This window comes from Chryseobacterium sp. (assembly GCF_045629545.1).
GTDB lineage: Bacteria > Bacteroidota > Bacteroidia > Flavobacteriales > Weeksellaceae > Chryseobacterium.
On the sequence record NZ_JAZQRK010000049.1, the window covers coordinates 1 to 57,671 of the forward strand.

Here is a 57,671-nt window from a genome sequence, read left to right on the forward strand (position 1 = left end):
TATATAAGCTTCTGCGCTACTGTCTACTCTCGTTTTCAGTGGTGCAAAAGTAGATATTTTATACCAACCTACCAAACTTATTCCTACTTAATTCTCTATTTTATTTTAATTTACTGTAAATCAGAAAGTAAAAATGGATACGAAAGTTTAAATTCGGATTTTGAAGTTTTTATTGTTAGAATGTCTTTAAACCTCAAAGGGAACAAAAGGCTTATTTGGAATGAGAAGTTTTCGACACCTAAGCCATATAAAGAATAATTCTATGTTGGAGGATGAGAACAGAAGTTTGGGAAATCTGAGATTTCCTGAAGGTTTAGAAAGCTAATTTCTTATAACAATATACTTAAGATGACTTTTGTTGACTTCAAAAGGGACGAAAGAGGTTGTTTCAATGGATAGTTTTAGACACATTAGTCATTTGAGATGTGTGATTCTATGTTCGAAGAAGAACATATTAGATTGGGAAATCTTCAATTTCGTGTCTGTCTGTCTGTCTGTGAGTGGGGATTGGTAGTTTTTTTATTTGATATTGTGTTTGTATTATTTTCAAACCTCATACGTTTTTGAAAACGATAAGGTTTGGGTGTTTGCCAGAATTGATGTGATGAGGAGTTGATTAGCCCGGATTGAACGGCTTGTTTGACTTCGTCCAATCACTTCGGCAGATTTGAGCTCTTTTTGGGTGAGGATTTGCCGTGGACACAAAAAAGCGAGTAGTGAAAGCCGGAAATGGCTATGAAGTAAAAAACCTTCCTAATATATTATAGAAAGGTTTTCTAGGAAACGTAAATATTTTGTTTTATTTATTTTTTTCGTAGATCATTCTTAGAAACTCGGCGTAAGATCTTTCTAAACCTATGATGTCTCCTGATTTTAGATGTAATGTACCATCGTTTTGGTTGTTGCCACCGATTTTCAGAGAAGATATTTGAAAATATTGGTTGGATTGGCTTTTTTCATTTTTTACTTTTATAGTAGAGCCCAAAATATTATTTGTAGAAATAGTATACACTTTGCCTTCCTCAAGACTAAGTTGTATGTAAGTCCGAGGTTGGATTGTATACTTTTCTCTATTGATAGTTATCTTCTGTGATTTAGCAGATGAGGCAAATAAATACAAACTATTGTCTTGCAAAGCAAATTGATACTTTGGTAAGTAATAAAGATTAATAAAATAGTTGGAAGGATTGAATTTTTGAACACCTCCATCAACAGATTGAATAGGATTTAGAGAAAATGCATTCGCACCAATTTCTTTCGCCTTTTTATAAATCTGGTTGAAAATCTCTATATCATCTCTTGTATAACCCTGAACTTCTATTTCGCCCAAATAATCTGCACTTTCTGTTTGTGGATTGATCTGGTAGAAAAATTTGTCTTTATTATTGTTGGTATTTTCTACTTTTTTCAAAAACACATTTTGTGCAAATAATACTTGCGCAAAGAATGCCAATAGAAATGTGATGGTATATTTTTTCATATTATGATTAATTCGAAAGTATCTCTACGCATTCTTCTAGACTATTTTCCCAGTGTTTTGGCTTAATTTTGTAGATTTCTTCTATTTTATCTAGGGACATGGTACTTCTTTTTGGTCTTTTGGCTGGCGTAGGATATTGCTCGGTAGTAAGAGCATTCAGCTTAATTTTTGAGTTGGAAAATTCGGCAATTTTTTTTGCAAATTCAAACCAAGTGGTTTCTGGGTAATTGGAATAGTGAAAGATACCATATGTTTTGTACGGATTTTCGATAATCGTCATAATGGCTTCTGCAAGGTCATTCGCATTGGTAGGCTGACCGTATTGATCTCCAACAATTCCTAATTCTTCTTTTTGAGCAAAAAGATTCAACATGGTTTTCACAAAGTTTTTATTAAATTCAGAATACAACCAAGATGTTCTAAGGATAATCGTTTGAGGATTGTTTTCCAATGCCAACTCCTCTCCTTTTCTTTTGGATTCTCCGTAAACACCTATAGGATTGGTAAAATTGTCTTCGGAATAATCTATATTGGTTTCGCCATCAAATACATAATCTGTAGAGACATGGATAAAAACTGTTTTATTCTGCTTACAGGCTTCTGCAAGATATCCTACGCCTTCTGCATTAACGGCATATGCCTTATCCACCTCTTTTTCTGCCAAGTCTACGGCGGTATAGGCAGAAGCGTTGATACAAAAATCTGGTTTTTGATCAGCAATAAAACTTTGCACCAAATCTTCATTGGTAATATCTACCATTTTTGAATCTGCAAATACAAATTCGTAATTACTTTCAAAGTTTGGAGCAATTTTTCTGATGCAACTTCCAAGCTGACCATTTCCTCCTATTACTACTATTTTTTTCATGATAAATTTTTTGCGTTTTGAGATCTAAAATATTTTATTCTAGATTGGAAATCTTTTTGATCTAACTCTACATAATGTTGACTAAAAACATCAGTAAGCTCTTTTGGATGGACATCGGACTTTCTTGTTTTCATATTAAAATAGATCAGAGATACCCAAAGTACAGAATGTATAATTTTGCTGTCCAAACTTTTCATAATGATTTCTATCTTGGAGGTTCTGTCCTGAATATCGATCATCTTGCTGCTGACAATAACCTGTGTATTATACTTTAATTCTTTTAGGTAAGCAATCTCATTTTGTATAGTTACCCAGGTACAACCAGTTCTCTTGGTGTATTCTTCATAGGTAAATCCATAGAAAGTCTCCACATGATCTTCTCTAGCATTGAACATATAATCGAGATATTTGACATTGTTGAGATGCCCAATAGGATCGCAATCGCTAAATCTAATTTTAACTTGGGTTGACACTTCGTTTTCCATTTGGCAAAAATAAAAAAACCACCTCTAAAAGAGGTGGTAGATTTTATAAATGTTTGTTAAAATCTTTGTAGATTATAAACCTAGTTCTTTTTTTACAGCTACAGTAGCATCGGGTCCTCCTTTGTAGATCAGTCCCGCAGCATTAGCGTCCATCACATAATCGTAACCATTAGCCTTAGCGACTTTAGTTACAGCATCATTCAATTTTTTCTCTATAGGAGCAAAAAGCACATCTTGTTTTGCTAGACCTTCTTTTTGCAATTTATCTTGCATCATCTGAATTTCTTCTTGCAATTTTTGCATTTCAGCACCTCTTACTTTGTTTTCTTCATCAGTCTTCTTTGGAGCTTCTTGAGTATAAAGAGCATATTTTGCTTGTGCAGCATCTGCTTTCTTTTTAATTTCAGCTTGTTTTCCTTCACCAAAAGTTTTCATTTCAGCATCTGCTTTTTTCTTTTCAGGCATTGCTTCAAGAATGCTTACCACGTCTAAAGTAGCAATTTTTTGAGCTTTTGCCATACCTACAGACACAACCATCATCACTGCTGCAAATAATACACTTAATTTTTTCATAACGGATAGTAAATAATTAATTTGTTTTTAGATTTTAAATATAAGTAAAAGTTAGATGTTACAAAAATTTTACTATTTTTTATTTGATTTTTTGTCTTTTTCAGAAGTTCCCTTAAGAAGAATATCCAATACCTTATCGGTATAATCGTAAGACTTTTTAAGATAAATTACATTGACATCATTACTTTTGTCAAAAATTATGCCCAAACCATTTTTATCAGACATTGTTTTTATAGCAGTCCATATTTGATCTTGAAATGGCTGCACCAAATTTGCTCTCAGCTGTGCGATCTCTCCAGTTTTTCCGAACCTTAAACTTGTAGTGGTTTTGATATTTTTGTCCAAATCCAAAACTTCCTTTTCTCTTAGTTTTAGTTGATCTCCAATCAAAAGAACTTTTTCGTTTTCAAAAGCTGATCTTTTTTGATCAAATTCAGTCTGCAAATTTTTCAGTTCTTGTTCCCAAGTATCAATTTGAGAGTTGAGTCTCGCTTCTGCTTCTTGGTATTGAGGCATCTTATCCAATATATAATTGGTATCTACAACTCCTACTTTTTGTGCATTTGAAAAGCTAAAAGCAAAAATTGCAAAACCTACGAAAAGTGTTTTAAAATTCTTCATAACATTATAGAGATTGATTCATTAAGAAATGCGTTTTCCAACCTGAAGGCTCTGTACCAGTAACGGTTTTATCAAACCCATATGCAAAGTCAAATCCTATTAGACCGAATGCTCCCATATAAACCCTTACTCCAACTCCAACAGATCTTTTCAATTGGAATGGATTAAACTTCGTCCAGCTGTTCCACACGTTACCACCTTCTGCAAACGTTAATGCATAGATTTTAGCTGTTTGATTCATGGAAATTGGATATCTTAATTCTAAAGTAAATCTATTGTAGATAGTACCACCTCCTTTTTGTGTTATATCATCTGCAGTTCCACCATAAGTAGATGCATTCTCGTAACCACGAAGAGGAATAAGTTCTCTACCATCATATCTACCACCGAAAAGTCCAGTACCACCTACATAAAATCTTTCAAATGGTGGCGCACCCAATTCTTTGTTGTAGCCATCCATGAATCCCATCTCTGCAGATGATCTTAAAACTAATTTTCCAGCAATCTCATTATAAACGTCTGCTTTAAATTTAATTTTATAAAATTCCATCCACTTGTACTTATCAGTAGGCGTCATTGTAGAGTAATCTTTCGACTTGAACAGTGAGTATGGAGGCGTAAACTTACCTGTTAGTTCTATATTAGAACCCATTGTTGGAAAAATGGGATCTATCCCCGCAGAGTTTCTACTTAAACCTATGTTTAAACTCAAGTTGTTCGCATTACCATATAATTCTGTGGTATCTCCAAACTCGAACGGATAGTTGCTAAAGTCGTATTTCTGATATTGTATTCCTGTATATAATGAGAAATAATCATCTGGCCATTTTAATAATCTATTAAGCCCTACTGTTGCAGAAAAAATATTTAATCTCTGATCTGGACCAGAAACTTGGCTATAATTTACTCTAGATGAGTTTAAACTCACAGATAAAGCGGTCGGTTTTGTTCCAAATAACCAAGGTTCTACAAATGAAACTCCATAACTTTGGAAATATTGTCCTGCTTGTGCTTGGATAGATAGCGTTTGACCATCACCTTGAGGCACGGGTCTAAAATCTTTAAATTTTAGGAAATTTTTTAGTGAAAAGTTATTAAAGGTAAGACCTAAAGTACCAATAAAACTACTTCCACCATATCCCGCTTGCAGCTGAACTTGTGAAGACCCTTTTTCTACCAATTTCCAATTTACATCAACAGTATTGTCTTGTTGATTGGGTTGGATGTCTTGTCCAATTTGTTGAGGATCAAAAAACGTCATTGATGCAAGATCAAAATATGTTCTCTTGATTTCTGTTTTCTTGAACAGTTCTCCCGGTTTTGTTCTCAAAGCTCTAAGAATAACGTGATCATGAGTGGTTGTATTACCTTCCCAAGTTACCTTGTTCCAAGTTGCCTGCTCTCCCTCTGTAATTCTTATTTCTAAATTGATAGCATCTCCAGAAATAGATTTCTCTACCGGAGTTACATTAGAAAAAAGGTAACCATTATTCATATAGATCGACTTGATATCGGAATCATCTTCTTTACCACCGTCTTCACCTACTTTTTTATTAAATCCAATAGCATCATAAATATCTCCCTTTTTGTAACCCAAAATTCTTTGGAGATATTCGGTAGAATATACGGTGTTACCTGTAAATGTGATATCACCAATATAATATTGCTTCCCTTCGTTTAGCTTCACATTGATCTCATAATTGTTTTTCTTATTTCTGTAAACAGAATCCGAAACAATGGCAGCATCTCTGTAGCCTAATGAGTTATAATAGCTAATCAAGCTTTGTTTATCTTCTTGGTATTTCTCATCGATAAATTTTGATGGTTTTAATATCCCACCTAGTCCAAATCTTTTTTGCTTTGTTTCCTTAAAGGCACTTTTTCTTAGTTTAGCGTCTGATACGTTATCATTACCTTCAAATTCTATATGGCTAATTTTTACCTTTTTGCCTTTATCTACATTGATTGTCCAATCTACCAAATTTGGATCGTTGGCATTCACCTTATCTTCAATTGTAATTTTAGCATCTGCAAAACCTTTCTTCACGTAATCTTTAGGAATGTTGGTTTGAAGACTCGATATAAGATTCTGCGTAATTTTGGTACCAGGCTTAAGGTTGTTATCCTTTACAAGTTTCTCATTTTTGGATTTACCGATTCCTTTCCCTGTAAATTTCACTTCACCAAGATCTTTGAGATCTTCTAGATGAAACTTCAAAACTACAGTTTGCCCTTCGATACTCTGAATGTAAACTTCTACTTCGGAGAAAGATTGAGTATCCCAAAGTTTTTTTATAGCTGTGCTGATTTTTTGTCCCGGAATATCTACTTCCTCTCCTTTGGATAATCCTGTAAATCGTAGGATTTGAGCGGGTGTATATTTTTTTACCCCATCAACAACAATGTCTTTTAGAGTGTAAGTTCCTGTTTGATTTTCTGCTGTAACAGTGGTCGCAACTTTGGTACTATCTTGCGGGATCACCTGTCCGTAAAAATGTGCAGAAGCAGCAAACATAATGATGGGTAATAGTCTAAACTTCATTTTATCGTAATCTTTCTTTTCTTAAAAACTCATTAGATTTGTACTTGTTCGCCTGTAAGGCCATATCTTCTTTCCTTGTTTTGATAATCTACCACACACTGGAAAAAGATATCTTTTGTGAAATCTGGCCACAGAACATCTAAAAACTGCAATTCTGCATAAGCAATCTGCCAAAGAAGGAAGTTGCTTATTCTTATTTCACCGCTGGTTCTAATAAGTAAATCTACAGGTGGAAAATCTTTTGTATAGAGATAATTCTCAAATAATTTTTCGTTAATATTTTCTACATCTACTTTCCCTTCTTTAACGTCGGTACTAATGTTTTTTACGGCATTAAGAATTTCGTTTTGAGAGCCATAACTAATGGCCAAAACTAAGTTTCCTTTCGTATTATTTTTTGTAAGCTCTACAACATTTAGAAGTTGATCTTTTACCATCACTGGTAATTTTTCTAAATTTCCTATCACATGCATTCTCAACCCCTTGGTAAAAATCTCTTCTGCTTCCAAAAGAAGTGTTTCTGCCAATAGAGACATCAAGGTATTGACTTCATCCTCTGGGCGTTTCCAATTCTCAGATGAAAAAGTATATAAAGTAAGATAAGGGATATGTATTTCGTTACAAGCATTAATGGCATTTCTTACTGCATTAATGGCATTTTTGTGTCCAAAAGTCCTTTCCTCACCTCTAGTTTTTGCCCATCTACCGTTGCCATCCATAATGATTGCAACGTGTTGTGGTAAATTCTCTGTATTTATTTTTTCTTTAATTAATGACATAATTCCTTAATCACAATAACATGGTGGTCTACCAAAAGAATAGGTCAATCCTATACTGAAAGTATTCATCCAATCTTTAGATTGCAAATCACCTAAAGCCCTTTTATTAATGAACTCTGCTTCTCTTTCTTTGGATACCGCAAAGTAATTTCCTGTTTGTAGCAAAGATCCGCCTGTAGTGGGACTTATAATATCTGCATTATAATGAGACACCACGTCTTTTTCTAGTATTTTGCTATGATCTAATTGATCTGTAATGGCATATCTAAATGTAGCTTCTGCAAAAATCCCCCACCCATGGTTGAATTTATATTTAAGTCCCAACCCAAATGGTATATGAACTACTGTTTTCTTACCCAAAGAATACTCTGTAGTAGTAGTAAAATCTAGCTCATCAATAGGTGCTAGTGCTACACCATCTGCATTACGTTTAAAATCATGATTTAAAGTAGCTTTTGGAGAATCGAACATCAATCCACCTACACCACCAAAAATATATGGACTTAGCATCCCCATTTGTTCATTATTCACTGGAAAGAAGTTGTATTCAAATACTAAACTTGCTTCATACACATTATTTTTCCCAAATGAATTCCTATTTCTTCTATATTCTTCTTTTGCCGCCTTATCACTAAATTGCACTTGATTATAACCTAAATCTAACCTCACTGTCTGATGAGGGTTAAAATTGAAACGATACAAAACCCCACCATAAAAAGGTACCCCCCAATCTGAAACTCTATCCAAATCCAACGGTTGTTGCAAAATGTAATTGGTTTTCCCTATATCACCAACGAGATTACTCATCCCTAGGCGAATTCCCAATTCATTTCTTTGTGCCTTAATGCCTACCACAGTTCCTAAAAGGGCAAGGAGGCTAAACAATAATTTTTTATTCATAGAAGAATATGGATTTATGGTTATTTTAAATATTAATTTTTGCAAATATAAAACATTTTTATATTAATGATAATCTTAATGTTTCGTTAAAAATAAACAAAAAAACATAATTTGTTATAAAGTAAATTACAAAGTGCCAAATTTATTCTTTTTTTCACAGATTTTCACTTTTATAAAAACATGTATCCCCCATTGTTTGAGGGTTACATACTATTTTCTATTTAAGACTGATTTTAAAAAATTCTTTATTCTAATAAAAGTTGGTTCTTTATAATTTTTGTCTTCATCAAAATATCCATAACCATACCCGTAACCATATCCATATCCGTACCCCTGTTTTTGTACGTAATCATTATAGACGAACCCTAGATGTTTTATTTCCCCATTTTGATATTTTTCGGCAATCATTTTTAGCATATACTTTTCCGTATATTCATGCCTTACCACATACAAGTTAGCATCAGAATGCTTCATTAGCTCGAATGAATCTGCTACTAATCCTACAGGTGGAGAATCTATAATTATAAAATCATAACTTTTCTTAAGCTCTTCAATAAATGCCATATTTCTATCACTCATTAACAACTCGGAAGGATTGGGAGGAATTGGACCAGAAGTTATTACATCAAGATTAGGAATTTTTGTTGTATTAATTATCTGATCTAGTGTTGCTTCTCCAGTAAGATAGTTTGATATACCAAATTTGTTATCAATATTGAAATCACCAAAGATCTTTGGTTTTCTAAGATCCATCCCTAACAAAATTGTTTTTTTATCACTAAGCCCCAATACAGAAGCTAAATTGATAGATACATAGGTCTTTCCTTCTCCGCCGATAGATGAAGTAACGAGAATAACCTTGCTACCACCTCCGTCATTGGATAAAAATCTCATATTGGCTCTTATCCCTCTGAATGCTTCTGATACGGAAGATTTTGGATGCTCTAATACAGTAAGCATATTATCGGTAGAGTTATTTCCAATCACACCTAATAATGGAATTTTAGTCGCATTGATAAGCTCTTTAATATTTCTAATTTTGCTATCTAATAAGCCACCAATTACAATAAATAATAATGGTAATGCTAATAAACTACCTATAATTGCCATCTGTGTTCCCTTGATATTAGGACCAATAGGACCTTGCCCTAAGTTTTTAGCAGGATCTATCACTGTAATATCAGATTGATTGGTAGCTAATCTCATTTGGCTATCATTTTGCCTAGTCAGCAAACTATTGTAAGTAGCTTCAATCATATTGTACCCTCTTTCTGCATCAAGATATTTTCTTTGCTTCTCTGGATAACTTAATAGTTCTGAATTTGCAAGTGCAACCTCCTGATCAATTTTAGACAATTGAGCATTATACAAAGAATAGATATTTCTAAGAGAACCTGAAGAATTGAGCTTCGCTTCACCAATGAGTCTATTAATCTCTTTCATGGGTTCAGAATTTGCCGTGTATATAGAAGCCATCTCTCTTCTCTTGAGATATAAAGCTTTCAATTCTGACACTGATGCTGAGAAAAGCCCATCATCAAAACCAGCTGCTGATGGACTGATCATCTTATCAAAGTTTTGTGTCTCTACAGAATTTCTGATATTATTTAGAGAGGTCAGCTTGCTAAGGATATCAGCTTTTTTCGATTCTAAATCTTTTATAGATTGTAGCGATTTTTCATCTCTATCTTTAATATCATAAAGCTTTTCAGATGTCTTTAGATAATTGATAACTGCAGCGCTTGAATCCAATTTTTTTCTAATACCAACTAGACTTTCCTTTAAATACAGATCAGTATTCTTATCCACTGTATTTTTGTCCATATATCTCTTTTTTTGCAGTTCTGCAACAGATTTATTTAGAAAATTTACAGTTCCATTAAGGTTATACCCACTTTTGCTGATTAACATAATGGTGTTAATTTCTTTATCGAAATCTACGCCAATTGTAGATACAAGCCCATTAACAGTTGAATTTACAGTACTTAGATCTACAATAATATTATCCAGTTTAATCTTGGTGACATTTGGATTTTTTACTAGTTTAAATCTGAGGTTTGGGCTTGTATACCACTCATTCAGCTTGATTTTTTTGTTAGCAGGTTTAGCATAAGCATTTATATTCTCAAAGCCTTCAGATTGATAGCTATATAAGCTAGTAGAATGACCTTCTTCAGGCAATTGAATTTCAAAAGTATCGTTTGATTTAGGCACAATTGTTATAGGATAGCCCACCTGTTGTACATGAGTTCTATCGATTTCAAAAAATACGGGTGAATCATACTTATCTAGATAAGTTGATTTTATAAGACCTTTAGTATAATAATTAATAAAAAGATCCAATTCTTTGACTAAAAATTCATTATGCGATCTGGAAAGAAGCATTTTTTTCAAATAAACACCATCTTGATTTCCATTTTGACCCCAATTAAAATTAATAGATTGACTTGGTGTAAAATAGTTTGCAGTATTACTAGAAATACTTAAAGATAAATTGGAGGAATAGATATTTTGAGCGTAATACTTACCATAAAACCAAGATATTGAATATCCAATAATAAACATCATTACAAACCAATACCAATTACCAATTATTCTTCTTAGTATATTCTCTACATCAATTAAAGCAAATGGTTCTACTTTATTTTTTTGCGCTGCACTTTTATCTACAACCGCGTCCGTTTTCCCTGGAATCATAATTATAGGTTTTTGATAAGTAGATAAATTGATAATGCGGTAGTAATCACAGATACGCCACTTATAATGGTCTGAATAGGATCCTTACCGAATCCATTAAGACTTCTCTTTGAAGTGGAAAGTAAAATTTCATCACCATTTTGTACATAGTAATAAGGAGAATTCATAACATCTTCCCTTGTTAAATCTATTTTAGCAATTTTTATTCCCTCAGGGTACTTTCTGTGGATGACTATATTTTTTCTATCTATCGTTCTATTCAATCCTCCATTTATTGAGATCGCTTCACTTAGATTGAGTGTGTTTTTGTGAGCTACCTTTTGACCAGTAAGACCCGTTGTTTCAATATCTCCCAAAATGTAATAGGTGATTCCATCTGTATTGAGTCTGACTTCAGATTTACCCTCTTGGAAGTTTTCGTTTACTCTTGTCTGTATTTCTTGGCTGATATCTTCTATCGTCCTTCCCTCAGCTTTTATATAGCCTATCCCAAAAATATTGATATCTCCCTTAGAATCTACTTTCAAGCCACTGAAATATATCATTGCGTTACCCCCTGTTCCAGAAGCTCCAGTTACTGATAAAGTACTTCCAGCACCCGAAGTAGAAGCGTTAAGTGAAGAATAAAACTGAGCGGCATCACCTTTAGGAGTAGTAATAATATCAAGTTTTAAGATATCATTTTTAGTTACCCTATATACAGGAATATTATAGGGGATAAGACCTTCCTCATTGATAACCAAGCTTTCACTAGGCTGCATATATTTCACATCTTTTGTAGTAATACATGATGTTGCAATGAATGGTAGAATGAGTAATAAAAAATATTTATAAATTTTCATCGTAAATAATTGTGTTTGCAAAAATAGAAATTAATTGGTCTTCTTTCCTTTATAGATTTTCGAGGCCATCAACATATCCGGAATATAAGCACCAAAAAATCCCATTGCCAAGATAATAAAAAGTAAAAGATTTACATTACTATGTCTTAAATAATAGGCTACAGCAATGATTAATAGATAATACGTAATAATATAGAAACTTGATCTTCTGTGCGTTAGATCTAATTTTAATAATTTGTGATGAATGTGATTTTTATCAGCATCAAAAGGTGATTTCTTATTCCAAATTCTGATACAAATGACATTTAGAGTATCCACAATAGGTAGAATAAGTATAGCTACAGCTATTACTGGCGCAGATTTCAGATGGTAACTCGGGACATTTGGTAGACCTTTATCAATAAAAATATTGATAAAACATATACTAGTAAATGCCAATAGAAAACCGAGTAGCATGGAGCCTGTATCACCCATAAAGATCTTCGTAATTCTATAATTTGATAAATTGTAATATAAAAATGCCAAAACAGCACCAATAATTACTACGGATAATACCACCAATGGATAATTGTACTCCCCAAGACGATAATAACTCAATCCGAATATAGCACTGCATATTACAGAATACGATCCTGCTAGCCCATCAATACCATCTATAAGATTGAATGAATTGATAAGAACTACAATCGTGATTATACTTACAATGACACTTACTAGGTAATCGATTTCATTAATACCAAAAATTCCAAATAAACTTCTAATTCTAATATCCGAACCAATTACCATAAATGCGGACACCACAATTTGCGCAACTAGCTTTTTGTACGCTCTTATTACCACTATATCATCCATTACTCCCACATAAAGTAGTAAAATCATCGAGGCAAATAGAAATTTATACAAATCGAAAAGTTCATAAGCAAATATAGACGTGCACATCCCAATAGAGAAAAACAAGGCAATACCTCCTAAATTTGGGATTTTTCTTAGGTGAGAACTTCTCACACCAGGTTCATCCATAAGATTCTTTCTTCTGGAGATTTTGATAATTGTTGGGATTGATAAAAAGGTGATGAGAAATGAGAATAGAAATCCTAGGCCTATTTTTACATAAAAAATAGAAATATCATATTCTTGAAGGAACAATTCAAAATTTTTCATTTATTTTCAAGTACTATTATGGCTATAATTATCCATAGAGCCTATCCTAAAACCAGTATAAAGTTGATTTACAACTAAATTTCCGGTTTTTACATTTGTGTTTATTATACTAATTTTCTTATTAACTTTTTTTGTTTCGCAAAATAAAGCAAATAATAAATCTTTTTTTTCAGTGGCAAAGATAATAGATAATTGGTATTAAAACGATTGTATCGTAATATATCTTTAGTCTTTATACTTCTTTTTTTTATGTATTCATCAAGTTTTGAGGACATTTCAGAGAAAACATGATCCTCTTTTACATATGCCAAGTAAGCCAAAAAGGTATATACACCTTCCAATATTTGAAAACCCTTCAATCCTTCTTTTTGATGCGCATATCTCGATTTTTCAAACGCTTGCTCCACTGCTTCTACAGCATTTAAAATATCCAAACCCTTCTCTGTATGAGATTTGGAGATAGAATCGCTCCTTTCCAAATAATGATAATGAAAACTTTGCGTCTGTGCAATTATTTTGCATTCTAATAAAAGTTGAGGAATCAGATGAATATCTTCAAAATGAATTCCTTTTTTAAACCTTTTATTTTTAAAAAGATTTTTATTAAATAATTTATTACAAGCAAAATAACTAAGATCAGAAAACACCGAAAAATGATTTTCTAAATCTATTTTCTCTGGCATATTCGGGATCTGAGTCAACTTTTGGGTTACACCACCAGTCCCGGTCACTTTTTGGATATTGCATATTACCATCTCGGCACTGTGCTTTACAGCCAGCGACATCATTTCTTCATACATAGTAGCTGAAACATAATCGTCGCTATCTACAAAACCAAAATAATCTCCCGTTGCAATATCTATACCGTAATTGCGTGCATCACTCAATCCGCCGTTACTTTTTTCAAAAGAAAATACTTTCTGTGGATATTCACTGGCAAAACCTGCAATAATTGCGGAAGAACCATCGATACTTCCATCATTAACTACAATAATCTCTATATTGTCGTAAGATTGTTTAACCAAAGAGTCTAGGCATTTGCCTACATAATTCTCAACGTTGTACACCGGAACAATGATGGATACTTTGGGCTTTGAGGAAATCATCATGATATTTTTGTAAATCTGGAACTTAGCCAACCACGCTTGGCTTCCTCAAAATCGAAGCGAGAACATGGGACGCATTTTTCTGTATCTTCATCGTCGCCAAAATACCATAGGTTCCTGAAAACATCGCGTTTGAATGCGTACTGCCTATCTTCTATAAGAACATAGAAAAGCTCGTATTTTCTTTCTCTAGGATGCGTTCTTTCGATGTTTATACCTTCAATCATATACCAAAGCATTTGTGCCAATAATTGATGATTGAGTTGATTATCTGAATAAATATTATAATTAAAAATCCCGACAGATTTTAGGTTTTCACTAAGACCAATTTCCTTCATATAGGCACAAATCTCTCTACGATTAAGCCCATTCACTTGTGGATTCATAGAAAAAGGCTCACAGAAGCTCTCTATGGCATCACAATTCAAGGTTACCAAATCTGCTTTTCGGAAAAAAGGTTCTGTTTTCTCTGTTGAATTCATCATTTCTGCCAAACGAATAATATCAAACTCCACTTCTTTTATGAGTTTTATAGAATCTATTTCATTAAGGTGCTTTTGGTAGCCAAGATGATGATAATTTTGAATAGAAAAATCTTTAGACCCTAGAATTTTAGGAAGAAAAGTTCTTTCATTTATCTTTTCACCTTGTTTGATAGAGATGATATTGCTTATTTGAGTATAATCGATACTTTTTTGCTTAATATGCAATGCTGAAAATAGAGAAAAAGCGAAATCATTGGAGCCTCCAATTACAATAGGTACGGCTCTTTTCAGATGACAAGCACATAGAACTTCTTGCAGAATATAATGGGTATCTTCCAGAGACTTCCCAGAAACCAAATCTCCCAAATCTACGATAGGAACATCAAAATCCAAATTCGAAAGCTGATAAAACTCCCTTCTTATCGCTGTAAAATCCTGAACTTCTGCCTCGCCATTTGCACCACGATAGTCTGAAAGAAAAAGCAATACAATACTATCTTCCTTGATTTCTTTGGTGATTTTGTGACCGATTTGCCAAGATTCAGTCTTGAAATTTCTTGGTGAAATAATAAAATCTTCGAAGTTCATAAGGGTCTATTTGCGTTATTATTGCCCAAAAATATTAAAATATATTTAAATGATGATTTCATGAGTCTCTCATTTTCTACCGAAATATAGGATTTTGGTATAGACGAACCATAAAAATAAGAATAGGCCTACACCATCAATATATTTTATTATTATTTTTAAGGTCGAGTTTAAAACAAAAAAAATCTCCCTTTTCATTTATAAAAGGGAGAGTGCAATATAATGAACTTCTATTTTTTAGCTGCTGGCTTTTTAGCTGGAGCTTTTTTAGTTGTCGTTGTTGTCTTTTTTGTAGTAGGTTTTTTAGCTGCGGGTTTCTTTTTCTCTGCAAAAGCTTTAGGATCTTGCGCTGTGATCCACTTTTTCACCTCATCAAGGGTAATATCCTTTAGCTCGTCTGCTTCATACTTGGTATCATCCTTCTTTTTAGGGATCTTGTGGATGTTTTTACCATGTTTAACAATAGGGCCCCATCTCGCATTTTCTATAGAAATTTTCTCAGCTTCCCATTGTTGGATATAACGGTTGGCTTCTTTTTCCAATTTGGCATCTACCAACTCGTTAATATCATTTTGAGAAAGATTATCAAAATTATACTTTTTCGGAACATTGATGAAAATACTTTTATACTTGATAAAAGGACCAAATCTCCCTGTACCTTTGGTAATGGGTTCACCTTTATAAGAAGCAATAGGTGCATCAGCTATTTTTTTCTCCGCAATGATTTCCTCTGCACGCTTTTGATCGATAGAAAGAGGATCTTCGCCTTTGGGGACGCTGATAAAAGTATCGCCCCATTTCACATACGGTCCGAATCTTCCTACGCCCACTGCAACAGGTAAATCCTCGAATGCATTTAGTTCGAATGGTAATTTAAATAACTCTAATGCCTCTTCTAGTTTGATAGTAGCAATGTTCTGACCAAGCATCAACGAAGCAAAAGTTGGCTTTTCTTCATCGTCTACTTCTCCAATCTGTATCATTGCCCCGAATCTACCAATTCTTGCGTGTACGTTTTTACCACTTTTCGGGTCTATGCCTAATAATCTATCTCCATTGGCACGGTCGGCATTTTCTTCTACATCCTCAATTCTTGGATGAAATTTGGAATAGAAGGCAGTCATCATCTCCTTCCATTGCTGTACTCCATGGGCAATCTCATCAAAACTTTGTTCAACTCTAGCCGTAAAGCCATAATCTAGAATTTCTTTGAAGTTGTCTATCAAGAAATCATTCACCACTTCACCGATATCCGTAGGTACAAACTTGTTTTTGTCGCCCCCATATTTATCTTGAAGAAGCTCTTTCTTAATGGCATTTTTTGCCAAAGTGATTTTTACGACCTCACGCGTTTTAGCCTCTATTTCTCTCTTGTCTACATATTCACGATTTTGGATTGTCTGAATTGTTGGTGCGTATGTAGAAGGTCTACCGATACCCAATTCTTCAAGTTTCCTTACTAATCCAGCTTCCGTGTATCTTGCACTCGGCTTGGTGAATTTTTCTGTAGCTGTTATCTTTTTATATTCTAATATTTCTCCTACTTTTACTTTTGGCAAAAGTTTTTCATTATTTTCCTCATCTTCATCTTCCGCTTTTACAATACCGTAAGCCTTTAGAAAACCCTCGAAAATAATAACTTCACCATGTGCTTCAAATTGTTGTGGAAGTTTTGCATTTCCAATTTCTATCACTGTTTTCTCAATTTTGGCATTGGCCATCTGAGAAGCTAGTGTTCTTCTGTAGATTAATTGATAAAGCTTACTAAGTTGGGCATCTCCGATAGATTTTACAGAAAAATCTGTAGGACGAATTGCCTCGTGAGCCTCTTGCGCTGAGGACGATTTTGTAGTATAATTTCTAGGAGAAGAATACTCTGTTCCGTATTCAGATAAAATTTGTTTTTTGGCGCCTTCTATTGCTTCCTGAGATAGGTTTACCGAGTCGGTTCTCATATAGGTAATAAATCCTTCCTCGTATAATCTTTGTGCAAGACGCATAGTGTTGGTGACGTTGTATCCAAGTCTAGATGAAGCTTCTTGCTGTAGCGTTGAGGTTGTAAAAGGTGCAGAAGCAGTACGAGATCCAGGTTTTGTTTCTACATTTAATACTTTAAACTCTGTAGATTTAGCAACTTCCAAAAATTTTTCTGCATCATCTTCTTTTTCGAAATCTTTTTTAAGTTTGGAAGCAATTTCTTGCTGGTCTGCATTAAGGAATATGCCTTCTACTTTGAAACTAACTTTTGGTTTAAACTCGCGTATTTCCTTTTCTCTTTCTACCACCAATCTTACGGCTACAGATTGTACTCTACCTGCAGATAAACCTGGTTTTATTTTTTTCCAAAGAACTGGAGACATTTCAAACCCAACAATTCTATCTAATACTCTTCTAGCTTGTTGTGCATTGACTAAGTTTTGGTCTATATCTCTGGGATTGTCTATAGCTTTTAGAATCGCATTTTTAGTAATCTCATGGAAAACAATTCTTTTTCTGTTTTCTGGTTTTAGTTTTAGTTCGTCTGCCAAATGCCAAGCAATGGCTTCACCTTCACGGTCTTCATCGGAAGCGAGCCACACCATGTCGGCTTTCTTTACTGCAGATTTTAGTTCTGTTACGAGTTTCTTTTTGTCGGCAGAAACTTCATAATCTGGGCTGAATGTAGCAAGATCTATCCCCATTCCTTTTTTAGGTAAATCTCGGATGTGTCCGAAGCTTGATTTCACATCAAAATCGCTTCCTAAATATTTCTGAATGGTTTTTGCTTTTGCCGGTGATTCGACGATTACTAAATTTTTCGACATCTGAAAATTTTTGCAAAAGTAAAGCTTTTTTATTATATAGCTTTTTATGCGCCTACTTTATTTAGTCTACAGTCTATATTTTTCATTGTATGCAAATATTTTAATCCAAAATTTAAAGCAGATTATATATCAATAATTTTTCTTTATTATGCTTATTAAATGCTATGGTAAAAGGAAATTTTGGTATAAATCGTAAGTAAATCTCCCTCTTGTAATATTTGAAAAAGTAGAAAATACCACAAAATTAAATAAGAACATAAAAATAAGGAAGGCATAGATAAGACGCTTTCTACTTTCCGAAACAACATACATTGCATTAATGATGATGATATAAGAAAAGCCAATGAAAGCACCTGCCAATCTAGAAGAAAATATGGGATTATTTCTAAAGATGAAATAGAAACAAATTCCAATGACAGCATACACTTTATGATACTCATAGTACGGATATTTCTCTTCCATTTCTGTATCGAATGCGAACAAAAAGAAAGTGATAATCATCATCAACACTTCGGGGATACCAAAACCTCCATTCAGTCGCTCTGCGGACTCATCCATATATCCAGTAAATCCCTCTACCAACATACTGTCTGAGGTCATATTTGTAAGGAAATCTCCAAATACTCTATATACCTCAAAAGGCGAAGCAATGATGGATCCTATGATCAAAAGCACCATGGTAGATTTGCTCAAGGGAACACGAGCTAGCCAATACATGGGTAAAAATAGATAACAAACATTGTGAATACCAGAAGCAATGAATACGAAGAAGAGATAATGCCATAGTTTGCGCTCCTTGATATATCGGATGGCAAAGTAGATAATAAACGTTGCTAAATTTTGCCTGATCTGCCCACTCTCTCCAATAAAAAAATTGGGAATAAACATGAACAAGGTAAATGTGAAAGGATAAAAGGTGTTATCATCTGTATATTTAATCTTAAAAAAAATTGCAAGAATAGCGATCACAAAAGTCAGCATATAAAATGGTGCATTAAACACATTAATCAAGATCTTATTAATCAATGCGAATAACCACTCTATATCTACATTTTCGGAGCCTTCTATGTGTAAGGCCTTCAAGAATATATTGATGTACTCGTTGGTATCAGAATAACGATAGATCCCGCGATAGCTTCCATAATCGGGACCTACTTCATCACGAAGACCTGCTACAATCATTAAATATATACCTAGAAACCAAAAGTATTTTTTCTCAACTTTATTGCCAAACACTTCTTGTACACTGAAAAACAGCATATACACAATGGCGATAAGATAGTAAGGATGTAATAAACTCATGGCTTATTTGGATATAGTTTTAAATTGATGGCTTGCTACCAAAATAAATGTGATGATAAGAGGGAGAAATAGTCTGACTTCCCAATACAATCCAACCAAAGTAATCATCAAAAGATAGGGCAAAGAAAAAAATAAGTACTTTAAGATAACAATTCTACTGCTCTTTTCTTCGCACTGTTGGTAAATAAAATAAAATACAATAGACGCAAATAAAAGTCCAGCTAGATTAAATGGGCTAGAAAAATTTTGGGCGATATAAAAACCTTCTACAAAGGTTGTAGAATCGCTACTCATAAAATATCTTAAGCCTAAATAAGGAAACAGAAATGCAATGACGAGTGGGATAATTTTCAAGATCGTTCCCAGTTTTCCTTTTTTAAGTTCAGTAAAATTAATAGTGATAGCAGCAAAAAAAGCAATATTAAGACATGCTGTCTCTCTTACCAACGTAGAAAACACGATGAGAATGAGTAAGGCAACAAAAAATAAAGAATTCTGGGTGTAAACATATTTCAAACTCCAATATATGGCGAGTAGATAGCAGCAAAGTGCCATTGTATCGCAATTGGTAGGCGCGTATTGTGTAATAACGATAAAAAAGACGATGATAAGATGTATCCATCTTTTAGTTTTTTCTGAAATCATCCATTCACTCGGGCTCAAACCCATTATCTTTTTGACAATAAGAGATGTGAGAACAAGAAAAAAACTATTCATTAGAAATAATCCGTGGTAAAAAGGAGTTCCGTTCTTGGCGAGAAATGCTTTTATTTTAAGGTTAAAATTTTGAATAACCATTTCTACCAAATCCGTCATATAAACGCTAAGGTAATTGGGTATTACACGGTAAGAATACACGGAGGTAAACAAAAAAGAGGGCGGTCTTTCCGAGGTTTTTAGTCGAGTATAAGAAGATTCAAATCCATAATATACCATCCCGAATAATAAGAGCGGAATGAGTATTACAAATAAAAATAGATTAATTCTTTCATCAGGTCTGTTAAGCATACAAAGTTTGTTCACTAACTGTTATGAATATTTGTGTTTATTTTATTAAAAAAGGGAACTCTGCAAAAGTAAAAGAATTTTTTCATTATAAAAGTAATATTTTATTGATTTTCAATGAAAAGTTATGATCCAAAAGTTTCTATCTTATTCCTAAAAATCTAAATTTGCAATCTTGAAATTAAATTTTTCATGCACCAATTTTTCATACATTTATATTATTTAATTCAAAAAAACAAAATACTTACACTAATTTTTGCGTTTGGATTGGCAGTTTTGTGTCTTTTTTTCGCATCTAAAATTAAATTTGAAGAAGATATTAATCAAATAATACCCAAAAGTGAGAAATCAGATCTTACTGCGAAGGTTCTAAAACAACTCAATTTTTCGGATAAAATAATTGTTATTATAGAAAAAAAATCTACGGAAGAGAGTTATCATTTATCCGAGACAGCTGATGCATTTTTACATAAAACGGAACCTCTGAAAAAGTACATCAGCAAGGTCCAAGGTAAAGTGAATGATGAAGAGATAGCTACCACTTTCGATTTTGTAAACCAAAATTTGCCTCTTTTCTTAGATGATAATGATTATAAAATCATCAGTAGGAAGTTATCTAAGGATAGCATTGCCAAGCAGGTAGAAAATAATTATACTTCACTGGTGTCACCTACCAGTTTGGTAACCAAAGAATTTATAAAAAAAGATCCTTTAGGAATTGCCTTTTTAGGATTGAATAAACTGAATGCACTCCATATTTCCAAAGATTTCAAACTAGAGGATAATTATATTGTTTCTAAAGACGGAAAGAATCTTCTTCTTTTCATAAAGCCTAAAAATAAAAGTAACGACACAAAAGGCAATGAATACTTTGTAGATGAACTCAACCTAATAAAAAATGAACTAAATAATACGTATGAAGGAAAAACCGAAATTAGCTATTTTGGATCGCCAATTATTGCAGTTGCCAATGCCCAACAGATAAAAAAGGACATCCAACATACAGTTATAATATCCATGTCTTTACTTTTGGCTTTGCTTATTTATTATTTCAAAAATATATTTACACCTATTATTGTTTTTTTACCTACCGTTTTCTCGGTATTAATGGCTTTATTGGTTTTGTACTTTATTAAAGACAAATTATCTGCAATATCTCTTAGTGTAAGCGCTATATTAGTTGGCATTACTATAGACTACGCGCTCCATATACTTACCCATTACAAGCATAATAATAACATAGAAGAACTCTATAAAGAAATTACTAAGCCGATAATATTAAGTAGTATTACCACAGCAGTTTCATTTTTGTGCTTGGTTTTAGTACGTTCAGAGGCGCTAAAGGATTTAGGACTATTTGCAGCGATCACCGTTATATTTTCTGCATTATTTGCATTGATTATTGTTCCACAATTATATCATCCCAAAGAGAAATCATCTACGCCCAACATTAATTTTATAGATAAAATAGGATCTTATCCTTATGAGAAAAAAAGACCCTTAATAATTGGTTGCTCTATTATCATTATAGCGTGTTTGTTTGGATTTCGTCATGTAGGCTTTAATGAAGATATTGGCAAACTCAACTATATTCCCAACGAACTGAAAATAAGTGAAGCCAAATTGGCTAAACTATCAGATATAACGTCAAAATCGGTCTATACAATCTCATACGGTAACTCTGAAAATGACGCTTTGTCTAAAAATTCTTCGTTATCCAAATTTTTGGAACGAGAAAAAAAAGAAGGTAAAATTTTAAATTACAATTCGATAGGCAATATTGTTTTATCAAAAGAAGACCAAGAGAAGAATTATGAACGTTGGAAACAATTTTGGAATGATGATACCAAAAACAAAACTCTTTCAGCATTGGTTTCTTACGGAAATCAGTTCAGTTTTAACGCGTCTGCTTTTGATGAATTCAAATCTAATATTAATAAAAATTACGTACCACTTTCTATAAAAGATTATGAAAAAATAGAAGCACTTCAAATCTCAGAGTTTCTAAGTGAGGAAAATGGATTTTATACTGTTTCTAATGTTGTAAAAGTTGATGAAAGTAAAAGAGATGATTTTATAAAAGCGGTAGAAAAAAATACAGATGTAGTAGCCATCGATCGTCAGCAGATGAACGAAACTTTCCTAGGATTACTAAAGAGAGATTTCAACACACTCATCAATTATTCTCTATTGGCGATACTTCTTACCATCATTTTGTTCTTTAGAAATTTCGAACTTACTATGCTTACCATGTTTCCAATAGTACTTACAGGTATAGTTACCGCAGGAAGTTTGTACTTTTTGGGATTAGAACTGAACATATTTAGTACGGTAGTATGCACATTGGTATTTGGCGTTGGCGACGATTTTAGTATTTTCCTCACGCAAGCCATGCAAAAAGAGCATACGATAGGCAAAAATCAACTTCCTACTTACCGTACCTCTATTATGTTAGCCGTTATCACTACTATATTATCCATAGGTTCTCTAGTATTCGCGAAACACCCCGCATTACACTCTTTGGCTTTAGTTGCACTTATAGGAATGTTCTCTGTAATTATCATTACTTCTACTCTTTATCCATTCTGGTTTCGCTTTTTGATTATCAATAGAGCTAAAAAGGGATTATCTCCCATCACATTTTGGTTACTTATTAGAACCATTTTTTCTTTCATTTATTATGGTTTGGGCGGATTGGTTTTTTCATTTTTCGGACATTTTTTCATTAATAAAGCGAAAGGAAAAAATTTAGATTCTATAAAACGTACTATTGCTAAATTTTTAAAATCAGTATTAAATACAGTGCCTTCTGTAAAGAAGAAAGTAATTTGGAATAAAAATGAAGACTTCAGCAAACCTGCTATTATCATTGCCAACCACACCTCATTTTTGGATACGTTGGCAATAGCAATGGCAACACATAAAGTAGTCTATTTAGTGAATGATTGGGTATATGAATCTCTAGTATTTGGTAAATTGGTAAAATCTCTAGGCTTCTACCCTGTTTCTCAAGGAATAGAAAACGGCAAAGAAAAACTGAAGGAGAAAATAGAACAAGGATATTCTCTTATGGTTTTCCCCGAAGCAGAACGATCTTATACCAATGAAGTAAAGAGGTTTCACAAAGGTGCCTTCTATTTGGCAGAACAATTTGGTTTGGATATTTTACCTATTTATATTCATGGGAATTCTGAAGTTTTACCAAAGGGAGATTTCAATATCTACGATGGAAGCATTACTGTGAAAGTAGGTGATAGAATTTCTAAAGACGACGCATCATTCGGAAAAAGCTACACCGAAAGATCTAAAAAGATAAATGCTTATTTCAGAGATGAATTTTCTCTACTACGTGAACAAATAGAAGATGAAAATTATTTTAAAAACAAATTATTCTTAAGTTTCTTATACAAAGAAAATGAAGTAGTAAAAGAAGTAAAATCTGATTTCGAAAAAAACAAATCGCTTTATTTTAGTTTAAATAAATACATCGGGAAAACTGCATCTATACTGCATATTGCAGATGACTATGGGCAAATAGATGTACTATTGACACTACAGGAAGCAGGAAGAAAAATATATAGTTCCATCCAAGATAAAGATAAAAGAGCCGTCGCCGAAAATAATTATTTGGTACATAGAAGAAAGATAGTATATATAGAAGACATTAGTAATTTTCAAAAAAAGGTAGATATACTCCTCGTCTCTAAAGCCAATGTGGTTTTACCACATCTACATCTACCCAATACAATCATTTTAATGCATGAAGCAAATTTTGCTCTATGTGATATAGATTATGAAGTAGAATCAGCTTCTCCACAACTCAAGATATTGAAACGTAAAAAATAAATTCTTATTTTTATTAATTATAACAAAAAAACATAATGCAAAAAAATATACTCGTCATTTATTATACTCAAACAGGTCAGCTAGAAGATATTGTAAAAAATATAGCCAAACCTTTTGAAGATAAAAAAGACGAATACAAAGTTACTTATTACAATATCAAGCTAAAAAAAGATTTCCCATTTCCATGGCCTTCAGATGTATTTTATAATACCTTTCCAGAATCCTATTTGCAGGTCCCTAGCGAGATTTTGCCGCCGCCGATAGAGGTTTTAAATCAAAAATTCGATCTCATTTTATTTGGGTATCAGGTATGGTATCTCACTCCTTCTATCCCAATTATTTCATTTTTAAAAAGTGGATATGCCGAAAATATATTGAAAGGCACGCCAATTGTTACTATCTCTGGCACTAGAAATATGTGGATGCTATCTCAGGAAAAACTGAAGGTATACATTAAGCAAATGCAAGCCAAACTGGTAGGGAATATAGCATTGGTAGACAGACACGATAATTATACCAGTGTACTTACCATCCTGAATTGGCTATCCACAGGAAAAAAAGAGAAAACAGGAATTTTACCCGCAGCAGGAGTATCAGATGAAGAAATTGCAGGAGCAGGAAAATTTGGGAACATTATAGAAAAGCATTTTAGCCAAAATACTTTAGAAGATTTGCAGCCCGATTTGGTAAAAAATGATGCGGTAGAAATAAGACCATTTTTAGTAAGAGTAGAGAAAGTAGGAAACAAAATTTTCACCGTTTGGTCTCGTCTTATTATGAAGAAAAAAGAAAAACGGCCATTGCTAATAAAATTCTTTAAAGTATATTTGATGACTGCCATATGGATTGTATCGCCCATAGTGCTAGTTTTTCATATATTGGCAGCTCCACTACTATGGTCTAAAAGACAAAAACAGAAAAAATATTTTCAAGGAATTAATATCAAATAGAAGATGAACGAAGTATTTATAACAAAGGCATCCACATACTTGCCTAATGAACCGATTTCTAATGACGAAATGGAAAACTATCTTGGGATGGTGAATGATACACCTTCTAAAGCTAGAGCTCTTATCCTAAGAAATAACCAAATAAAAACTAGGTACTATGCCTTAGACAAAAACGGTAAGGCCACTCATACCAATGCAGAAATTACAGCCAATGCTATAGAAGGTTTACTAGATGAAAACTTCACCAAAGATGACATCCAATTGCTCTCTTGTGGTACAACTTCTGCAGACCAGATACAGCCATCTCATGCCTCCATGGTACATGGTCAACTGAATACTAAAAATTCTATAGAAATAAACACCTCTATGGGACTTTGTAATGCTGGTATGAATGCCTTCAATTATGCCTTTTTATCAGTAAAAGCTGGCGTAAAAGAAAATGCAGTTTGTACAGGTTCCGAAAGATTTTCTGCTTGGATGACGGCAGATAAATTCGATCATGAGGCAGAAAATTTAAAACTATTAGAAGAAAAGCCCATCATTGCTTTCAAAAGAGATTTCCTAAGATGGATGCTTTCTGATGGTTCGGGTGCATTTTTATTAGAAAACAAACCTAGAGAAAACCAAACTTCTTTGCGCGTAGAGTTTATAGATTTTTATTCTTATGCGCACGAAATTGAAGCTTGTATGTATTCTGGTTGCGAAAAACAAGAAGATGGTAGCCTGAAATCTTGGGCAGATTATCCATCAGACGAATGGTTGAAACAATCTATTTTCGCGCTAAAACAAGATACCAAAATTTTAGATCAATATATTTTAAAGAAAGGTGCACAAAGCCTTAGAGCTTCTTTCGATAAGCACAATTTGGATCCAGAATCTATAGACCATGTATTGGCGCACATTTCTTCTGGATACTTCAAAGAAGGATTGAAAGATGAGTTTGCCAACGTAGGCTTAGATTTCCCATGGGAAAAATGGTTCTATAACCTATCTGAAGTAGGAAACATTGGTGCTGGATCTATCTATATTGCAGTAGAACAGCTGATGAACTCTGGAAAATTGAAGAAAGGTGAAAAAGTACTTCTTTGTGTACCAGAAAGTGGAAGATTCGCCTATTCTTGTGCCTTACTAACAGTAGTATAAGCGATGGAGAACCTATTACCAACTAGTGATATTGCTTTTATCGAAAGTTTGATCCCACAGAAGTTTCCTTTTGTGATGGTAAGTGCTATTTCTGCCTACACCGAAGAAAATTTAACCTCTGGTTTTGTAATTAAAGATGACAACATATTTTTACAAAATGGCATTTTTCAAGCTTCCGGACTTATAGAACATCAGGCACAAAGTGTGGCTTTACATACAGGCTACAAATATTATCTCTTGGGAAAACCAGCTCCTACTGGATATATTGGCGCCATCAAATCTTTTGAAGCAATGGCTTTACCAAAAATTGGAGATGTATTAGTTTCTGAAGTAAGCATCCTCAACGAAATGTTGGGAGTAACATTGGTAGAAATTACTACGAAAGTAAATGATAATATCATTGCCAAATCGCAAATGAAAACCGTTGTAAAATAAGCAATAATGGAATTGAAGGAACGTCAAATGGTGAATATTCAGAACTTCTTACCTCATCGTGAACCGATGCTAATGGTAGACCTTATTCTTACGTTAACACAGCAAAATGTAGAAACCTCTTTTCTGATAACCTCCGATAATATCTTCGTACATAATGGTTTCTTTGTGGAAGCTGGATTGGTAGAAAATATTGCACAAACATGTTCTTCAATTTTTGGACAAAATTTTTTTAATGATAAAAATACCGAAACCAAATTGATAGGTTTTATTACCAATATCAAAAAGATTGAAGTTTTCTCTTTACCAAAGGTAGGAGATACTATTATATCCAAAGCAACGTTCGTTTCTCAGTACGAAAATAGTTGTAATGTACTCTGCGAAAGCTTTTGCAACGATATTTTGCTCATCAAAGCAGATATCAACCTGTTTATTCAGGAGGTTTTATAACCTTATTGATATTCTATTATACCGTCAATCCTTATATTCTATAGGGATTGACTTTTTTTTATTGGATGATTCTCAAATTTTGAGCTCCGAAAATTTTGAGTAACACCGATAATAATTTTTATATATTTGGTAAAAATAAAATATGAGCGTTAAAGTAAGATTTTATTCATATGATGTGGAGTTTGAATTCGAAAAATCTGTAGAATTCCCAGTAGCGCCACAAGTGGGTGATGAGGTAAATTTGATTTCATTTTTTAAATATGCCACCGCAGAGAGAATAGAATATTATAACAATATGGAAGACCTTTATCTATATGACAATGCTCTCGTAGTAGAGCGCACTTGGACTAATGATCTAGAAAAAGACGAGATTTATCTTTTGGTACAACTGAAATATAAAAAGAGGAAGTAATATTTTCTTTTTATCGAAAAATAAGGATGAGCGCAGATATTTTCTGTGCTTTTTTTATATTTAAATTTAAACAAAAAAAATGTGGAGCATTGCTGCCCCACTGTAAAAATAATATAATTGAGAAGTTATTTAGTACCCAAAGATATCTTCCAGAGTAACCTCCTGAAATTCTCCCATATTATTAATGGATTCCATATTCAGGTTTTCTTTTTTCCCGATGATGGCGGTATTATACTGTAATGGTTTGATCTCTGCATTGTAGAAACTTGTAAGTTGAGGTAAACTCAAATTTTTAATTTCTGCATATACATCTTTTCTAAAATCATAGTCGATTCCTAATTTTTTAAGAGCCAATTGGTTGTAGAAAATATTGGTTCTATTAATTCTGTTTGAGGCAATTTGCTTTAAAGCTGACCCTTTAGAATTTTCGAACTGTGCAGGAATCTGCGGAAAATCTGCCATTAGATCGCTCATTGCACTTACTGCTAGAGGTAATTTATTGGCTTGTGTCCCAATATAATTGGTAACGTAGTTTGGATGATTTTTTTCTGAAGCGGTAGCATAAGATACATACGCAGAATACGCTAAAGATTTGCTATATCTGATTTCTTGGAAAACAATAGAAGACAAACCACGCCCGAAATACTCGTTGAAAACATTGATCTTCCCAAAATTGGCAAGATTCACATTTTGTGCTTTTGCTACTTTAGCCATTTCCATCTGTATCATATCATAGTTTGTGAAGTACACTTTACCTGCTGTAGCGGGCTCTGCATATACTTTGGCAGCTGCAGGCTGTTGTTTTGTAGCCACTACGAAAGGTTTCAACACTTTTTCCAATCCTTTTTGATCTTGTCCGTACAAGAAAATCTGATAAGGGAATTGGTTTAGCATTTTTATTTTAGACATTAGATCGTTTACATTAATGCTTTGCATACGCTCTTTAGAAATGATATCCGTCATTCTAGAATCTTTACCATACTTAGCATAGTTAGACAATGCTGCCATGATTCTGGTTTTGTATTTCTTACCAACTTCTCAAGATTCTAAGATTGTTTTCACTGTTTGGTCGTAAATTGCTTTATCAGCTTTTACATTGGTCAACCAGTGATTGAGCAATTTTACTCCTTTCTTCATATTGCTTTCCAAACCACTTAGAGTGATGATTGTTTGGTCATTCGAAGTTCTGAAGTTATTAGAAATACCTATTTTGTAGAATTCTTCTTTCAGTTGTTCTGGTGTGTACTTATCTGTCCCAAGATATTGCAATACCGTTACACCAAGGCTCAATTCTTTATCATTATCTGTCCCGAACGGGAAAATGTAGTTTACTTGGGCAACTTCGTCGTATTTGTTTTTTACAAAACTTACTTTTTTATCTTATATCTCAGAAGTAGCAATTGCAGATTTAAAATCTACAAACTGAGGCGTAATATCCCCTGATTTTGTCGCCAAAATATCTTTAAGGAATGGAGATTGTGCTTCTCTGTTTAGTTTAATAGGCGTAATCCCAGGATTTTGTAAACGTACCAATTTATCATTCACTCCTTTTTCTTTGTACACAACTACATAGTTATCTTTAAAGAAATCGTTCGCGAACTTTACAATATCAGCTTTGGTAATTTTCTCATACTCGTTGATCTCTTCTAGTTCTTGTTGCCAAGTTCCATCGTTGATTTAAGTATTGTAAAGTGTAGTAGCAAGTCCATTAGCAGTTTCCCAACCTTTCATTCTTTGTACTTTCATATCATTAACAATAGCCTTCAGCATCCAATCTGGAAACTCACCTTTTTTTACTAAATCTATCTGATCTAGCAATAATTTTTTGGCCTCATCAAAGCTTTGTCCTTCTTTTGGAACAGCCGTTAGATTGAAGGCTCCATAGGTTTTATAAGGAGATTCGTAAGCGACAGCACTCAATACTTTTTGTTTCTGACTTATGTTTAAATCTATCAAACCAGCATCACCATTATTGCTAAGGATTTCTGCCACCATAGATGCCAATCTAGCCTCTTTAGTTCCATACGAATCTGATCTCCAAGCCATAGACATTCTTGGAGTTGAAGGACTTTTTACGGTTCTACTTACCACTTGAGTCATGGGTTCTTCAGATACCATTTTTTTTCATTGGAAGCTCTTTGTATTTGAAGGCTCCAAAATACTGATCAACTAATTGTATAGTTTTATCAAAATCTAAGTCTCCAACCAAAACCACCGCCATGTTATTAGGGACATAATACGTATCGAAATACTTATGAATAGCCAACATAGAAGGGTTTTTCCAAGTGTTCTGATGTTCCAATAGTTGTTTGTTGTCCGTTCGGGTGTTTAGGGAATAAAGCAGAGTTTAAAACATAACTTACCAAACGGCTTTCATTATCTTGTGCTCTGTTGTATTCTTCATATACAGCCTCTAATTCTGTATGGAAAAGACGAAGAACCAATTCAGAGAGACGTTCTTTTTCTATCTTCAACCATTTTTCTAGTTCGTTAGAAGGAATATTATTTTTGTATACCATCTCATCCAACCATGTATGTGCATTGGTTCTTGTGGCACCCAAAGAAGAAATAGCTTTGTCGTACTCGTTCGCAATGGCATACTTTGAAGCTTAAGAGAAACCTGATCAATCTGCTTATACAACTCTTTCATTTTCTCTGGATCTTTCTCTGCTTTGTGCTTTTCCTAAAGATCTGAAATCTGCTGAAGAATTACTTTCTCTTTTGCCCAATCTTGTGTACCCAAATTTGAAGTTCCTTTGAAAACCATATGCTCTAGGTAATGAGCCAAACCTGTATTATCACTAGGATCATTATTAGAACCCGTTCTTACAGGAACATATGTTTGAATTCTTGGTGCATCTTCGTTTTTTGCTAAGTAAACCTTTAATCCGTTTTTCAGAGTGTAGACTCTTACTCCAGATTGATCATTTTTCACTGTTTCATAGGTATAACCTGACGGATCTGTTACATTTTGAGTGTCAAATTTTTGCGCCATAGCACTGACCATCATAAACAATGAAAGAGATATAAAAACTTTCTTCATAATAGAATTGTATAGTAGAAATTTAGTTTATGTATTAAAATAAGATAAGTCTAATGCAAATGGTGATTAGTTATAATAATGAGTTATTATTATACATTGAAAACACTATATTGGCATTATTATGGTTAATCTAAATATCATTCCCCATTATTTGCCCATACTATCATCTTGGTTTGAGCGCTATGTGATGTAATTTTATTAATTTAGCACCATGATTTATAAGAGTCATTTAAAGTATGATGTATATTGCATCATATCAACTAAACACAACATTTTCTAGGTGAAAAGACAAGATATTCCGCAAGACGAAAGTAATTTAAAATCAGCCAACATGACCGAAGTGGTGTATGTGACTGATGAAAATGATAACTATACCACTGCTAATAGTATTGGATGGGATGTAAAGAAATTGGCATTAGATGAATCTTTGGAACTTATTAACGAAAGAATACAACAAGCAAAGGATGATGTTGCCAATAATAAGGTCAGCCCTATCATCTATTTTATGGAACTCAACAAGATGGATTTTGGTGTCCTCGCATCATATGTTGGGATGTGGCAATGGACGGTAAAAAGGCATGCTAAACCCAAAACATTTAAAACCCTCAACGATTCTACACTAAAAAAATATGCAGATTCTTTTGGAATCTCAGTAGAAGAACTAAAAAATTTCGACGGAAAATCATGAAATTAAATTTCGAACATCACCAAACGGCACATTGCGAAAATGGTGTTGCCTCTAATCTATTGCTCAATAAAGGATTAAAACTAAGCGAACCCATGATTTTTGGTATTGGCTCTGGATTATTTTTTGTCTACCTTCCATTTTTAAAGGTCAATTTTGCTCCAGGATTTAGTTATAGACCCATGCCAGGAACCATTTTTACCAAAGCAGCAAAACGTTTGGGTATCAAGATAAAAAGAATGAAATTTTCTAATCCTAAAGAAGCTCAAATTGCTTTAGAAAATAATTTAGAAAATAATATTCCTACAGGTTTACAAGTGGGAGTTTTCAACTTGACGTATTTTCCTGAAGAATATAAATTTCACTTCAATGCACACAACCTCGTGGTCTATGGTAAGGAAAATGGACGTTTCCTTATAAGTGATCCTGTAATGGATTTCACCACCACACTTTCTGAAGAGGAATTGGAAAAAGTGAGATATGCAAAAGGTGCATTGGCGCCAAAAGGACATATGTACTTCCCAACTCATATTCCGTCTGATGTACATTTGGAAGAAGCTATAAAAAAAGGCATCAAGGATACTTGCAAAAATATGCTTGCTCCAATCCCTCTGATTGGGGTAAAAGCAATGCGATGGGTAGCCAAAAATATCCCTAAATGGGCAGAGAAAAAAGGTACTAAAGTCACCAACCATTATCTAGGTCAGCTCATAAGAATGCAAGAAGAAATTGGTACAGGTGGCGGTGGATTCAGGTTTATCTATGGAGCATTTTTACAAGAAGCATCGGTGATCTTAAAAAATGATGAACTGAAGGAACTATCCAAAGAGATTACTGCAATTGGTGATCTTTGGAGAGATTTTGCTGTGGATATTGCAAGAGTTTACAAAAATCGTAATTCTAAAAGTAATATTTACAATGAACTTTCTAAAAGTATGCTTCATATTGCAGATTTAGAAGAAGAATTCTACAAAAAACTAAGAAAAGCGATATAAAGTGGAGCATAGTATTGAAATAAAGAATCTTTATAAAAAATATAAAAATTCTGATGATTTTTCTGTTAATGATATCTCACTTACCATCAATAAAAATGATATTTATGGTATACTAGGACCCAATGGTGCAGGAAAAACTACATTCATCTCCATGCTTTCTGGTCTTATAAAGCCTACTTCAGGTAGTTTTACCATTAATGGATTGTCTCCTAAAAAGGATTTTACTAAAATAAAACAAATAATTGGCGTAGTGCCTCAAGAATACGCGCTCTATCCTACCCTTACAGCTAAAGAAAACCTAATGTATTTCGGGAGTTTATACGGAATAAAAAGTAAACATTTACACAAAATTGTAGACGATTCTCTAGAAATAATGGGTCTGGGAAAATTTGCCAACAAAAAAGTAGAACAATTTTCTGGTGGGATGAAGAGAAGATGTAACCTCTTGGCAGGAACTCTTCACAATCCAAAAATCCTTTTCCTAGACGAGCCAACGGTGGGTGTAGATGTACAATCCAAAAAAGTAATTATAGAGTATCTAGAAGAACAAAATAAAAACGGAACTTGCATTATCTACACTTCTCATCACTTATCTGAGGCAGAAGAATTTTGTACCAAAATTGCCATTATAGATAATGGTAAAATATTCGCAATAGGAACTCCTCAGGAGCTGATTTCTCAAACAGAATCTGCCAATAATCTAGAAGATGTTTTTATTGCACTAACAGGAAAAGAACTACGAGATGTTGTATAAATTATGGAGAAGTTTCATCAAGGAAGTTCTTCTACTAAAACGAGATTCTGGAGGTATTGTCATTATCTTTTTAATGCCTTTACTACTCATTATTACCATTACTTTGATCCAGGATTCAACCTTCAGAAGTATGGAAGGAACCAAAATTCCTATTATCTTTATTGATAATGACCAATCTGAAGTATCCAAAGTCATCAAAAAAGAATTAGAGACCAGTAAAACTTTTGAACTTATTACCAATTTCACAGAAAAATCTGCTGAAGGTGCAGTTTTCAGAGGAGATTACCAAATGGCGATTGTAATCCCAGAAAATCTCTCCAAAGACCTTAATGCCAATATCAATTTCAAAGTTGAAGCTATAGTAAGTTCGTTTGGGATAGATCCAAATTCTACTCAGGATCAAAAACCTATTACCACAGCAAAAGATATCCATTTGTACTTCGATCCCGCTACCAATCCAAGTTTTAAGAGCTCTGTAATGGATGCCATCAACAAAATGGTTTTTGAAATTGAAAACAAAAAAATCTACACTGCTTTCCAAGATCAATTGGGAACTACGGAAGATTTAGACAATAAGAAACTGATTAGTTTTAAGGAAATAATGCCGGCAAAAGCCAATGACGCCAAACCCAATTCTGTGCAACATAACGTTCCTGCTTGGGCTTTATTTGCGATATTTTTTATTGTAGTGCCCTTATCTATCAATTTGGTTAAAGAAAAAACACAAGGCACGAATGTAAGAATTCGTATCAGTCCCGCACCGTACTACATCCATATTTTGGGTAAAACATGTACTTATCTTATCATCTGTATCATTCAATTTTTACTGATGGTTGCCGTTGGTGTTTATCTTTTCCCTTATTTGGGGTTGCCACAATTCGAAGTGAATGGAAAAATGCTAGATTTATTAGTAGTCACCTTATTCTCTGGTTTAGCTGCTATTGGATTCGGAATTTTACTGGGTACTTTAGCCAAAACTCAAGAGCAATCTGCGCCGTTCGGTGCTACTTCAGTAGTTGTCTTGGCGGCTATCGGTGGTATTTGGGTACCTGTATTCTTGATGCCAGAATTTATGCAAAAAATAGCAAGTTTCTCTCCGATGAATTGGGGACTGAATGCTTATTACGATATTATTTTACGAAATAGTAGGTTGGGAGGTATTGCCAAAGAAATTATTTTTCTATTTTTATTTTATATTGCAACAGTAGCAATTTCTCTACTTTACGAAAAAAAACAACATGCAGTCTAACCAGAACCAACTTCAACATACGGAAGAAATAAGAGTAAGATTTAATGAAACCGATCCTTTAGGAATCGTGTGGCATGGGCATTATATCACCTATTTCGAGGATGGAAGAGAAGCTTTCGGCAGACAACATGGGTTAACCTATCTGGATATTCAGAAGGCAGGTTTCGTAACACCTATTGTAAAAAGTACTTGTGAACACTTTTTACCCTTGAAATATGGGGAAACATTCAGGATAAAAACTACTTTTATCAACTCTAGATCAGCAAAACTCATCTACCAATACCATCTGTATAATGGTGATAACAAATTGGTCTGTAGTGGAGAGACGATACAAGTTTTTCTAGATAGCGACAACAATTTGTGTTTGTATAATCCTGAGTTTTTTCAAGCTTGGAAAAATAAAATGGAACTCGAATGACAAAATCTATTTACATCACAGATTACAATATTGTAACACCTTTAGGATTTGACGTAACATCTAATTGGGAAGCTTTATTACAAGGTAAATCTGGAATTGCCGAACATCAAATCATCGCCCATCAGGACGCTTTTTATGTTTCTAAAATGAATGATGAAATTTTAGATCACACTTTTCAAGAAAACTTTATTGACGAAAGCTTTTCAAGACTAGAAAAGATGTTTTTGCTTTGTCTAAAACCATTAGTTGAAAACCACGAAATATCATGTAAATCGGTGCTGATATTATCTACAACCAAAGGCAATATCAGTTTACTCAAAAATAAAACTGAAATACCAGAAAGTGTTTATCTATCTGGATTAGCACAAAAAATAGCCGATTTTTTCGGATTTAAAACAAGACCCATTATTGTTTCCAACGCTTGCGTTTCTGGAGTATTGGCAATTTCTGTGGCAAAAAATATGATTGCTTCGGGTATGTATAATGATGCATTTGTAATTGCAGGAGATGAAATATCAGAATTTGTAGTTTCGGGTTTCAATTCTTTTCAGGCAATTGCCAAAGAACCATGCAAACCTTATGACCTCCATCGTTCTGGTGTCAATTTGGGTGAAGCTACAGCGGCGGTTTATATTGCGTCCGACGAAACTTCAACTTCAAATCTAAAAAATATCAAGTTTAAAGTAGTTGGAGATTCAGCCATTAATGATGCCAACCATATTTCTGGGCCTTCTAGAACTGGTGATGGACTCTACGAAAGTGTGAAAAATGCAATGCGCGAAGCCAATGTAACGGCAGAGCAAATAGATTTTATTTCAGCACATGGTACAGCCACTTTGTATAATGACGAGATGGAAGCTATTGCCTTTAACAGAATGCATTTGCAACATGTTCCACTGAATAGTTTGAAAGGTTTTTACGGACATTGTTTGGGCGCATCAGGATTGTTAGAAAGTATTGTATCTATGGAAAGTGCTTTGCAAAAAACTTTGTTGCCTTCTAAAAACTTTGTTGAAAGTGGGATTTCTCAAGATTTAAATATTATTAAAGAAAATCAGTCAGCTGATATAAAATATATTCTAAAAACCGCTTCAGGATTTGGAGGATGTAATGCTGCGATAGTTTTGGAGAAATGTTAATTGAATTAAAATGAAAAAAACAGCAATCTGCACCATAGAAAACTCAAGAATAAGCTTTAATAATCAGGTTTTATTTGAATCTAAAGCCAACAATTTTGCAGAATTTGCCAAAGATGCTTACCGAAATTTGAACATCAATTATCCTAAGTTTCACAAAATGGATTCTCTAAGCAAATTGGCTTTTTTGGCAGCAGAAGTTATTCTGAATGATCAAGATAAAAGCAAAACAGCTTTGGTATTTGCTAATAAATCTGCAAGTTTGGATACGGATTATAAATATCAATCTAGCATCAATTCTAGTGAAGATTTCTTCCCAAGTCCAGCCGTTTTTGTATACACTTTGCCTAATATTTGTGTGGGTGAAATAAGTATTAAACATAAAATGCAAACCGAAAATGCGTTCTTTGTTTTGGATGAAATGGATGAAGAATTTCTCAACCATTATTCTCAACAACTTCTAGACTCTGGTAAAGCTGAAAAAGTGTTGTGCGGATGGACAGAACTCTACCAAGAAAGTTATAAAGCTTTTGTATATTTGCTAACAGCGTAATTATTAAACTCAATATAATAACGATATTCAGCCACAATAGGTAAACCAAAAAGTTGGGAATATTGAAAAATTTAAACAAAATATGGAAAATTTAAAATTAGAATTAAAAAACAAAATCATCGAAGTGCTTAATCTTGAAGATGTATCTGTAGAGGAAATAAAAGATACAGATCCTCTTTTTGGTGGTGGTTTGGGCTTAGATTCTATCGATGCATTAGAACTTATTGTACTTTTGGATAAAGACTACGGAATCAAATTGGCAGATCCTAAAAAAGGAAAAGAAATCTTCCAATCTATTGATACGATGGCAAAATTTATCGAAGATAACAGAACAAAATAATTCATGGGTTGTAAAATTGCAATTACAGGGATGGGCATTATTTCCTCCATTGGTAACAATGTGGAGGAAAATTTTGTTTCTCTACAAACTCGCAAGCACGGTATTTCTGAGATAGAAAATATAGACACCAATCTTGTAGGCAAAATAAAAACTGGAGAAATAAAACTTAGCAATCAGGAGCTGGTAAATAAACTTTGCCTTTCCGAAGATAATAATATTACTAGAACAACCTTGCTAGGGATGATCGCGGCAAAAGAAGCTGTAGATAATGCAAGCATTAAAGATATCAACGAGTATAAAACCGGATTGATATCTTCTACAAGTGTTGCAGGTATGGACGTCACAGAAAAATACTTCTATACCTACGAAGACTTTCCTGAAATGCAAAAATACATCAGCTCTCATGATGCCGGAAATTCTTCCCTCGATATTGCAGATTTTCTACAACTAAAAGGCATGGTAGCTACCATCAGTACGGCATGCTCTTCAGCAGCGAATGCGATTATGATGGGTGCCAAATTGATAAAAAGTGGAACACTAGATCGGGTAATTGTTGGTGGAACTGATGCGCTTTCGAAATTTACCCTAAACGGATTCAATTCTTTGATGATTCTTACAGATTCTTACAATACGCCTTTTGATAATGGTAGAAAAGGGCTAAATCTTGGAGAAGCTGCAGGATTTTTAGTTTTAGAATCTGAAGAAGTTGTAAAAAAAGAAAACAAAAAAGTGTTGGCTTATCTTTCTGGATATGGCAATGCCAATGATGCGCATCATCAAACCGCTTCTTCGGACAACGGACAAGGAGCTTTTCTTGCTATGGAAAAAGCATTAGAGATATCAGGTTTACAGAAAGAGGATATAGATTACATCAACGTACATGGTACCGCTACACCCAACAATGATTTGTCTGAAGGAAGAGCGTTATTAAGAATTTTCGGTGAAAACAAAGTTCCAGAATTCAGCTCTACCAAAGCATTTACAGGGCATACCTTGGCGGCAGCGGCGGGTATTGAAGCGGTATATTCTATCTTGTCTTTACAACATAATATGATATTTCCTAACCTTAATTTTAAAACTAAAATGGAAGAATTTGATCTAACTCCTGTTACAGAAATGAAACAAAAGGAGTTGCGTCATGTACTTTCCAATTCATTCGGATTTGGTGGCAATTGTTCAACCTTACTATTTTCTAAAGCATGATTCCTGTATATATTAATAGTGTTGCTTGTATCTCATCTCAGGATACTTTAAGGAAAGATTTTATTCAGCATTTTAATGTTGAAAATAATATTTCTCTACTCTCTGCAAAAGAACCCAACTACAAAGATTATATTTCGTCTGCGATGAGTAGAAGAATGTCTAAAACGGTAAAAATGAGTTCTGTTGCTTCAAAATATGCATTAGAAGAAGCTCAGATAGAAAATCCTGATGCAATTATCATTGGTACAGGAATAGGTTGTTCTCAGGATTCTGAAAAATTCTTGAATAATGTAATTCAGAATAATGAAGAATTCCTAACGCCTACATTTTTTATACAATCTACTCACAATACTGTTTCGGGGCAAATTGCACTAGCATTGCAATGCCACGCGTACAATTTCACCTATGTGAATAGCTCCTCATCCTTAGAATTTTCTTTCTTGGATGCAAAACTTCAGATAGAGGATAAGGAAGCTGAAAATATATTGGTAGGTTCTACAGATGAACAAGCCAATAGAACGATGGAGCTTTTCCAGCTCAATAATACCATTAGAACACCAGAAAATTTGCCTCTATCCATACTAGATTCCAAAACCAAAGGAGTCATTTGGGGGGAAGGCGCAAGCTTTTTTGTGGTGGGTAAAAATAAAACAGAAAACTCATACGCTCAACTTTCTGATATCAAAATTATCAATGCTTTAGAAAAGGAAGAAACGACATCTTTTATTTCCGAATTTCTATCTAAAAACAATTTACAATCTCATGATATTGATGTAGTGATTTTGGGATATAGTGGCGATGCGCCATCAGATGAGTATTACAACCAAGCTTCTACCCTTTTCTCAAATTCTTCACAACTCTATACCAAACATCTAAGTGGAGAATACAATACTTCTAGTGGGTTTTCTATATTTATGGCGTGTCATATTTTGAAAGACCAAGCTATTCCAGAAATCATGAAAATAAATGAGGTAAAGAAAGAGCAGATAAAAAATGTGCTTTTGTACAATCATCTTTTTGGTAGAGATCATAGTTTGGTATTGCTAAAGCAAGTATAACAAGCCAAATTCCAAAATATCAGTGATGAAAAGGTATTCATTTGTCATTTTACTCGTGCTTTATTTTGGAATTATTTATCTTTTCCAAGGAAGTATTTGGCTATACTTTGTGTGTTTTACTTCTATACTAATACAGGTAGTTTGGGGATCATTCGATATTCGCTTACAGTTTTTTTTGAAAAGCATCACACAAAAAAGAACGTCCAAAAAAGAGGTAGCCATCACTTTGGATGATGGACCTACAGAATATACTCCTCTTTTTCTAGATTTGCTAAAAAAGCACAATACTAAAGCAACATTTTTCTGCATTGGCCAACAGATTGAAAAGTATCCAGAGATTTTCAAAAGAATTATAGCTGAGGGGCATACTATAGGAAATCACTCTTACACGCATCCCAGGCATATGGGGTTTTTGTCTGCATCTAAGGTTAGGGATGAAATCCGCAAGTGCGATGAAGTGATATTACAATACGGGCAGATTACAACTCATCTGTACCGTCCTCCTTTCGGGGTTACCAATCCCAATATTGCAAAGGCTATCTCCCAATCTCATAAAGAATGCATCGGATGGAATATCCGCTCTTTGGATACAATAATTACCCATGAAAATAAAATTCTGAATAGAATTATCAAACGTTTAAAAAAAGGCAATATTATATTGCTGCACGACACTTCACAGAAGACCTACAAAGTTTTGGTAGAATTATTAGTAAATTTGGAGCGTGAAAAATATTCAACTTTCACGATAGATTCTTCCTTAAAAAATTAACTTCTAACTCACTTTTTAATCTAAATCATTAGATAATGACCAAAAATTCTTTATGAAAAGTAATTGATAATGATTGACACGTATTAAAATTTAAAAATAATGATTAAAAATATATTATTAGCAGCAACTATTGTAATTTCCAGTCAGTTTTATGCACAAAATATGGCGATGACCGCCTCTGAAGCAAAAGCTTTTGTGACTAAACTTTCTTCTGATACTAAGAATATAAAAACACTACAGAGCGATTTTGTACAAACCAAGAAAATGGATTTTTTGGATAAAAATATCGTTACCCAAGGGAGAATGTCTTTGCAGACTCCCAGTGCTCTAAGTTGGAAATATACAAAGCCTTATCAATACAGTATTTTATTTAAAAATAATAAAATATACATCAACGATCAGGGAAAAAAATCTACGGTAGACGCAAAAAGTAAAACGTTAGAAAAGATCAATCAGCTGATTGTAGGAAGTTCTAATGGGAAAATGTTTAACGACCCAGAGTTTAAGGTTTCTTATTTTAAAAATAGCAACTATAATGTGGCAAGATTCGTCCCTAATACTTCTCAACTCACAAAATACATCAAACAAATTGAACTGTATTTCCCGAAAAATCAATCTACTGCTTCCCAAGTGAATATGACGGAGGCGTCTGGTGATACGACACAAATTGTCTTTAAAAACACAAAAACAAATGCGACAATACCTGCGTCTGAGTTTACTTACTAGTGGATTTCTGGTTTTTCTAATTTCTTGTAAAAGTTATCAAATTCCTGATGCGCAACTTGTGAAAAACGAGAAAACAAGCATAGAAAATAATTACTTTTCTACCTTGGAAGACCAAGTTTACAAATGCCAAATAGAAGTCTACAAAAACCATATCAGCGGTATTGTGATGATAAAAAAATTGAATGATAGTACACATCGTGTGGCAATTACCTCAGACTTTGGAAATAAAATGATTGATTTTGAAATTTCTGAGAACAATTTTAAATTAAACTCTATTTTACCCGATTTAGATAAAAAAATAATTATCAATCTATTGAAAAATGATTTTAGAATTTTGCTTAAAAAAGACTTTTCAATCTCAGAAACATTTGATAATAAAGAATTTAAAATTTACACTTCAGAAAAAAGTAAAGAAAAGTTTTATCTTTTTGTAAATAGGGAAGATAATCTTCTAAAAAAATTAGTCTATACCAAAAATAACAGGGAGAAAATGAATTTTAAATTTGATGCCAAAAAACATATATTCGCAGACAGCGTAAATCTTCAACATAAAGATTACAAGATCAACATCAAATTATTTCAACTTACAGATACTGAATAAACTATGCAAACAATACTTACTGACTTCTATACCTTACAATCTTCTCATAAAAACGAAGCTGGAACTTATATCGCGCAAATTTCCTTGAATCCGAGTCATGCAATATTCCAGGGACATTTTCCAGGAAACCCTGTAACTCCAGGCGTATGTATGATGCAAATTATCAAAGAACTTACTGAGGAATTTACTTCTTCTCAATTATTTTTAAAGACTGCTAGCAATGTAAAGTTTATGGCAATCATCAATCCTTTTGAAACACCAGATTTAGAAATACAATTAGACATTAAAGAAAGTGATGAGGAAGTAAAAGTGAAAAACGTTTCTCTTTTTGGCGAGACTATTGCTTTAAAAATGTCTGCACACTACAATAAAATTTTATCATGAAAATAATTCTAGCATTTACCACAGCTTTATTATTATATTTTCAGTCGGGAGATCTTGCAACTTTGCGAAACAGCTATACACAAGCGAACTCTTCCAACACCAATACGCAAAGCTTCATCACTACAGCAGGAAAACAATCGGGTTCTAATGCAACAATTTTGGGTTATAAAGCAGCCGCAAAAATAATGGAAGCAAAAATTGCTAAAAAAGGCAGGCCAGCATTGGTAAAAGAAGGTGCAACAAGTCTAGAATCTGTGATTGCAAAAAACCCTAATAATATGGAGCTACGTGTCATCAGATTGAGCATACAAGAAAACTTACCAAAAATTGTAGGATATCGTTCTAGCATAAAAACTGATAAAACTTATATTCTAGCTAATTACAGTAAACAATCTGCTGATCTGAAAAGCTACATCAAAAAATATGCAGCCCAATCTAAATCGTTGACTTTAGAAGAAAAAAGCAGTCTGAAATAATGATGCTTTCTGACACAAAAAGGCTTTTTGAAGAAAAAAAAATCTGCGTCATCATCCCAACTTACAATAATCAAAATACGGTAAGAAGGGTTATAGATGGTATTTTGCTGTATACCAAAAACATCATCGTTGTTAATGATGGTTCTACCGACAGTACCAAAGATTTCTTGAAAATCTATCCTCAGATAGATATCATCTCTTTGCCTGAAAACAAAGGAAAAGGGAATGCGCTACAGATTGCATTTAAAAGAGCTGAAGAAAAAGGTTTTCTACAAGCTATAACCATAGATTCGGATGGTCAGCACTATCCTGATGATCTTCCTGTATTTGTAGAAGCTTTGTCCAATGAAGATGTTCTCCTCATCGGAAATAGAAATATGACGCAAGATGGAATTCCTAAAAATAGCAGTTTTGGAAACCGATTTTCTAATTTTTGGTTTTGGTTTGAAACAGGAATCAAGCTAGAAGATACCCAATCTGGATATCGACTTTATCCTCTAAAAAGTATTCCGAAAAAATATTATACTCCAAAATTTGAATTCGAAATAGAAGTTATTGTAAGAACAGCTTGGAATGATGTTCCGGTAAGAAACGTCCCCATAAAAGTTTTGTACGATCCTGAGGAAAGAGTTTCTCACTTTAGGCCATTCAGAGATTTTACGAGAATTAGCATTCTGAATACAATTTTGGTAGCAATCAAACTATTGTACATTGTTCCTAGAGATTTCATACGAAATTTTAGAAAAAAAAGCTTTAAAAGATTCATTCAAGAGGATATTTTAGAAAGTGATGGAAGTAATAAAACCAAAGCCTTATCTGTTGCATTAGGAGTGTTTATCGGACTTTCACCTGTTTGGGGATTTCAAACTTTATTGGTTATTTCTTTATCTGTATTTTTCAAACTCAATAAAGTATTAGCATTTATAGCATCTAATGTGAGCTTACCGCCACTAATCCCCATTATTATTTTTATTTCTTTATCTGTCGGAGCTCCTTTTGTAGATGGAAACAGCGATATTTTCGGTGAAGAAATGAATATAGAATTGGTGAAAAATCACGCTTTACAATACCTTATTGGAAGTATAATTTTAGCTTTTTCTGGCTCAGCGATTGCAGGATTATCCACGTTTTTATTTTTAAATAAAATGAATCCGGATTCTAAGTAATTACCTTTCGTTAGATTTTTTCTTTATTTTATTTAAATATTTTTCTATACTTTTTCTGTCATGCAAGGTCGTTATTTCCTTGGTTAACGCCAACTCGAAATTCGCCTTGGCTTCACGATATTTTTTCTGTAGATAATGATATTTTCCAACTTCATAATAGGTTTTCCAAAAATTGGGATTGAGAGCAATGTATTGTTTCAAAAAATCCTCACTTAGAACTTCCTCACCATCGAATCTAGCAGTTTGAACTCTGAATTCTTCATAATTTTTGTACCCTTCAGTATCTAAAAAAGGATCTCGGGCAATATTGAGTTGTGTAGTTTCCTGATTATTAGGTTGAATAGAATTATTAGCGAATATTTTGTCTAAATCGTAGCAAACAAATTCTCCCAACTGATAAGGATTAGAAGAAACCCAAACCAATTTTTTCTCGGGTGAAAATATTACAGCGTGATGCGCCAAAAGCTGATTGAGTGCTTTTTCGTTTCCGTAACCAATTTCTTTGCCCTTCAAGCCCGATTTATCTCTTAGGATTTTCGCCATACTTTCAGGATTTAGCTTATCATTAGCATTTACAAGTTCTTGTAATTTCTCAAAACGATATTCAGAATGGCTTTCTGCAATCTGTTTATTATTTCTTTTGTCATTTTTATATTCATCAGATTGAAAGTGATTGGTACAAAACAACTTACTGCTATTTTGAACTTCATATACACCGGTATTTTTAGGTGAAATTTCTATCAGAACGGCTTTTTTGTCTAAAGCGCTACCAACCATTATCGACTCTGATACAAATACCTTTCTCTTTTTTGCAATGATGATGGCTTCTTTTATATTTTTTGCATTCTCCAAGATTTCTCGTGTAACCAAAGAGATTGGAGTTTTTGCAGCGAGCGGAATTTTAGATTTTCCTGCATTTATCGTTACGGTAAGACCTTCTTTATTCATCCCAGAAACTACGCCTACCATGCCAGGCCAACTAATCGCTAAATACGGAATCCCAACTTCTGGTTTTACCAAAGAAACTACTTTATTTTTAGCAAATTCATCACCTACATAAAAATCAAAGTTTCTCCCAATAAGCAGTTCTCCATCTTCTGTGTATTCTCCCCAAACAGCGAGCGATGAGCATCCTACCATAGCCAAATCTTGCATTGCGTGCCCAATATCATGTGCACCATGCAGATACATATTTCGTTGAAATCTTGGCGCTACAAAATCGTACTGATGAGAAGAATATTGAGAAAGTCCAAAAATTTCTGCCTGATCTTCTTCGCGAATGTGGACATACATTTTTCTGTTGTACCATTTCAGGAAACCGCGAAGTATTTTTTGATTGAATGGAGAAGGAACTAGATTCTCTACTTTAGAAAAAAATATTTTCTCCTGATTTTGCATTAATTTTTGTGATAAAGCTCCATTGTTGTAGCCCAATTGCAAAGGATTACCTTCTATATAAAGTTCCCACAATTGTTGTTTATTTTTGGTTAAGTAATTATTTTTGTAACGATAAGTAGAATCATTAATTAAGGTCACATTCGGAATTTCAACATTATAATTCTGTAAATCGGGAAGATGATTCACCGATTTTTTTATTCCACAAGACGTTGAAAATACCATTAGAACTGAAAAACAAAATAGCACATTAAAGAATCCACCACAGAAAAATGTATAACGCTTTTCTTCGTTATATCCAAATGCTGTAGCAAGATTTTTTAAATTATACTTGTTTCTCATAGTTAAAGAATTCGCTAAGCCGTAAGTCTATCACTTCTTTACCCAATATTTCAGCACAGGTATTAAATGCCCCGATAGTACAACCCAAAATGCCATGCATATTTACCGATTGCCCTGTAAGAAAGAGATTATCTATCTTGGTACGTGGCGAAACCATTGTTTTTATAGGGTTTTCGAAAGATTTCTTGTATCCGTACATATTTCCATCATAACTGCCGATATAATCTCGATAAGACAATGGTGATGATGTGTATACATTCTTTATAAAGCTTCTGATATTTGGGATTTTCTTTTCTATCGCAACTATCATTTGCTCGGCTTTTTTCAGCTTAAAATCTTCATACGCTACGCTTCTATTATTTTTTTCAGCGATAGTATTGTACGTATGTTCCCATTTTTTAACTTCCTCAAAATCCATATATGAAATTGCTGTTATACTTTCGGCAAATTCTGGATGAGTTTTGGAAGCTGTGCAAGAAAGCATATAGGTAGAAGGCCAATTTTCGGGTTGATATTTTGTAGCATTCCACACCATGTCTTTGGTAGTAAAATGATATCGATTATAATTAAAATAAGGTATTTCATTAGGTTTTAAAACAATATAAACACTGAAACAAGAAGTGGTAGGCTCCCAACTCATAATTCTGTTGTAGAACGACTTTCTCAGTCTATTTTCGCCAATAAGTTTTGCTACGTACCGTATTTCTATATTAGAAATAAAAGTATCTGCAAAATAGGTTTTTCCGTCTTTTGTTTGTACAGAAGTCACTTTATTTTCTTCATCAAAATTCATTGCAACTACTTCTGAATGTTTGAAGACATCTGCATTATATTCTCTAAGTTTTCTAATGAGCAATTTGGAAATCTGACTTCCACCTTTTGTACATTTGTAGGAACTTTGAATGTAAGAATTCACAGTAAGTGCATGTACATGAAACGGAATATCTTCAGAATTGCCTCCATACAAAAAATTAGAACCGAGAAGCACCGATTGTAAAGTTACATTGGAAGTAAGAGACTCTATAAATCTTCTAGTATTGAGATGAAGAATATCTTCATTGTACTCGTGTTTAGTTGATAAATTATAGCGTGGAAAATGATTACAGATGTACTGTATTTCTTTGCAATAGCGTTCTATATTCAGTTTTTCTTCTGGGAATATAGACGATAATTGTTGTACAAAATTGCGATAGCCTTGTGCATGTGGATAGTCTATAACATCACCATCAAATGAAATAATGTCGTAAGCATTAGCGTCCATCTGCTCCAATTCTAGTTGGTCTACAATTTCTAAATAAGAAAAATAATGATGAAGATTTTGCCCTTTTGTAAGTCCGCCCAGATAATGCACCCCTGTATCAAAAATAAGTTTGTCTCTAGAAAAAGTCTGCAAATTGCCTCCATATTGGTTGTTTTTTTCTAAAACACAGACTTTATAGCCTTCTTTCGCCATAATAAGTGCAGAAACAAGACCGCCTAATCCGCTTCCAATAACAAGTATATCGTAATTTTTTTTCAAGTGTTATATAGATTTTTTTGGAACACAATATTCCGTCTATTGGCTGTAAATTAAAGATATAAATTGAATTGCGAAAATTCTTTTTGAGGAAAAGTAGAATTTAATAGCTAATGTAAGACCTAGATTTTTCGGTAAATGAAATTAAATACAAAAACTACATATTGAGATGATGGTGAATAGGCAGCCCTACCTGAGTGGAGCTCTTTTTGTGTGGTTTGGAAAAACCGCACAAAAAAGCGGGAACGGAGGGAGGAAAAGCTGCTCCGAAAAAATATTACTCTTTGGAATCTACATCGTCCCAAAAATCGAAATAATTGAACCATTGCAGTGGATATTTCTGAATCATGGTCTCTAAATTTTGTACATAAGAGTCTAAAAGTCCTTTGGAATCTCGTTTTTTCACTTCTTTGGCAACTCGGGCATAGAGATGATAATGTAAATTTTTTTCTTTCATCACGTAGACATAAACCACGGGAACGCTGAGGCGCGACGCAATGTGGAAGGGACCAGCAGGAAATTTGGCGGTTTTGCCCAGAAGTTCGGATTCCAAAAATTTGGAACCTTGGAAATATCGATCGCCTGTAAAACAAATTAATTCGTTTTTTGTAAGGGCTTCATTAATCTGGAATATATGAGACATATCTTCCTTAACATAGATGAACTTGATGGTAGATTTTTCGGCAGAAACGCTCTCTAGGTATTCTTTGATAACGGTAACTTCTTGATCTGTGGTGACAAGATTGATCTGACAATCTAGATCGATATCGGCAAAAAAGTGCTCTGCAACCTCGAAGTTTCCGATATGAGCGCTGATGAGTACACCGCCTTTTTTTTGTTCTAAAAGTTGTTTAAGATTATCAATCCCATCAAATTCGTAGGTGAATTTGGAGCGCATGCCTGCAGAAATTGCAGTTTTATCGATAAGTACTCTCCCAAATACCAAATAACTTTTGAGAACGGAAAATTTAGCTTTCCATGGGCTGTATTGAAGTCTTTTTTTGAAATAATAAAATATATACCGATTGCTCTTAGTAAGAAATAAGAAATAGTAGGTGGAAACGAAATACAATACAAAATAGGCTGCTCTAACGCCAAGATTCTTGATGCACCAAACGAATATTCGGTAACCCAGAATAGTACCTTTAGATTTGCCTTTCCACTTGTTCATACTAATAATTTTACGTTCCAACGGCTCTCAATCTTATAGAATAGAAAGCTGTTGAATTGTAGAAATGCTATATTTTTGCTGCGATTTTGTCTTCTATCGCTTTATAAAAATCATTGAAGGTAACGATGCTTTTGAAATCTGCTTCTCCTAATTTCACTCCGAAATTGGACTCGATAATTACCACCAAATCTATATAATCCAAACTGTCTAACCCCAAAGTCTTTTTGAAATTAGCCTCGTCGGTAATTTCCTCACCATCAACCTCGAACTCGTTAATTAAAAAATCATTAGCAATGGCAACAATTTTTTCTCTTTCCATGTGTTTATTTAAATTTTTTAACAATCAGTGCAGAATTGGTTCCCCCAAATCCGAAAGAATTCGACAAAAATACATCAATTTTTTGATTTTTTGTTTCTGTGATTAAATTTATATTTTTTGCGTCCTCATCTGGTTTTTCTAAATTGATATTGGGTGCAATAAAATTATGATGCATCATTAATAAAGAATAAATAACCTCACTAGCACCTGCCATCCAACACTCGTGGCCGGTCATAGATTTTGTAGAACTTACCGGTATTTCGCTTCCGAAAATCTGATGGATGGCTTTTGCCTCGTTAGCATCACCAATTGGCGTAGAAGTAGCGTGCGCATTGATATAATCTATATCTTTTGCTTGTAAACCCGATTGCTCTAGCGCACGTTTCATCGCCAATGTTGGCCCTTCTACATTGGGCGTAGAGATATGTCCACCATTAGAGGAAAAACCGTATCCAATAATTTCTCCCAATATATGGGCGCCTCTTTTCTGTGCAGATGCTAAACTTTCTACAATAAGGCTAGCTGCTCCCCCACTTGGGATCAACCCATCTCGATCGGCATCAAATGGTCTTGAAGCTTGATGAGGAGCTTTTTCGCGTGTAGAAAAAACACCCAGTCCGTCAAAACTTGCCATAGAATATTTGTTGGTTTCTTGCGCTCCGCCACATAAAATAATATCTTGAAAACCATTTTTAATCATCATATAGGCTAAGCCCAAAGAGTGCGATCCACTAGCGCAGGCTGCACTGATAGTAAGATTTATCCCTCTAAGCTTGAACAGGGTGGATAAATTCATGGTAACGGTAGAATTCATAGATTTGAATATCGCCCCCGAACCTATAAGGGTAGTATCTTTTTTGTCTCTGGCGATATCTATAGATTCTACCACGGCCTGAGAAACACTATCATTACCGTATAAGATGCCAACTTCATTTTGATCTAGAAAATCTTGGTCTATATTTGCTTGTTTTAATGCGTCTAAAGTGGCAAGATAAGCATATTCGCTTTCCTCACCCATACTGATGCGCTGTCTTCTATTGAGTAAATTTTTGAGATCTGGCTTGGGTACAACACCTGTAAGACTAGATCTGAAACCAAATTCTTTTCGGTCTTGGTCTAGTACAATACCAGATTTTCCTTGGTACAAAGATTCTTTCACCTCATCAAGAGAAATCCCAATGCAAGAATAGATGCCCATCCCCGTAATAACTACTCTATTGTCCATGTTTTTCAAATTTAACAATGTATCAGTTTACCCGATTAACAATCTTTAAATTGAATCAATATTATTAGATTGCCCTACTAATTAAGAGTAAATACCTCCGTTAATATTAATTACTTCGCCCGTGATATAAGATGCCTTTTTTGAGGCTAAAAACGCCACAAGATCTGCTACTTCCTCAGCTTCACCAAATCGGTTGGCAGGAATCATCGCTTTTAATTCGGACTCATCAAACTCTTGAGTCATATCTGTTTTTATAAAACCTGGTGCCACAGCATTCACGGTAATATTTCTTTTGGCTATTTCTTGTGCTAAAGCTTTTGTTGCTGCAACTAATGCTCCTTTTGCTGCAGAATAATTGGTTTGTCCTGCAGTTCCTTTTAGCCCAGAAACAGAAACCATATTGATAATTCTACCGTATTTATTTCTTAGTAATTTCTGAATAAAGAAATTGGTCACATTAAAGAAACCATTCAGACTGGTATTGATAACAGCATTCCAATCTTCGCTTTTCATCCACATAAATAAACCATCTCTGGTAATACCCGCATTATTTATGATTACTTCTACTATAGCATTGGGATTATTAGATTGCCAATTTTCTAACACAGCAATCGTTTCCTCAGCATTACCTACATCAAATTTTAGGATTTCCCCAGTAGAACCCAAAGATTCTACTTGCGATAAAGTATTTAATGCGGCAGCCTCATTAGATGAATAATTAATAAGAATATGATAATTTTTTTCCTCAGCCAATTTTATACAGATTGCTTTACCAATCCCTCTAGAACCGCCTGTAATAATGGCACATTTCATTCTTTTTTTAAATTTTAAAATTAATAAACCTGCTCTGTCAAAATTATTTCGACTTGAGGTATTTCTTCACGTCCTCTAAGTAAGGATACATTACCATATCACTAGAAAAAGTAGGAATGATTTTTCTTATATCGTCATACATTGTTTTAGTAGCAGTAGATACTTGGTCTTTGTATCCAAGATAATCGATTGCCTGAACCACAGTTATAGCTTCAATAGCCAATACTTCAAAAGCATTATCTATTACTTTTCTACAAATCACCGCTGCATTGGTTCCCATACTTACAATATCCTGATTATCGTTATTATTTGGGATACTGTGTACATACATTGGATTAGATAGCATTTGGCTTTCTGCTGTAGTGGACGTTGCGGTGAATTGCACTCCTTGCATGCCAAAGTTGAAACCTAATTTGCCCAAATTTACAAAAGGCGGCAAGATTTCATTAATTTTATAATTCAGTAGATAGTTCAGCTGTCTTTCTGCAAGCATCGTTAGTTTGGTCACCACAATCTTTAGTTTATCCATCTCTAAAGAGATATAATCTCCGTGGAAATTTCCTCCATGATAAACCTGCTGTTCTGCAACATTGATAATGGGATTATCATTAGCAGAATTGATTTCGTTTTCTAATATTTTTTCTGTGTACTCTAAAGTATCCAAAATGGGACCCAAAATCTGAGGTACACATCTGATAGAATAATATTCTTGAACTTTATCTTTAAAAACCTTTTCTTGCTCTTCAAAATGAGTGTACAAATGATCTGCCCTCTTACGGATCAACTTGCTATCAGACAAATGCTCGCGCATTTTTGCCGCAATTTTTTGTTGTCCCAAATGCAATTTAGTGCCATTCAGAGACTCTGATAGATGATCATCGTAAGCTTGTACAATCTCGTTGATAGCACAAGACAATTGGATCGATATATCGATCACCTGATTGGCTTTATAAGCATTCACAATCCCGATTCCCGACATTACCGAAGTCCCATTCATCAAGGCTAAACCTTCACGTATTTCTACTTTAATAGGCTCTAAGCCTTCTATAGCAAAAATTTCTTGGGTAGATTTTCTTTCCCCTTTGTAGAAAACTTCACCTTCACCTATCAGTACCAAGGCAAGATGCGCCAATTGTACAAGATCTCCACTAGCACCTACACCACCATGTTCGAATATAAGAGGTGTTATATCTCTATTGATGAGTTCTTTTAAAAGTAAGATTACAGACTCATGCACTCCAGAATTCCCCAAAGACAAGGTGTTGAGCCTTGCCAACATGCATGCTTTTACCTCATCAGAGGGTAATGGATTTCCTATCCCGGAAGAGTGACTTCTAATTAAATTGTATTGTAACTGATGGGTGTCTTCATCACTTATCTTAAATTGTGCCATCGGCCCGAAACCCGTATTAACACCATATATTACTTTATTTTTTGAAAATTCTTTTAGAAATTGAAAACTTTCGTTTACTCTTTCAACCAAGTTTTCTTCAAGTTCTATTTTTTCATTTTGAGTGATAATCTTCTGAAAATCTTTAAGTTCTAAAAAGTTTTTTATTTTCATCTATTTAAAGTAATTTTATACAATCTTAATTATTTGTCTGTAATTTTGTAACAAAGATATAAGTTATTATTAAAATAAAAAATCAAAGATGGGTAAAGAATTTGTTGATGTTCTTGTCATTGGTGCTGGGCCCTCAGGATGCGTTTCTTCCTCTTTTTTAAAGAAGAACAATCTCAAGGTAAAAGTAGTGGAGAAGACCAAATTTCCTAGAATTGTTGTAGGAGAAAGCCTAATACCTAGAGTGATGGATCATTTTGAAGAAGCCGGGCTTTTGCCTGCGCTGGATCTGATGAAATTTGAAAAAAAATGGGGCGCTCGTTTTTTGAGAGGTGATGACGTTTGTATTTTTGATTTTAGCGAAAAATTTGGTACTGGATGGGATTGGACTTGGCAGGTTCCCAGAGCAGATTTCGACCAAACACTTGCGCAAGAAGTAATTAAAAAAGGGGTTGACCTAGAATTTGAGACGGAAGTTATAGCCATACAATTTGAAGGAACAGATTCTATTACTACCGTTAAAAATAAAAACGGAGAAACCAAAGAAATTCATGCAAAGTTCGTGATTGATTCTAGTGGATATGGTAGAGTTTTACCAAGACTTTTAGATCTTGAAAAACCATCAGTATTATCTCCACATTCTGCCATTTTCTCTCATGTAAAAGATGTAAACAGAGCCGAAGGACAAGAAGGAACTTTGATATCATTTGATATTATAGAAATTGAAGTTTGGCTTTGGGTGATTCCATTTTCTGATGGAAATACGAGTATTGGGATTGTAGGACCAACCGAATATATTGAAAAATTATCCGAAAACGGAGACACTACAGAAGCCCTGCGCAAGGCAATTTCGTTATCAGATTATTATGTGAAAAGATTTAGTGAGGTAGATTTCTTATTTGAACCTAGACATCTTAAAGATTATTCTTGCGCAGTAAAGAAAATATATGGTGACGGTTTTGCCCTTACCGGTAATGCCGCAGAATTTCTAGATCCTGTTTTCTCTTCTGGGATGGCATTCGCTACAGAATCTGGTATGCTTTCGGCTAAATTAGCGATTAGACAGCTTAATGGTGAAGTGGTAGATTGGGAAAAAGAATATTCCGAATATATCCTTTATGGTGTTCGCGTTTTTACCACTTATATTAAAGAATGGTATACCGGAAATCTTCAGGAATTATTTTTCCACAGACCAGAAAACGACGACATCAAAAGAAAAATATGCGCCGTACTTGCAGGATACGTTTGGAATAAAGAAAATCCATTTGTGAAGAAGCACGATACAGTGATAAAAAATCTTGCTAACCTTATAAAATCTGAAAAGTCATTATAAATAAAAAGGGTCTGAATAATCTTCACACCCTTTTTTAATATTTTGATGCTAGTTTATTTTCTTATTATAAATTTTTCGTTATTAAAATTTTAATGTTGATTAAATAATCAAAATATTCTATTTTTTTATCTTAAATCTACAAAAGTAATTGGTTTTCTGCTTTTTGGATTGAAAACAATTTTAGACAATACCTCAAAATCTACCGTTTCAATTTTCGGACTTACCCTTAATTTTGCACGAAAATGATCTCTTATTGCGGTGACAAATTGCTCTTCAGAGTTTTCTAAGCTTACTTTTATAATAATTTCGTCTAAACCAATTTCGTTAGAAATGATAACAATTTGGTAGCACAAGATCCCCTGAAAATCATTTAAAATATCATTCATTGCGGGTGGATATAAAGTAGTTCCTTTATATTTTATCATGTGTTGCTTCCTCCCAATTACAGGCCCTAGACGCATCGTCGTTCGTCCACAAGCACAAGGTTCAGTATGCGATTTCACGATATCGCCCGTTTTAAATCTTAATAATGGCATGGCTTGTACTCCTAATGTAGTAATGGTAAGCTCGCCACTTTCGCCTTCTTGCACAGGATTATTATCATTATCCAAGATCTCTGCAATAATGAGTTCTGGATGGTGATGTCCTCCTTTTTGATACTCGCACTCCGTGAAAGCAGTGCTCATCTCCGTAGATGCATAGGTGGAAAACAACTGGATATCCCATTTTTCTTTTATCTTTTGAGATAAAATATTATCTGTGAAATCCTGATCTTTTATTCCCTCACCAATACAAACAGCGCCATAAATACTAGAATTTTTATAATCTATGCCGTTTTTTTCGGCATAATCTATCATTTTAAGCAAAAACGAAGGTACAGTAATCAGATATTTGGGTTGATATCTAAAAATAGAATCCCATTGCAATTCTGGAATTCCTGGTCCCATTCTAATAACGCTCGCTCCCATTTTTCTCAATCCTAAAAAATAAGCTAACCCCGCCATGAATCTTTTATCAATGGTGGTTATCATCTGTACTACATCACCTTTTCTTATCCCTGCACAAGCAAAAGAAATTGCTTCATTATAGGCAAGTCTTTCTAAATCTTGATCTGACAAACCAAATGTAACTGGATCTCCTAATGTGCCTGAAGTGGTGCTATAGTCAACAATATCATGAGAAGGGATGCAAAAAAAATCTTGATTGTGCTTTTGCAAATCGTCTTTAGTGGTGACAGGAAGTTGTACCAAATCTTCTAATGTTTGAATATCATCAATACGGATATTTACAGCTTCAAATAATTGCTTGTAAAAAGGCGAATGTTGTCTGATATAGGAAAGGGTTTCTAGAAGTTTTTGCTCCTGAAGAATTTTAATTTCCTGAATTTCTGATTTTTCGATTGTGGGATAAAGTTCCAAGTTGGTCATTTTAAGAAACAAATTTATTAAATCTTACATAGACTTAGCTGTTTATTTCTGTTTCATTTACGAGGAAATTGTTTAAATATAATTTAGAGGGTGATGAGTAGATAAATATGATTTTGATTTTGAAGATTTTAAAGTGATACCCTCAAATAAAACATATCTTATAAACCGACAAAATTTGCTAAATTTGCTAACTTGATTAATCAACGAATTTGAGAAAATACAATGAGCCAATTTAAAGAATATAAAAACCTTAATCTGATAGATGTTGCCGAAAATGTTTCGGAATTCTGGAAAATCAATAACACCTTTGCCAAAAGTGTAGAAACTCGTGAGGGAAATCCTGAGTTTGTTTTTTATGAAGGTCCACCTTCTGCAAACGGAATGCCTGGGATTCACCACGTTATGGCGAGAGCTCTTAAAGATATTTTCTGCCGTTACCAAACACAAAATGGGAAACAAGTTTTCCGTAAGGCAGGTTGGGATACGCATGGTCTTCCTGTAGAATTGGGAGTAGAAAAAGAATTAGGAATCACTAAAGAAGATATTGGCAAAAAAATCTCTATCGAAGATTACAACAAAGCGTGCCGTGAAGCGGTAATGCGTTATACTGATGTTTGGAATCATCTTACCGAAAAAATTGGGTATTGGGTAGATCTAGAAGATCCTTACATCACGTACAAATCCAAATATATGGAAACGGTTTGGTGGTTGCTAAAACAATTGTATAGCAAAGAATTGTTGTACAAAGGGTACACCATACAACCTTATTCTCCAAAAGCAGGAACAGGACTCTCCTCACATGAGCTGAATCAGCCAGGAACGTATCGTGATGTTACAGATACTACAATTGTAGCTCAATTTAAAGCAAAAAAAGAAAGCTCTACTTTGTTTCATGAAGTAGAGGGTGACGTAAGTATACTTGCTTGGACCACTACCCCATGGACACTACCTTCTAATACAGCTTTGGCAGTGGGTAGAGATATAGAATATGTATTGGTAAAAACATTCAATCAATATACTTTTGAACCTATCACCGTAGTTTTGGCAAGAGTTCTACTAGAGAAAAACTTTGGTAAAAAATATGCAGAAGGTACAGCAGAAGATTTCGCAAACTATACTTCTAGTAGTAAAGTAATACCTTATCAAATTCTAAAAGAATTTACTGGTGAAAAATTAGAAGGAACTCAGTATGAACAATTGATCCATTGGTTCACTCCGAACGATACTCCAGACCAAGCATTCAGAGTTATTATTGGAGATTTTGTAACTACAGAAGATGGTACAGGTATCGTACACATTGCGCCTACATTTGGTGCAGATGATGCAAGAGTAGCAAAAGATGCTGGCGTGCCTCCAATGTTGGTGAAGGACGAAAATGATAATTTGGTTCCTTTGGTAGACCTTCAGGGTAAATTTATCGCTGGTGAAAACGTACCTGAAATATTTGCTGCAAAATATATTAAAAACGAATATTATGACGAAGGTGCAGCCCCAGAAAAATCTTGGGATGTTGAGTTGGCAATTCTTCTGAAAACTGAAAACAAAGCCTTTAAAGTAGAAAAATACGTACACAGTTATCCTCATTGTTGGAGAACAGACAAACCAGTACTTTACTATCCGCTAGATTCTTGGTTTGTAAAAATGACCGCTGTAAAAGAACGTTTAGTAGACCTGAATAAAGGAATCAACTGGAAACCAAAAGCAACGGGTGAGGGCCGATTTGCCAATTGGCTAGAAAATGTGAACGATTGGAATCTATCTCGTTCTAGATATTGGGGAATCCCATTGCCAATTTGGAGAACTGAAGACTCTAAAGAAGAAATCATCATTGGTTCTGTTGAAGAATTGTACAACGAAATAGAAAAATCTATTGCTGCTGGATTGATGAGTAAAAATCCATTCGAAGGATTCAAAATTGGAGATATGTCTGAGGAAAACTATGACCTTATCGATCTTCATAAAAATATCGTGGACAAAGTGGTATTGGTTTCAAATTCTGGACAACCTATGATTAGAGAAACTGACCTTATTGACGTTTGGTTCGACTCTGGTTCTATGCCTTACGCACAATTGCACTACCCTTTCGAGAATAAAGAATTAATAGATAATAATAAAGCATTCCCTGCAGATTTTATTGCAGAAGGAGTAGATCAAACTCGTGGTTGGTTCTATACATTACACGCAATTGGTACAGCAGTTTTCGATTCTGTAGCCTACAAAAATGTAATGAGTAACGGACTTGTACTAGACAAAAACGGACAAAAAATGTCTAAGCGTCTAGGAAATGCTGTAGATCCGTTCGAAACTTTAGGAAATTACGGTCCAGATGCTACGCGTTGGTACATGATTTCTAATGCAAACCCTTGGGAAAATCTAAAATTTGATACGGAAGGTATTGATGAGGTAAGAAGAAAATTCTTCGGAACTTTATACAACACGTATTCATTCTTTATCCTTTATGCTAACGTAGATGGTTTCAAATATGCCGAAAAAGATATTGAAGATAGACCAGAAATAGACCGTTGGATTTTATCTGAATTAAATCTTTTAATAAAAGAAGTAAAAGCATTCTACGAAGATTACGAGCCTACAAGAGTAGCAAGATCGATCAGTAATTTCGTTAATGATAACTTGAGTAACTGGTATGTAAGATTATGCAGAAGACGTTTTTGGAAGGGAGATTATTCTGATGACAAAATTTCTGCTTACCAAACTTTATATACTTGCCTTGAAACTATTGCTAAATTATCGGCTCCTATTGCTCCGTTCTTTATGGATCAGCTTTTCCAGGATCTGAATGCAGTAACAGGTAAAGATAAAAACGAATCTGTACACCTTACAGATTTCCCAGTAGCTAATGAAGCGCTTATCGACTTAGATTTGGTAGAAACTACTCATTTGGCTCAGCAAATTACAAGTATGGTGTTTTCTCTAAGAAAGAAAGAGAATATGAAAGTGCGTCAACCTTTACAAAAAGTGTTGATTCCTGTACTAGATGCTAAGACAGAAAAACAAATTTTAGCCGTATCAGAGCTTATAAAGCAAGAGGTAAATGTGAAAGAACTCCAACTTATCAATGCTGAAGAAGCTTCTCACCTTATCATCAAGCAGGTGAAACCCAACTTCAAGGCACTAGGATCTAGACTAGGAAAAGACATGAAGGCAGTAGGTGGCGAAATTGCCAACTTTACTGCAGAACATATCGCTACTCTAGAAAAAGAAGGCAAAATAGAGGTACAAGGATACGAAATAACGACAGCAGATGTAGAAATTTCTACCAAAGATATCCCAGGTTGGACTGTAACTTCGGACGGAAAAACAACTGTGGCATTAGATTTGACGCTAACAGAAGAGTTAAAATCTGAAGGGATTGCTAGAGAGTTTATCAATAGAGTACAAAACATCAGAAAAGAGAAGAATTTTGATCTAACTGATAAGATAACTATCAGTTTGGAAGAGAAATCAACTTTTATTGATCAAATAATGAAAAATGAGGCATATATTTCTTCTGAAGTATTGTCAAATAAGATAGAAATTGTATC

At 34.0% G+C, this 57,671-nt stretch carries 48 protein-coding genes and 1 pseudogene (1 of these 49 running past the window's edge); 24 read left to right on the forward strand and 25 right to left on the reverse strand.

The window, feature by feature from the left end; genetic code table 11:
• Nucleotides 1–799 precede the first annotated feature (799 nt).
• The 16 genes from ACKI42_RS11580 to ACKI42_RS11655 all read right to left on the reverse strand — a co-directional run bounded on the left by ACKI42_RS11580 (nt 800) and on the right by ACKI42_RS11655 (nt 20,241).
• Nucleotides 800–1,480, reverse strand: a complete 681-nt coding sequence (locus tag ACKI42_RS11580) for a hypothetical protein (RefSeq protein WP_407405593.1) — start codon at nt 1,478–1,480, stop codon at nt 800–802.
• Nucleotides 1,481–1,487: 7 nt separating this feature from the next.
• Nucleotides 1,488–2,348 carry a dTDP-4-dehydrorhamnose reductase gene (rfbD, locus tag ACKI42_RS11585; RefSeq protein ID WP_407405595.1) on the reverse strand — a complete coding sequence of 287 codons (861 nt, stop codon included), beginning with the start codon at nt 2,346–2,348 and terminating at the stop codon, nt 1,488–1,490.
• Nucleotides 2,345–2,833 (reverse strand): acyl-CoA thioesterase, encoded by a 489-nt coding sequence (locus ACKI42_RS11590; RefSeq protein WP_407405597.1) that lies wholly within the window; start codon nt 2,831–2,833, stop codon nt 2,345–2,347. Before ACKI42_RS11590 ends, rfbD begins: the two co-directional genes overlap by 4 nt.
• Nucleotides 2,834–2,905: 72 nt before the next feature.
• On the reverse strand, nt 2,906–3,406 hold the full coding sequence (locus ACKI42_RS11595; protein WP_407405599.1) for an OmpH family outer membrane protein: 501 nt from the start codon (nt 3,404–3,406) through the stop codon (nt 2,906–2,908).
• Nucleotides 3,407–3,478: 72 nt separating this feature from the next.
• A complete protein-coding gene (locus ACKI42_RS11600; protein ID WP_407405600.1) occupies nt 3,479–4,027 on the reverse strand; it encodes an OmpH family outer membrane protein in 549 nt (182 codons plus the stop codon).
• A 4-nt stretch (nt 4,028–4,031) separates the two neighbouring features.
• Complete coding sequence (bamA, locus tag ACKI42_RS11605) at nt 4,032–6,569, reverse strand: outer membrane protein assembly factor BamA (protein ID WP_407405602.1); 2,538 nt, start codon at nt 6,567–6,569, stop codon at nt 4,032–4,034.
• Nucleotides 6,570–6,601: 32 nt separating this feature from the next.
• Nucleotides 6,602–7,348 carry an isoprenyl transferase gene (locus ACKI42_RS11610; protein WP_407405604.1) on the reverse strand — a complete coding sequence of 249 codons (747 nt, stop codon included), beginning with the start codon at nt 7,346–7,348 and terminating at the stop codon, nt 6,602–6,604.
• Nucleotides 7,349–7,354: 6 nt separating this feature from the next.
• Nucleotides 7,355–8,248, reverse strand: coding sequence for a DUF6089 family protein (locus ACKI42_RS11615; protein ID WP_407405606.1), 894 nt, complete (start codon nt 8,246–8,248; stop codon nt 7,355–7,357).
• Nucleotides 8,249–8,458: 210 nt separating this feature from the next.
• Nucleotides 8,459–10,945 (reverse strand): polysaccharide biosynthesis tyrosine autokinase, encoded by a 2,487-nt coding sequence (locus ACKI42_RS11620; RefSeq protein ID WP_407405608.1) that lies wholly within the window; start codon nt 10,943–10,945, stop codon nt 8,459–8,461.
• A gap of 2 nt (nt 10,946–10,947) precedes the next feature.
• On the reverse strand, nt 10,948–11,787 hold the full coding sequence (locus ACKI42_RS11625) for a polysaccharide biosynthesis/export family protein (protein ID WP_407405610.1): 840 nt from the start codon (nt 11,785–11,787) through the stop codon (nt 10,948–10,950).
• A 30-nt stretch (nt 11,788–11,817) separates the two neighbouring features.
• Complete coding sequence (locus tag ACKI42_RS11630; protein WP_407405612.1) at nt 11,818–12,948, reverse strand: glycosyltransferase family 4 protein; 1,131 nt, start codon at nt 12,946–12,948, stop codon at nt 11,818–11,820.
• Nucleotides 12,949–13,052: 104 nt separating this feature from the next.
• Complete coding sequence (locus ACKI42_RS11635) at nt 13,053–14,054, reverse strand: glycosyltransferase family 2 protein (protein WP_407405771.1); 1,002 nt, start codon at nt 14,052–14,054, stop codon at nt 13,053–13,055.
• The gene (locus ACKI42_RS11640) at nt 14,054–15,127 is read right to left on the reverse strand and encodes a formimidoylglutamase (RefSeq protein WP_407405614.1); all 1,074 of its coding nucleotides are present in this window, start codon (nt 15,125–15,127) and stop codon (nt 14,054–14,056) included. The genes ACKI42_RS11635 and ACKI42_RS11640 overlap by 1 nt, the downstream gene beginning before the upstream one ends.
• Before the next feature lie 230 nt (nt 15,128–15,357).
• On the reverse strand, nt 15,358–17,931 hold the full coding sequence (topA, locus tag ACKI42_RS11645) for a type I DNA topoisomerase (protein WP_407405616.1): 2,574 nt from the start codon (nt 17,929–17,931) through the stop codon (nt 15,358–15,360).
• Between the two features lie 162 nt (nt 17,932–18,093).
• On the reverse strand, nt 18,094–19,233 hold the full coding sequence (locus ACKI42_RS11650) for an EpsG family protein (RefSeq protein WP_407405618.1): 1,140 nt from the start codon (nt 19,231–19,233) through the stop codon (nt 18,094–18,096).
• Between the two features lie 3 nt (nt 19,234–19,236).
• On the reverse strand, nt 19,237–20,241 hold the full coding sequence (locus tag ACKI42_RS11655) for a hypothetical protein (RefSeq protein ID WP_407405620.1): 1,005 nt from the start codon (nt 20,239–20,241) through the stop codon (nt 19,237–19,239).
• A 264-nt stretch (nt 20,242–20,505) separates the two neighbouring features.
• On the opposite strand from ACKI42_RS11655, the gene ACKI42_RS11660 reads away from it, so the two are divergent.
• The 6 genes from ACKI42_RS11660 (at nt 20,506) to ACKI42_RS11685 (ending at nt 27,471) form a co-directional block, all read left to right on the forward strand.
• A complete protein-coding gene (locus ACKI42_RS11660; RefSeq protein WP_407405622.1) occupies nt 20,506–24,084 on the forward strand; it encodes an MMPL family transporter in 3,579 nt (1,192 codons plus the stop codon).
• Nucleotides 24,085–24,119: 35 nt separating this feature from the next.
• The gene (locus tag ACKI42_RS11665) at nt 24,120–25,034 is read left to right on the forward strand and encodes a dialkylrecorsinol condensing enzyme DarA (protein WP_407405624.1); all 915 of its coding nucleotides are present in this window, start codon (nt 24,120–24,122) and stop codon (nt 25,032–25,034) included.
• Nucleotides 25,035–25,037: 3 nt separating this feature from the next.
• Nucleotides 25,038–26,177, forward strand: coding sequence for a beta-ketoacyl-ACP synthase III (locus ACKI42_RS11670; protein WP_407405626.1), 1,140 nt, complete (start codon nt 25,038–25,040; stop codon nt 26,175–26,177).
• A gap of 3 nt (nt 26,178–26,180) precedes the next feature.
• Nucleotides 26,181–26,612 carry a hypothetical protein gene (locus ACKI42_RS11675; RefSeq protein ID WP_407405628.1) on the forward strand — a complete coding sequence of 144 codons (432 nt, stop codon included), beginning with the start codon at nt 26,181–26,183 and terminating at the stop codon, nt 26,610–26,612.
• Between the two features lie 6 nt (nt 26,613–26,618).
• Nucleotides 26,619–27,059, forward strand: a complete 441-nt coding sequence (locus ACKI42_RS11680) for an ABC transporter permease (RefSeq protein ID WP_407405630.1) — start codon at nt 26,619–26,621, stop codon at nt 27,057–27,059.
• 142 nt (nt 27,060–27,201) lie between these two features.
• Entirely contained in the window at nt 27,202–27,471 is a 270-nt protein-coding gene (locus ACKI42_RS11685) for a hypothetical protein (protein ID WP_407405632.1), read from the forward strand.
• Between the two features lie 129 nt (nt 27,472–27,600).
• Here the strand turns inward: ACKI42_RS11685 and ACKI42_RS11690 are convergent.
• Nucleotides 27,601–30,514: pseudogene (locus tag ACKI42_RS11690) on the reverse strand (M16 family metallopeptidase).
• 280 nt (nt 30,515–30,794) lie between these two features.
• On the opposite strand from ACKI42_RS11690, the gene ACKI42_RS11695 reads away from it, so the two are divergent.
• From ACKI42_RS11695 to ACKI42_RS11770, 16 genes are all read left to right on the forward strand, one after another.
• On the forward strand, nt 30,795–31,202 hold the full coding sequence (locus ACKI42_RS11695) for a hypothetical protein (RefSeq protein WP_407405634.1): 408 nt from the start codon (nt 30,795–30,797) through the stop codon (nt 31,200–31,202).
• A complete protein-coding gene (locus tag ACKI42_RS11700; RefSeq protein ID WP_407405636.1) occupies nt 31,199–32,194 on the forward strand; it encodes a BtrH N-terminal domain-containing protein in 996 nt (331 codons plus the stop codon). The genes ACKI42_RS11695 and ACKI42_RS11700 overlap by 4 nt, the downstream gene beginning before the upstream one ends.
• 1 nt (nt 32,195) lies before the next feature.
• Entirely contained in the window at nt 32,196–32,948 is a 753-nt protein-coding gene (locus ACKI42_RS11705; protein ID WP_407405638.1) for an ABC transporter ATP-binding protein, read from the forward strand.
• On the forward strand, nt 32,938–34,197 hold the full coding sequence (locus ACKI42_RS11710; protein ID WP_407405640.1) for an ABC transporter permease: 1,260 nt from the start codon (nt 32,938–32,940) through the stop codon (nt 34,195–34,197). Before ACKI42_RS11705 ends, ACKI42_RS11710 begins: the two co-directional genes overlap by 11 nt.
• Nucleotides 34,187–34,615, forward strand: coding sequence for an acyl-CoA thioesterase (locus ACKI42_RS11715; RefSeq protein WP_407405642.1), 429 nt, complete (start codon nt 34,187–34,189; stop codon nt 34,613–34,615). The genes ACKI42_RS11710 and ACKI42_RS11715 overlap by 11 nt, the downstream gene beginning before the upstream one ends.
• Nucleotides 34,612–35,754, forward strand: coding sequence for a beta-ketoacyl synthase N-terminal-like domain-containing protein (locus tag ACKI42_RS11720; RefSeq protein WP_407405644.1), 1,143 nt, complete (start codon nt 34,612–34,614; stop codon nt 35,752–35,754). Before ACKI42_RS11715 ends, ACKI42_RS11720 begins: the two co-directional genes overlap by 4 nt.
• A gap of 10 nt (nt 35,755–35,764) precedes the next feature.
• Nucleotides 35,765–36,304 (forward strand): 3-oxoacyl-ACP synthase, encoded by a 540-nt coding sequence (locus ACKI42_RS11725; RefSeq protein ID WP_407405646.1) that lies wholly within the window; start codon nt 35,765–35,767, stop codon nt 36,302–36,304.
• A 61-nt stretch (nt 36,305–36,365) separates the two neighbouring features.
• On the forward strand, nt 36,366–36,644 hold the full coding sequence (locus ACKI42_RS11730; RefSeq protein WP_407405773.1) for a phosphopantetheine-binding protein: 279 nt from the start codon (nt 36,366–36,368) through the stop codon (nt 36,642–36,644).
• Between the two features lie 3 nt (nt 36,645–36,647).
• Nucleotides 36,648–37,847: a beta-ketoacyl-[acyl-carrier-protein] synthase family protein gene (locus ACKI42_RS11735; RefSeq protein WP_407405648.1), complete on the forward strand. Its 1,200-nt coding sequence runs from the start codon at nt 36,648–36,650 to the stop codon at nt 37,845–37,847.
• A complete protein-coding gene (locus tag ACKI42_RS11740; RefSeq protein ID WP_407405650.1) occupies nt 37,844–38,905 on the forward strand; it encodes a beta-ketoacyl synthase N-terminal-like domain-containing protein in 1,062 nt (353 codons plus the stop codon). Before ACKI42_RS11735 ends, ACKI42_RS11740 begins: the two co-directional genes overlap by 4 nt.
• 175 nt (nt 38,906–39,080) lie before the next feature.
• Entirely contained in the window at nt 39,081–39,674 is a 594-nt protein-coding gene (locus tag ACKI42_RS11745) for a polysaccharide deacetylase family protein (protein WP_407405652.1), read from the forward strand.
• A gap of 99 nt (nt 39,675–39,773) precedes the next feature.
• The gene (locus tag ACKI42_RS11750) at nt 39,774–40,400 is read left to right on the forward strand and encodes a LolA family protein (protein ID WP_407405654.1); all 627 of its coding nucleotides are present in this window, start codon (nt 39,774–39,776) and stop codon (nt 40,398–40,400) included.
• Nucleotides 40,366–41,001: a hypothetical protein gene (locus ACKI42_RS11755; RefSeq protein ID WP_407405656.1), complete on the forward strand. Its 636-nt coding sequence runs from the start codon at nt 40,366–40,368 to the stop codon at nt 40,999–41,001. The genes ACKI42_RS11750 and ACKI42_RS11755 overlap by 35 nt, the downstream gene beginning before the upstream one ends.
• A 3-nt stretch (nt 41,002–41,004) precedes the next feature.
• Entirely contained in the window at nt 41,005–41,385 is a 381-nt protein-coding gene (locus ACKI42_RS11760; RefSeq protein WP_407405658.1) for a 3-hydroxyacyl-ACP dehydratase, read from the forward strand.
• Entirely contained in the window at nt 41,382–41,861 is a 480-nt protein-coding gene (locus ACKI42_RS11765) for a hypothetical protein (protein ID WP_407405660.1), read from the forward strand. The genes ACKI42_RS11760 and ACKI42_RS11765 overlap by 4 nt, the downstream gene beginning before the upstream one ends.
• Nucleotides 41,861–43,027: a DUF2062 domain-containing protein gene (locus ACKI42_RS11770; RefSeq protein ID WP_407405662.1), complete on the forward strand. Its 1,167-nt coding sequence runs from the start codon at nt 41,861–41,863 to the stop codon at nt 43,025–43,027. Before ACKI42_RS11765 ends, ACKI42_RS11770 begins: the two co-directional genes overlap by 1 nt.
• On the opposite strand, the gene ACKI42_RS11775 is transcribed toward ACKI42_RS11770, so the two are convergent.
• The 7 genes from ACKI42_RS11775 to hutH all read right to left on the reverse strand — a co-directional run bounded on the left by ACKI42_RS11775 (nt 43,028) and on the right by hutH (nt 51,372).
• Nucleotides 43,028–44,647: a C45 family autoproteolytic acyltransferase/hydolase gene (locus ACKI42_RS11775; protein WP_407405775.1), complete on the reverse strand. Its 1,620-nt coding sequence runs from the start codon at nt 44,645–44,647 to the stop codon at nt 43,028–43,030.
• A 100-nt stretch (nt 44,648–44,747) separates the two neighbouring features.
• Nucleotides 44,748–46,283 (reverse strand): phytoene desaturase family protein, encoded by a 1,536-nt coding sequence (locus ACKI42_RS11780; protein ID WP_407405664.1) that lies wholly within the window; start codon nt 46,281–46,283, stop codon nt 44,748–44,750.
• Between the two features lie 274 nt (nt 46,284–46,557).
• Nucleotides 46,558–47,451, reverse strand: coding sequence for a lipid A biosynthesis acyltransferase (locus tag ACKI42_RS11785; protein ID WP_407405666.1), 894 nt, complete (start codon nt 47,449–47,451; stop codon nt 46,558–46,560).
• A gap of 67 nt (nt 47,452–47,518) precedes the next feature.
• A complete protein-coding gene (locus tag ACKI42_RS11790; RefSeq protein WP_407405668.1) occupies nt 47,519–47,770 on the reverse strand; it encodes an acyl carrier protein in 252 nt (83 codons plus the stop codon).
• Between the two features lie 4 nt (nt 47,771–47,774).
• Nucleotides 47,775–48,995 (reverse strand): beta-ketoacyl-[acyl-carrier-protein] synthase family protein, encoded by a 1,221-nt coding sequence (locus ACKI42_RS11795; RefSeq protein WP_407405670.1) that lies wholly within the window; start codon nt 48,993–48,995, stop codon nt 47,775–47,777.
• An 81-nt stretch (nt 48,996–49,076) separates the two neighbouring features.
• The gene (gene fabG, locus ACKI42_RS11800; protein ID WP_407405672.1) at nt 49,077–49,808 is read right to left on the reverse strand and encodes a 3-oxoacyl-ACP reductase FabG; all 732 of its coding nucleotides are present in this window, start codon (nt 49,806–49,808) and stop codon (nt 49,077–49,079) included.
• A gap of 43 nt (nt 49,809–49,851) precedes the next feature.
• A complete protein-coding gene (gene hutH, locus ACKI42_RS11805) occupies nt 49,852–51,372 on the reverse strand; it encodes a histidine ammonia-lyase (RefSeq protein WP_407405674.1) in 1,521 nt (506 codons plus the stop codon).
• Nucleotides 51,373–51,460: 88 nt separating this feature from the next.
• On the opposite strand from hutH, the gene ACKI42_RS11810 reads away from it, so the two are divergent.
• The gene (locus ACKI42_RS11810) at nt 51,461–52,702 is read left to right on the forward strand and encodes an NAD(P)/FAD-dependent oxidoreductase (protein WP_407405676.1); all 1,242 of its coding nucleotides are present in this window, start codon (nt 51,461–51,463) and stop codon (nt 52,700–52,702) included.
• Nucleotides 52,703–52,827: 125 nt separating this feature from the next.
• Here ACKI42_RS11810 and ACKI42_RS11815 read toward each other — a convergent pair whose 3' ends face one another.
• Nucleotides 52,828–54,129 (reverse strand): phenylacetate--CoA ligase family protein, encoded by a 1,302-nt coding sequence (locus ACKI42_RS11815; protein WP_407405678.1) that lies wholly within the window; start codon nt 54,127–54,129, stop codon nt 52,828–52,830.
• Nucleotides 54,130–54,351: 222 nt separating this feature from the next.
• Here ACKI42_RS11815 and ileS point away from each other — a divergent pair, with 222 nt between their 5' ends.
• Nucleotides 54,352–57,671: the 5' portion of an isoleucine--tRNA ligase gene (ileS, locus tag ACKI42_RS11820; RefSeq protein WP_407405680.1), read on the forward strand. The gene runs 70 nt beyond the window's last position; only the first 3,320 of its 3,390 coding nucleotides appear in the window; its start codon is at nt 54,352–54,354; its stop codon lies beyond the right edge, outside the window.

What these genes read in the sequence shown, in the direction of transcription:
- ACKI42_RS11700 (WP_407405636.1), top strand. Translation starts at nt 31,199, where the DNA reads ATGAAATTAAATTTCGAACATCACCAAACGGCACATTGCGAAAATGGT.
- ACKI42_RS11815 (WP_407405678.1), bottom strand. Translation starts at nt 54,129, where the DNA reads ATGACCAACTTGGAACTTTATCCCACAATCGAAAAATCAGAAATTCAG.
- ACKI42_RS11775 (WP_407405775.1), bottom strand. Translation starts at nt 44,647, where the DNA reads ATGGTATTTTCAACGTCTTGTGGAATAAAAAAATCGGTGAATCATCTT.
- ACKI42_RS11670 (WP_407405626.1), top strand. Translation starts at nt 25,038, where the DNA reads ATGAACGAAGTATTTATAACAAAGGCATCCACATACTTGCCTAATGAA.
- ACKI42_RS11785 (WP_407405666.1), bottom strand. Translation starts at nt 47,451, where the DNA reads ATGAACAAGTGGAAAGGCAAATCTAAAGGTACTATTCTGGGTTACCGA.
- ACKI42_RS11790 (WP_407405668.1), bottom strand. Translation starts at nt 47,770, where the DNA reads ATGGAAAGAGAAAAAATTGTTGCCATTGCTAATGATTTTTTAATTAAC.
- ACKI42_RS11595 (WP_407405599.1), bottom strand. Translation starts at nt 3,406, where the DNA reads ATGAAAAAATTAAGTGTATTATTTGCAGCAGTGATGATGGTTGTGTCT.
- ACKI42_RS11795 (WP_407405670.1), bottom strand. Translation starts at nt 48,995, where the DNA reads ATGGACAATAGAGTAGTTATTACGGGGATGGGCATCTATTCTTGCATT.
- ACKI42_RS11635 (WP_407405771.1), bottom strand. Translation starts at nt 14,054, where the DNA reads ATGATTTCCTCAAAGCCCAAAGTATCCATCATTGTTCCGGTGTACAAC.
- ACKI42_RS11755 (WP_407405656.1), top strand. Translation starts at nt 40,366, where the DNA reads ATGCGACAATACCTGCGTCTGAGTTTACTTACTAGTGGATTTCTGGTT.
- hutH (WP_407405674.1), bottom strand. Translation starts at nt 51,372, where the DNA reads ATGAAAATAAAAAACTTTTTAGAACTTAAAGATTTTCAGAAGATTATC.
- ACKI42_RS11610 (WP_407405604.1), bottom strand. Translation starts at nt 7,348, where the DNA reads ATGTCATTAATTAAAGAAAAAATAAATACAGAGAATTTACCACAACAC.
- ACKI42_RS11810 (WP_407405676.1), top strand. Translation starts at nt 51,461, where the DNA reads ATGGGTAAAGAATTTGTTGATGTTCTTGTCATTGGTGCTGGGCCCTCA.
- ACKI42_RS11630 (WP_407405612.1), bottom strand. Translation starts at nt 12,948, where the DNA reads ATGAAAAATTTTGAATTGTTCCTTCAAGAATATGATATTTCTATTTTT.
- ACKI42_RS11735 (WP_407405648.1), top strand. Translation starts at nt 36,648, where the DNA reads ATGGGTTGTAAAATTGCAATTACAGGGATGGGCATTATTTCCTCCATT.
- bamA (WP_407405602.1), bottom strand. Translation starts at nt 6,569, where the DNA reads ATGAAGTTTAGACTATTACCCATCATTATGTTTGCTGCTTCTGCACAT.
- ACKI42_RS11655 (WP_407405620.1), bottom strand. Translation starts at nt 20,241, where the DNA reads ATGCTTAACAGACCTGATGAAAGAATTAATCTATTTTTATTTGTAATA.
- ACKI42_RS11740 (WP_407405650.1), top strand. Translation starts at nt 37,844, where the DNA reads ATGATTCCTGTATATATTAATAGTGTTGCTTGTATCTCATCTCAGGAT.
- ACKI42_RS11640 (WP_407405614.1), bottom strand. Translation starts at nt 15,127, where the DNA reads ATGAACTTCGAAGATTTTATTATTTCACCAAGAAATTTCAAGACTGAA.
- ACKI42_RS11765 (WP_407405660.1), top strand. Translation starts at nt 41,382, where the DNA reads ATGAAAATAATTCTAGCATTTACCACAGCTTTATTATTATATTTTCAG.
- rfbD (WP_407405595.1), bottom strand. Translation starts at nt 2,348, where the DNA reads ATGAAAAAAATAGTAGTAATAGGAGGAAATGGTCAGCTTGGAAGTTGC.
- topA (WP_407405616.1), bottom strand. Translation starts at nt 17,931, where the DNA reads ATGTCGAAAAATTTAGTAATCGTCGAATCACCGGCAAAAGCAAAAACC.
- ACKI42_RS11760 (WP_407405658.1), top strand. Translation starts at nt 41,005, where the DNA reads ATGCAAACAATACTTACTGACTTCTATACCTTACAATCTTCTCATAAA.
- ACKI42_RS11720 (WP_407405644.1), top strand. Translation starts at nt 34,612, where the DNA reads ATGACAAAATCTATTTACATCACAGATTACAATATTGTAACACCTTTA.
- ACKI42_RS11750 (WP_407405654.1), top strand. Translation starts at nt 39,774, where the DNA reads ATGATTAAAAATATATTATTAGCAGCAACTATTGTAATTTCCAGTCAG.
- ACKI42_RS11590 (WP_407405597.1), bottom strand. Translation starts at nt 2,833, where the DNA reads ATGGAAAACGAAGTGTCAACCCAAGTTAAAATTAGATTTAGCGATTGC.
- ACKI42_RS11715 (WP_407405642.1), top strand. Translation starts at nt 34,187, where the DNA reads ATGCAGTCTAACCAGAACCAACTTCAACATACGGAAGAAATAAGAGTA.
- ACKI42_RS11770 (WP_407405662.1), top strand. Translation starts at nt 41,861, where the DNA reads ATGATGCTTTCTGACACAAAAAGGCTTTTTGAAGAAAAAAAAATCTGC.
- ACKI42_RS11725 (WP_407405646.1), top strand. Translation starts at nt 35,765, where the DNA reads ATGAAAAAAACAGCAATCTGCACCATAGAAAACTCAAGAATAAGCTTT.
- ACKI42_RS11665 (WP_407405624.1), top strand. Translation starts at nt 24,120, where the DNA reads ATGCAAAAAAATATACTCGTCATTTATTATACTCAAACAGGTCAGCTA.
- ACKI42_RS11675 (WP_407405628.1), top strand. Translation starts at nt 26,181, where the DNA reads ATGGAGAACCTATTACCAACTAGTGATATTGCTTTTATCGAAAGTTTG.
- ACKI42_RS11580 (WP_407405593.1), bottom strand. Translation starts at nt 1,480, where the DNA reads ATGAAAAAATATACCATCACATTTCTATTGGCATTCTTTGCGCAAGTA.
- ACKI42_RS11600 (WP_407405600.1), bottom strand. Translation starts at nt 4,027, where the DNA reads ATGAAGAATTTTAAAACACTTTTCGTAGGTTTTGCAATTTTTGCTTTT.
- ACKI42_RS11650 (WP_407405618.1), bottom strand. Translation starts at nt 19,233, where the DNA reads ATGAGTTTATTACATCCTTACTATCTTATCGCCATTGTGTATATGCTG.
- ACKI42_RS11710 (WP_407405640.1), top strand. Translation starts at nt 32,938, where the DNA reads ATGTTGTATAAATTATGGAGAAGTTTCATCAAGGAAGTTCTTCTACTA.
- ACKI42_RS11685 (WP_407405632.1), top strand. Translation starts at nt 27,202, where the DNA reads ATGAGCGTTAAAGTAAGATTTTATTCATATGATGTGGAGTTTGAATTC.
- ACKI42_RS11620 (WP_407405608.1), bottom strand. Translation starts at nt 10,945, where the DNA reads ATGATTCCAGGGAAAACGGACGCGGTTGTAGATAAAAGTGCAGCGCAA.
- ACKI42_RS11625 (WP_407405610.1), bottom strand. Translation starts at nt 11,787, where the DNA reads ATGAAAATTTATAAATATTTTTTATTACTCATTCTACCATTCATTGCA.
- ACKI42_RS11615 (WP_407405606.1), bottom strand. Translation starts at nt 8,248, where the DNA reads ATGAATAAAAAATTATTGTTTAGCCTCCTTGCCCTTTTAGGAACTGTG.
- fabG (WP_407405672.1), bottom strand. Translation starts at nt 49,808, where the DNA reads ATGAAATGTGCCATTATTACAGGCGGTTCTAGAGGGATTGGTAAAGCA.
- ACKI42_RS11680 (WP_407405630.1), top strand. Translation starts at nt 26,619, where the DNA reads ATGGAATTGAAGGAACGTCAAATGGTGAATATTCAGAACTTCTTACCT.